The organism is Micromonospora sp. NPDC050397 (assembly GCF_044901685.1).
GTDB lineage: Bacteria > Actinomycetota > Actinomycetes > Mycobacteriales > Micromonosporaceae > Micromonospora_G.
This window is the reverse complement of sequence record NZ_JBJDPS010000009.1, coordinates 173015-230685: the sequence shown is the minus strand read 5'-3', so window position 1 is coordinate 230685 and position 57671 is coordinate 173015. Positions and strand designations below refer to the sequence as shown.

At 70.6% G+C, this 57671-nt stretch carries 46 protein-coding genes and 1 riboswitch (2 of these 47 running past the window's edge); of the genes, 23 read left to right on the top strand and 23 right to left on the bottom strand.

What is annotated here, in order from left to right; translation table 11 throughout:
• Positions 1–1700, top strand: the 3' end of a protein-coding gene (locus ACI2K4_RS26115) for a phosphodiester glycosidase family protein (RefSeq protein ID WP_404515000.1). Its footprint begins 2167 nt before the window's first position; 1700 of the gene's 3867 nt are visible here — the last part of the coding sequence; its start codon lies beyond the left edge, outside the window; the stop codon is at positions 1698–1700.
• A 111-nt stretch (positions 1701–1811) separates the two neighbouring features.
• Here ACI2K4_RS26115 and ACI2K4_RS26110 read toward each other — a convergent pair whose 3' ends face one another.
• A complete protein-coding gene (locus tag ACI2K4_RS26110; protein ID WP_404514998.1) occupies positions 1812–2792 on the bottom strand; it encodes an AraC family transcriptional regulator in 981 nt (326 codons plus the stop codon).
• Positions 2793–3854: 1062 nt separating this feature from the next.
• Between ACI2K4_RS26110 and ACI2K4_RS26105 the strand changes: the two genes are divergently transcribed.
• Both ACI2K4_RS26105 and ACI2K4_RS26100 read left to right on the top strand, forming a co-directional pair.
• Positions 3855–4202, top strand: coding sequence for a helix-turn-helix domain-containing protein (locus ACI2K4_RS26105; RefSeq protein ID WP_404514996.1), 348 nt, complete (start codon positions 3855–3857; stop codon positions 4200–4202).
• Positions 4203–4230: 28 nt separating this feature from the next.
• Positions 4231–5211, top strand: coding sequence for a helix-turn-helix transcriptional regulator (locus tag ACI2K4_RS26100; protein WP_404514994.1), 981 nt, complete (start codon positions 4231–4233; stop codon positions 5209–5211).
• Between the two features lie 31 nt (positions 5212–5242).
• Here the strand turns inward: ACI2K4_RS26100 and ACI2K4_RS26095 are convergent, their stop codons facing one another.
• Together ACI2K4_RS26095 and ACI2K4_RS26090 are read right to left on the bottom strand one after the other, a co-directional pair.
• Complete coding sequence (locus ACI2K4_RS26095) at positions 5243–5938, bottom strand: GAF and ANTAR domain-containing protein (RefSeq protein WP_404514992.1); 696 nt, start codon at positions 5936–5938, stop codon at positions 5243–5245.
• A gap of 124 nt (positions 5939–6062) precedes the next feature.
• Positions 6063–7148, bottom strand: a complete 1086-nt coding sequence (locus tag ACI2K4_RS26090) for an Ig-like domain-containing protein (protein WP_404514990.1) — start codon at positions 7146–7148, stop codon at positions 6063–6065.
• A gap of 1147 nt (positions 7149–8295) precedes the next feature.
• On the opposite strand from ACI2K4_RS26090, the gene ACI2K4_RS26085 reads away from it, so the two are divergent.
• From ACI2K4_RS26085 to ACI2K4_RS26075, 3 genes are all read left to right on the top strand, one after another.
• A complete protein-coding gene (locus ACI2K4_RS26085) occupies positions 8296–9651 on the top strand; it encodes a PQQ-dependent sugar dehydrogenase (protein WP_404514988.1) in 1356 nt (451 codons plus the stop codon).
• A 247-nt stretch (positions 9652–9898) separates the two neighbouring features.
• On the top strand, positions 9899–10828 hold the full coding sequence (locus ACI2K4_RS26080) for a hypothetical protein (protein ID WP_404514986.1): 930 nt from the start codon (positions 9899–9901) through the stop codon (positions 10826–10828).
• Between the two features lie 94 nt (positions 10829–10922).
• Complete coding sequence (locus ACI2K4_RS26075; RefSeq protein ID WP_404514982.1) at positions 10923–12011, top strand: Ig-like domain-containing protein; 1089 nt, start codon at positions 10923–10925, stop codon at positions 12009–12011.
• Positions 12012–12117: 106 nt separating this feature from the next.
• Here the strand turns inward: ACI2K4_RS26075 and ACI2K4_RS26070 are convergent, their stop codons facing one another.
• Positions 12118–12621, bottom strand: coding sequence for a hypothetical protein (locus ACI2K4_RS26070; RefSeq protein ID WP_404514980.1), 504 nt, complete (start codon positions 12619–12621; stop codon positions 12118–12120).
• 232 nt (positions 12622–12853) lie between these two features.
• On the opposite strand from ACI2K4_RS26070, the gene ACI2K4_RS26065 reads away from it, so the two are divergent.
• Positions 12854–13522, top strand: a complete 669-nt coding sequence (locus ACI2K4_RS26065; protein ID WP_404514978.1) for an acetoacetate decarboxylase family protein — start codon at positions 12854–12856, stop codon at positions 13520–13522.
• Positions 13523–13564: 42 nt separating this feature from the next.
• Here ACI2K4_RS26065 and ACI2K4_RS26060 read toward each other — a convergent pair whose 3' ends face one another.
• Positions 13565–13993 carry a HEAT repeat domain-containing protein gene (locus ACI2K4_RS26060; RefSeq protein ID WP_404514976.1) on the bottom strand — a complete coding sequence of 143 codons (429 nt, stop codon included), beginning with the start codon at positions 13991–13993 and terminating at the stop codon, positions 13565–13567.
• Between the two features lie 268 nt (positions 13994–14261).
• Between ACI2K4_RS26060 and ACI2K4_RS26055 the strand changes: the two genes are divergently transcribed.
• Together ACI2K4_RS26055 and ACI2K4_RS26050 are read left to right on the top strand one after the other, a co-directional pair.
• Positions 14262–15071, top strand: coding sequence for a hypothetical protein (locus ACI2K4_RS26055; protein WP_404514974.1), 810 nt, complete (start codon positions 14262–14264; stop codon positions 15069–15071).
• 5 nt (positions 15072–15076) lie between these two features.
• Entirely contained in the window at positions 15077–15448 is a 372-nt protein-coding gene (locus tag ACI2K4_RS26050; RefSeq protein WP_404514972.1) for a GntR family transcriptional regulator, read from the top strand.
• 129 nt (positions 15449–15577) lie between these two features.
• On the opposite strand, the gene ACI2K4_RS26045 is transcribed toward ACI2K4_RS26050, so the two are convergent.
• The gene (locus ACI2K4_RS26045; protein WP_404514970.1) at positions 15578–16129 is read right to left on the bottom strand and encodes a DUF5872 domain-containing protein; all 552 of its coding nucleotides are present in this window, start codon (positions 16127–16129) and stop codon (positions 15578–15580) included.
• 103 nt (positions 16130–16232) lie between these two features.
• Here ACI2K4_RS26045 and ACI2K4_RS26040 point away from each other — a divergent pair, with 103 nt between their 5' ends.
• Both ACI2K4_RS26040 and ACI2K4_RS26035 read left to right on the top strand, forming a co-directional pair.
• The gene (locus ACI2K4_RS26040; protein WP_404514968.1) at positions 16233–16505 is read left to right on the top strand and encodes a hypothetical protein; all 273 of its coding nucleotides are present in this window, start codon (positions 16233–16235) and stop codon (positions 16503–16505) included.
• Positions 16506–16555: 50 nt separating this feature from the next.
• Positions 16556–16873 carry a cold shock domain-containing protein gene (locus ACI2K4_RS26035; RefSeq protein WP_404514966.1) on the top strand — a complete coding sequence of 106 codons (318 nt, stop codon included), beginning with the start codon at positions 16556–16558 and terminating at the stop codon, positions 16871–16873.
• 42 nt (positions 16874–16915) lie between these two features.
• Here ACI2K4_RS26035 and ACI2K4_RS26030 read toward each other — a convergent pair whose 3' ends face one another.
• Both ACI2K4_RS26030 and ACI2K4_RS26025 read right to left on the bottom strand, forming a co-directional pair.
• Positions 16916–17935 carry an SAM-dependent methyltransferase gene (locus ACI2K4_RS26030; RefSeq protein ID WP_404514964.1) on the bottom strand — a complete coding sequence of 340 codons (1020 nt, stop codon included), beginning with the start codon at positions 17933–17935 and terminating at the stop codon, positions 16916–16918.
• A gap of 174 nt (positions 17936–18109) precedes the next feature.
• The gene (locus ACI2K4_RS26025) at positions 18110–19015 is read right to left on the bottom strand and encodes an alpha/beta fold hydrolase (protein ID WP_404514962.1); all 906 of its coding nucleotides are present in this window, start codon (positions 19013–19015) and stop codon (positions 18110–18112) included.
• A gap of 152 nt (positions 19016–19167) precedes the next feature.
• Here ACI2K4_RS26025 and ACI2K4_RS26020 point away from each other — a divergent pair, with 152 nt between their 5' ends.
• Both ACI2K4_RS26020 and ACI2K4_RS26015 read left to right on the top strand, forming a co-directional pair.
• Positions 19168–19797: a TetR/AcrR family transcriptional regulator gene (locus tag ACI2K4_RS26020; protein ID WP_404514960.1), complete on the top strand. Its 630-nt coding sequence runs from the start codon at positions 19168–19170 to the stop codon at positions 19795–19797.
• 137 nt (positions 19798–19934) lie between these two features.
• The gene (locus ACI2K4_RS26015; RefSeq protein WP_404514958.1) at positions 19935–20870 is read left to right on the top strand and encodes a CPBP family intramembrane glutamic endopeptidase; all 936 of its coding nucleotides are present in this window, start codon (positions 19935–19937) and stop codon (positions 20868–20870) included.
• 72 nt (positions 20871–20942) lie between these two features.
• Here ACI2K4_RS26015 and ACI2K4_RS26010 read toward each other — a convergent pair whose 3' ends face one another.
• Positions 20943–22223: a sensor histidine kinase gene (locus ACI2K4_RS26010; protein ID WP_404514956.1), complete on the bottom strand. Its 1281-nt coding sequence runs from the start codon at positions 22221–22223 to the stop codon at positions 20943–20945.
• A 6-nt stretch (positions 22224–22229) separates the two neighbouring features.
• Between ACI2K4_RS26010 and ACI2K4_RS26005 the strand changes: the two genes are divergently transcribed.
• Together ACI2K4_RS26005 and ACI2K4_RS26000 are read left to right on the top strand one after the other, a co-directional pair.
• Positions 22230–22874 carry a LuxR C-terminal-related transcriptional regulator gene (locus ACI2K4_RS26005; protein ID WP_404514954.1) on the top strand — a complete coding sequence of 215 codons (645 nt, stop codon included), beginning with the start codon at positions 22230–22232 and terminating at the stop codon, positions 22872–22874.
• Between the two features lie 65 nt (positions 22875–22939).
• Positions 22940–23932: a glycerophosphodiester phosphodiesterase family protein gene (locus ACI2K4_RS26000; protein WP_404514952.1), complete on the top strand. Its 993-nt coding sequence runs from the start codon at positions 22940–22942 to the stop codon at positions 23930–23932.
• Between the two features lie 295 nt (positions 23933–24227).
• Here ACI2K4_RS26000 and ACI2K4_RS25995 read toward each other — a convergent pair whose 3' ends face one another.
• Complete coding sequence (locus ACI2K4_RS25995; protein WP_404514950.1) at positions 24228–25094, bottom strand: S1 family peptidase; 867 nt, start codon at positions 25092–25094, stop codon at positions 24228–24230.
• A 276-nt stretch (positions 25095–25370) separates the two neighbouring features.
• Here ACI2K4_RS25995 and ACI2K4_RS25990 point away from each other — a divergent pair, with 276 nt between their 5' ends.
• The 3 genes from ACI2K4_RS25990 (at position 25371) to ACI2K4_RS25980 (ending at position 29077) form a co-directional block, all read left to right on the top strand.
• Positions 25371–27011 (top strand): alpha/beta hydrolase domain-containing protein, encoded by a 1641-nt coding sequence (locus ACI2K4_RS25990; protein WP_404514948.1) that lies wholly within the window; start codon positions 25371–25373, stop codon positions 27009–27011.
• Between the two features lie 550 nt (positions 27012–27561).
• Entirely contained in the window at positions 27562–28143 is a 582-nt protein-coding gene (locus tag ACI2K4_RS25985) for a hypothetical protein (RefSeq protein ID WP_404514946.1), read from the top strand.
• Between the two features lie 253 nt (positions 28144–28396).
• The gene (locus ACI2K4_RS25980) at positions 28397–29077 is read left to right on the top strand and encodes a lytic polysaccharide monooxygenase (RefSeq protein ID WP_404514944.1); all 681 of its coding nucleotides are present in this window, start codon (positions 28397–28399) and stop codon (positions 29075–29077) included.
• A 97-nt stretch (positions 29078–29174) separates the two neighbouring features.
• Here the strand turns inward: ACI2K4_RS25980 and ACI2K4_RS25975 are convergent, their stop codons facing one another.
• Positions 29175–30431, bottom strand: a complete 1257-nt coding sequence (locus ACI2K4_RS25975) for a hypothetical protein (RefSeq protein ID WP_404514942.1) — start codon at positions 30429–30431, stop codon at positions 29175–29177.
• Positions 30432–30579: 148 nt separating this feature from the next.
• On the opposite strand from ACI2K4_RS25975, the gene ACI2K4_RS25970 reads away from it, so the two are divergent.
• Positions 30580–34506 carry an AAA family ATPase gene (locus ACI2K4_RS25970; RefSeq protein ID WP_404514940.1) on the top strand — a complete coding sequence of 1309 codons (3927 nt, stop codon included), beginning with the start codon at positions 30580–30582 and terminating at the stop codon, positions 34504–34506.
• 9 nt (positions 34507–34515) lie between these two features.
• On the opposite strand, the gene ACI2K4_RS25965 is transcribed toward ACI2K4_RS25970, so the two are convergent.
• Entirely contained in the window at positions 34516–35691 is a 1176-nt protein-coding gene (locus ACI2K4_RS25965; RefSeq protein ID WP_404514938.1) for a PucR family transcriptional regulator, read from the bottom strand.
• A gap of 205 nt (positions 35692–35896) precedes the next feature.
• On the opposite strand from ACI2K4_RS25965, the gene ACI2K4_RS25960 reads away from it, so the two are divergent.
• The gene (locus ACI2K4_RS25960; RefSeq protein ID WP_404514936.1) at positions 35897–37474 is read left to right on the top strand and encodes a GDSL-type esterase/lipase family protein; all 1578 of its coding nucleotides are present in this window, start codon (positions 35897–35899) and stop codon (positions 37472–37474) included.
• Between the two features lie 80 nt (positions 37475–37554).
• On the opposite strand, the gene ACI2K4_RS25955 is transcribed toward ACI2K4_RS25960, so the two are convergent.
• The 8 genes from ACI2K4_RS25955 to ACI2K4_RS25920 form a co-directional block, all read right to left on the bottom strand.
• A complete protein-coding gene (locus ACI2K4_RS25955; RefSeq protein WP_404514934.1) occupies positions 37555–38538 on the bottom strand; it encodes an NAD-dependent epimerase/dehydratase family protein in 984 nt (327 codons plus the stop codon).
• Positions 38535–41117 (bottom strand): alpha/beta fold hydrolase, encoded by a 2583-nt coding sequence (locus ACI2K4_RS25950; RefSeq protein WP_404514932.1) that lies wholly within the window; start codon positions 41115–41117, stop codon positions 38535–38537. The genes ACI2K4_RS25955 and ACI2K4_RS25950 overlap by 4 nt, the downstream gene beginning before the upstream one ends.
• Positions 41114–42136: a 3-oxoacyl-ACP synthase III gene (locus ACI2K4_RS25945; RefSeq protein WP_404514930.1), complete on the bottom strand. Its 1023-nt coding sequence runs from the start codon at positions 42134–42136 to the stop codon at positions 41114–41116. Before ACI2K4_RS25945 ends, ACI2K4_RS25950 begins: the two co-directional genes overlap by 4 nt.
• 387 nt (positions 42137–42523) lie before the next feature.
• On the bottom strand, positions 42524–43246 hold the full coding sequence (locus ACI2K4_RS25940) for a (2Fe-2S) ferredoxin domain-containing protein (protein WP_404514928.1): 723 nt from the start codon (positions 43244–43246) through the stop codon (positions 42524–42526).
• The gene (locus ACI2K4_RS25935) at positions 43243–44010 is read right to left on the bottom strand and encodes an ABC transporter ATP-binding protein (protein WP_404514926.1); all 768 of its coding nucleotides are present in this window, start codon (positions 44008–44010) and stop codon (positions 43243–43245) included. The genes ACI2K4_RS25940 and ACI2K4_RS25935 overlap by 4 nt, the downstream gene beginning before the upstream one ends.
• Positions 44010–44987 carry a FecCD family ABC transporter permease gene (locus ACI2K4_RS25930; RefSeq protein ID WP_404514924.1) on the bottom strand — a complete coding sequence of 326 codons (978 nt, stop codon included), beginning with the start codon at positions 44985–44987 and terminating at the stop codon, positions 44010–44012. The genes ACI2K4_RS25935 and ACI2K4_RS25930 overlap by 1 nt, the downstream gene beginning before the upstream one ends.
• Positions 44988–45079: 92 nt before the next feature.
• Positions 45080–46039, bottom strand: coding sequence for an ABC transporter substrate-binding protein (locus ACI2K4_RS25925; RefSeq protein WP_404514922.1), 960 nt, complete (start codon positions 46037–46039; stop codon positions 45080–45082).
• 92 nt (positions 46040–46131) lie between these two features.
• Positions 46132–46310: riboswitch (cobalamin riboswitch) on the bottom strand.
• 142 nt (positions 46311–46452) lie between these two features.
• Positions 46453–47766 carry a lipopolysaccharide biosynthesis protein gene (locus tag ACI2K4_RS25920; protein ID WP_404514920.1) on the bottom strand — a complete coding sequence of 438 codons (1314 nt, stop codon included), beginning with the start codon at positions 47764–47766 and terminating at the stop codon, positions 46453–46455.
• A 355-nt stretch (positions 47767–48121) separates the two neighbouring features.
• Between ACI2K4_RS25920 and ACI2K4_RS25915 the strand changes: the two genes are divergently transcribed.
• Complete coding sequence (locus ACI2K4_RS25915; protein ID WP_404514918.1) at positions 48122–48928, top strand: SAM-dependent methyltransferase; 807 nt, start codon at positions 48122–48124, stop codon at positions 48926–48928.
• Positions 48929–48985: 57 nt separating this feature from the next.
• On the opposite strand, the gene ACI2K4_RS25910 is transcribed toward ACI2K4_RS25915, so the two are convergent.
• On the bottom strand, positions 48986–50242 hold the full coding sequence (locus ACI2K4_RS25910) for an acetamidase/formamidase family protein (protein ID WP_404514916.1): 1257 nt from the start codon (positions 50240–50242) through the stop codon (positions 48986–48988).
• Positions 50243–50456: 214 nt separating this feature from the next.
• Between ACI2K4_RS25910 and ACI2K4_RS25905 the strand changes: the two genes are divergently transcribed.
• On the top strand, positions 50457–51542 hold the full coding sequence (locus tag ACI2K4_RS25905; protein ID WP_404514914.1) for a glycoside hydrolase family 19 protein: 1086 nt from the start codon (positions 50457–50459) through the stop codon (positions 51540–51542).
• A 77-nt stretch (positions 51543–51619) separates the two neighbouring features.
• On the opposite strand, the gene ACI2K4_RS25900 is transcribed toward ACI2K4_RS25905, so the two are convergent.
• Positions 51620–52180 (bottom strand): NADPH-dependent FMN reductase, encoded by a 561-nt coding sequence (locus ACI2K4_RS25900; RefSeq protein WP_404514912.1) that lies wholly within the window; start codon positions 52178–52180, stop codon positions 51620–51622.
• 516 nt (positions 52181–52696) lie between these two features.
• Here ACI2K4_RS25900 and ACI2K4_RS25895 point away from each other — a divergent pair.
• Complete coding sequence (locus tag ACI2K4_RS25895) at positions 52697–55465, top strand: AAA family ATPase (protein ID WP_404514910.1); 2769 nt, start codon at positions 52697–52699, stop codon at positions 55463–55465.
• A 54-nt stretch (positions 55466–55519) separates the two neighbouring features.
• Here ACI2K4_RS25895 and ACI2K4_RS25890 read toward each other — a convergent pair whose 3' ends face one another.
• On the bottom strand, positions 55520–57671 hold the 3' portion of the coding sequence (locus tag ACI2K4_RS25890) for a M14 family zinc carboxypeptidase (RefSeq protein WP_404514908.1). 326 nt of this gene lie beyond the right edge of the window; only the last 2152 of its 2478 coding nucleotides appear in the window; the start codon falls outside the window, past its right edge; the stop codon is at positions 55520–55522.

Sequence of the window (57671 nt, the reverse complement as noted above, 5' to 3'; positions counted from 1 at the left end):
TCCCGGCGCAGCCGGATCTGCTGCCGGACCGACTGGTGTCGCCGGACGGCTCGCTGCCGCGCGGCGCCGGCACCTGGACCTTCGCCACGCTGTCGGACGTCCAGTTCACCGCGGACAACCCGGGTCTGTCCGAGGTCGCGCGGACCGCCCTGCGGCGGATCCGTCAGACCAAGCCGGACCTGGTGATCCTCAACGGTGACATCACCGACCGGGGTCTGCCGCAGGATCTCGCGCTGGCCCGGCAGGTGCTGACCGACGGCGGGTGTGACCTGATCCCGGTCGGCCAGGAGCCGGCCGAGCAGAGCACGCCCGACCCGCGTACCGGCAAGGTGCCCTGTTACTACGTGCCGGGAAACCACGAGTCCTACGGGCTCAACAACACCCAGTCGGACCTGACGGCGTTCAAGGCCGAGTTCGGGCAGCCGTACCGGACGTTCGACCACAAGGGCACCCGGTTCATCCTGCTGGCCAGTTCCCTGGGCACGCTGCGGGGCACGGCCTGGGAGCAGTTGCCGATGATGAAGAAGGCGCTCGACGACGCCAAGCGCGACCCGTCGGTGCGCAACGTCGTGGTGACCGCCCACCACCCGGTGGACGATCCGGCCGAGACGAAGTCCAGCCAACTCGGTGACCGCGACGAGGTCGCCCTCGTCGAGAAGCTGCTCACGGATTTCCGCGACGAGACCGGCAAGGGCGCGGCCATGTTCGGCTCCCACGCCCAGATCGCCAACGTCCACCGGGTCGAAGGCGTTCCGTACGTGGTGCTGCCGTCGTCGGGCAAGGACCCGTACGGCACGCCGGACCGGGGTGGCTTCACCGGCTGGGTGAACTGGTCGGTGGACAGCCGCAGCCCCGCGAACCAGCAGTGGCTGGAGGCGGACGTGCGGCCGTTCGCGCAGTCGATCACGCTGAACGCGCCGGAGACGCTCGACGTGAGCAAGACGGCGCAGCTCAGCGGCAGCATCGTACAGCCGTCGGGGGTGTCCACCGGCTCGCGCGTCGTGCCGCTGCGGTACCCGATGTCCGTGCACTGGACCGGGTCGCCGAGCCTGGCGATCGGCAGCGGCGAGGCCGCCGTCGCCGATGCCCGCCGGGCCGGCAAGGTCGCGATCCTCGACCCGGTGACGCGGACGCTGACCGCGTTGCGTCGGGGCTCGGTGACCATCTCGGTGACAAACGACTCGATGCGGCAGTACGTCGACGACGCCTCGCTGGAACCAATCACCACCTCGAAGACCATCCAGGTCGGACCGCCCGCACCCGCCGGGCCGAAGTTCTCCGCCGAGACCCCGGTGTTCACCACGCAACCGGTCGGCACCTTCGGTCAGGTACGCACCGTCACCGTCACCAACACCGGCGACCAGACGTTGCGGGTCTCCTCGACCGATGTCGAGGGCACCGGCTCGGACCCGCGCGGCATGACCGGTGCCGACCGTGACCGGGACGTGTTCCGGGTCGAGCGTGACCAGTGCTCGGGTCGCTCGATCGCACCGGGCCACACCTGTACGGTGTCGGTGCGCTTCACCCCGACCCGGCCGGACGTGACCTCGACGGCGTCGCTGGTCTTCCGTACCAACACGGTCGAGCGCCGTGACTCGGTGGCGCTGAGCGGAACGAGCACCAGGTTCCACTGGTGGACCCTGGACGGGGACGGCCCGGCCTCGTACCTGGTCCCGGCCGGTCTGCCCGGAACCGAGTAGCTCCGGACGCGGGCGGCGACCCGCCCGCGAGCATCAACAGCGGGGTCGGGACCGGGCGTCAGGCGCCCGGTCCCGACCCCGGTCACGTCTGGCCGTGACGGACCCGCCGGGTCAGTGTCGCAGGGTGCGACTCGGCGACTGGCCGTAGATTTCGCGGTAGGCGGTGGCGAACCGGCCCGGGTGGGCGAACCCCCAGCTACGGGCGATCGAGGCGACGGTGTGGCCGTGGGTGGGATCGGTGGCCTGTAGTTGCCGGTGCGCGCGTTCGAGCCGTACCCGACGCAGGTAGTCCATCGGGCTCGTGCCGTGCTGGCGCGCGAAGGCGTGTTGGAGGGCGCGTGCTCCGACCCCGGCGGCGTCCGCGATGTCGGTGAGGGTGATCGGCTCGGCGGCGTGCGCGTCGATGTACGCGGCCGCCCGGCTCAGCGCCGCCGGCATGACCCGGTGGGGTACGGCCGTCTGGTCAGACGTCATGGTGACGTTGGGAAACGTGTTCAGCGCGGCGGTGACGAGCAGGGACGTCGCCCTTGCCTGGAGCAGCGGGTTGGCCAGGGCGGAGTCGGGGGCGACGAGTTGCCGGTGGACGTAACCGACCGTGGCCCACCAGTACCTGCACATCGCCGGGGAGATCGGCGTCATCGCGTCGAAGTGGAAGTCGCCCGCCCCGACGTCGACCTGAGTCGCGGCGGCCTGGGTCAGCACCTCCAGCGGCAGGGTCAGGACGTACATGTCCAGCATGTTCCAGTCGACGGCTATCGACCTACCGACGGGGTAGATGGCGCTGCCACCCGGGGCCAGCCGTACCTCCTCGCCGCCGGCGGAGATCTCGGTGAAGCCTCTCCGGGGAAACAGGAAGATGTGCTGCTCGGGTGGGTCGGTCGCGCAGGAGGTGCCCATCGAGTGGCGCAGGTGGTCGATGCTCATCGCACCGGCGGAGGCCCGCGCCGTGCGGCAGCTGAAGTCCTCGGTGCTCCCCCTCGTCCTCGCCCGATGGCCGACGTAGGTGGTTTGCAGGAACTCGTGCGCCGCCTCCGGGTTCGAGGTGACGAACTCGGACCGGGCTATCGGCGAGGTCGAGCTGTCGACGGTCATGCGGTGCCTCCGTCATTGCCGCAGGGTGACGTGCGGGAATTTTCCGGGTCGCGTTGGCGACGGCGAGTGGGCTGGCCGCGACCTCGGGGTTCGGTAGGAGATCGTTGGCAACGCGGTCCACGGTGTCCGTCCAGAGCCGGGCGGCGGCCGGGGAGACGGGGTCGAGGTCATTGAGCCGTACGGGGGCCGTGACCGGATCCTGCCCGAGGGCCTCGGCCAGTGCCCGGTTGTCGATCTGGACGATCTGCATCCGGATGCTGTCCCAACGCACCGTGAACGGCTCGCCGGGTCGCGTCATCACGAAGACGTTCCCGGGTCCGGCGTCAACCGACTGGCCGAAGGTGTCCCGTTCGAATCGGCCGTCGAGCACCCGACCGACGAGGAACTGTTCGGAGGGCTCGTCGACGCACTCCACGGACATCGAATGCGTGGCCGAGGCTACGAAGAAGCGATCGGCGGAGCGGCAGCCGTGTCTGAAGTGGAAGTTCTCCGGCCTGTCGCGCAGTCGCACGGTGTTGTCCACGCACTGGGCGCGCAGGGAGGCGTGTGCCTTTTCGGGATCGTCGCTGGTGAACACGGACTCCACCGCGAGGGGCAAATCAGGGGGCGTTGGGAGCGGCATGATGTCCACGCTTTCGGATGCGCCGGTATCCAATACTATCAGCATTTGTCCGCATCGTGGCGATCCACCGCCGGGGTGCCGGGGGAGTGCCGCGACGCGGCCGAGCGGCCCGCCCGGCGTGACCCGGACGTACGCGACGCGTCGGTCCACTCGCCACGGCGTACGGTATTTCAGTTGGCAGAAATCGCGTGGTAGTGTCCGAATCGGCTGCGGGTTTTGCCGTGAATCTCTTTCGTGGGTCATACAGTCGGCCCCGAGTCGTTCTCTGCTGGTGACAGGACGAACGATGCTTCCTGACAGCGCTCCGGCTTCTGCTGTCCGGTCCGACTCCATTACCCCGGATCCGGAAGCCGTGCATCATTTTTTTTCGCGACGTGCACGCCTCTCGTCAACCCAGGACGCATGATCGCCGAACGGGGTTCGCGTTCGCCGCCGTTCGTGTGCCGAGGCCCGGCCTGGTTCCGCCGGCGGCGTTGCGGCGGGCCGTGGCCTTCATCCAGGCGCACGTCAACGAACCGATCAGCCTGTCCGAGATCGCCGCTGCCGCTGGTGTGGGGGCGCGTGCGTTGCAGTACACCTTCGGTCGGTACTACGACACGACACCGACCGGCTATCTGCGGCAGGTGCGACTCGAGCGGGCACACCGTGAGTTGCAGGCGGCGGACGCCTCGGCCGGGCTGACGGTTGCCCTGGTCGCCCGTCGGTGGGGCTTCAGCAGGCTGGGGGACTTCTCCGTCGCCTACCGCAAGGTCTACGGTCGTCTCCCCGGTCACACGCTCCGTTCCTGACCCCACGTCGCCAACAGGTGTGACCCCGATGTCGCTCCCGCCCGGTGGGCCCTTCCTCGGTGACCAGATCGAATTCGCGACCTGTGATCCGGAGCGGGCCCACGACTTCCTACTGGCCTATTACCCGGACAGTCGCATAAGCGTCCGGGGCTCGCCGGACGGCTTCCGTTTCCATGTCGCACAACGGAATGCCGGCCAATTCACCGTCGCCACCCTCTGCCACAACATGCGGGTACAGGCCGATCTCCAGCCGCTCGGGCAGATTTTTGTCGGCCGGGTACTGGCCGGGCGGTTCGAGCGTGAGGTCGGCCGCGAAGTCGTCCGGGCGACTCCCGGGGACGTCTTCCTCATGTCACGGCCAGACGAGCCGTTCGTCGCGCGTTGGGACGTCATCGAATTGCAGGTCTACCGGATCGATGTCGCCGCGCTGCATCGGCTCGCCGCAAGCTCCGAGGACGCACCGCCCCTCCGCTGGGCGGGCCTCGAACCGGTGTCGCCGGCTGCGGCGGCGTACTGGGCCCGGACAGCCGACTACGTCGCGTACGACCTGCTCGCTCGGCCCGAGGCGGCGGCCAGTCCGCTGCTCGTCGGCAACGCGACCATTCTGCTCGGCGCCGCGCTGCTCAGCACGTTCCCCGTCGAGGGCCGTACGGCGAACCGAAGGTTCGACCGTACCGATGTGGGGCCTCGGGCGCTGCGGCGCGCGATCGAGTTCATCGAGGCGAGCGCGGACGGCGACGTCGCCGTCGCTGACATCGCCGCTGCCGCTCGGGTGAGCGTTCGCGCCGTTCAGCGCGCCTTCCGGATCCATCTCGAAACAACCCCGAACGCCTACCTACGCGACATCCGCCTTCATCGTGCCCACGGTGATCTCGTGAACGGGGATCCGACCCGCGGCGACACCGTCGGCCTGATCGCCGCCCGGTGGGGATTCCGCCACCCGGGTAGGTTCTCCGTCGCCTACCGGCGTGCCTACGGACGGTCTCCGCGTACCACGCTGCACGGATGAGTCTCGGAGGTGGTGCCGCCGCCGGCACGGCTCATCGTGGGAGCTTCCTGGTACCGACGATCTGGTTGGCGATCACCTGGAGCTTCGTGTTCGACGTCTGGGAGAGCCGGACCAGCAGGTCGAAGGCCATGGTCGGGGTCAGTTGGTATCGCTCCATCATGATCCCGCAGGCCTGGCCGATCACCGTCCGGGTGTCCAGACTGGTCTCCAGATTCGTCTTCGTCCGCACGTGCGCGATCGCGACGGTGGCGTGGGTCGCGAGGACCAGGGCGTTGATGCTCGCCTGGGCGTCGTATGCCTGGCGGTGGGTGGCGTACAGGTTCAGCGACCCGAAGCTCCTGCCAGCCGCGTACAACCTCAGGCTGAGCACGCTGCGCACCCCAGTGCCCTGGGCGGCCTCCGGGCCCCACCGGGGCCACCGGTGGTCGCTGGAAAGATCATTCGAGAGCACCGCGTCGTGCTTGAACGCGTCCAGGCAGGGACCCTCGTTGAGGTCGTACTGTAAGTGATCGGCGCGGGTGGCGATGTCGTCACCGGCAGCGGTGATCGCCTGCTTCCGCCTGGACATGGTGATGCTCGAATGGTCGCAGCCGGTGACGAGGGTGGGCGCCATGGCAACGACCACCTCGAGAGTAGTTTCCAGGTCGGGCCGCTCCAGCAGTTGGCGAGCCATCGTCGCCAGACCAATGAGCAGGGGCTCGCCTGTCGCGCTCGTCGGATCCCTCATGTGCGTATCCATTTGACCTTGCCTGGGCCGTCCGCCGCCCGAGCGCGCCCCGCGCGTCCCGGTGGGCGGATCTGGCCGGCGACCAGGCCCGGCGGTGTGGGCGCACCGCCGTGCCTCTGGCTGCTCAATCGACGAATTGGATGTTGACAGTGCCGGTGCTGCTCCTACCGTTCTCGGTGAGGCGGTAGGTGAACAGGTCGGTGGGACCGTGTTGCTTGCTCGGCGTGTAGAGGATGGTGCGGTCGGATCGCACCGTGGCGGTACCTTGGCTGGGCTTACGGTGGATCGCGATCGTGGCGTCCGGCCCCGCGCGGTCGTTGTCCCGTACCGGGATGATCGTGCGGGTCGCGTCTTGTATGGTCACGTCGTCGGTAACCGCGAGGAACGTCGATTCGAAGATCCTGTTGGTTCCGTTGTAGAACGTGGTGACCGCGCCGTCGGAGTCGGTCGTCCGGATGTCGATGAGATCGTCCCCGTTGGCGTAGAGCACGATCGTGCTCCAGCTCACTGCGGCGCCACCGTCCTGCTGGAGCACCTGGGTGCTTCCGTTACCGTTCAGGATGGTCACCCCGCTGGCGAGTTCACAGTCGTCGAGGTAGGTCGAGACGATCGCCGCGTCCGGGGTGCGGTGCAGGCCACGGACGATGAGGTTCGCCGCACCGAGGAAGCACATCTCGTGACCGGCGACGAGGGTGTTGTCTCCGGTGTTGATGAAGGTGCTCACGCCTTCGCCGCTGTCGGTCTGCTCGTAGACGTCCTCCCGGCCGTCGCCGTTGAAATCGGCGGTGCCCATGAAGGACGGGCTGAACTGGCCCGCCAGCCGGTTGACCACGACGAACCGGTCCAGCACCAGCATCGTGTCCTCGATGTCCCCGGGGGGTCCGGAGAACCACGCCACCACGAATTCCTCGGCCGGATCGACGTCGAGGTTGACCGCGACGCCGAGGTCCGGGCAGTTCGCGGGAAGCTCGCTGACGGTGAGGTACGGGTAGGAGGTGGGCAGCTCGAACTGGCCGCCGGGAATGCCGAGTTGCACCGTGACGGTGCACCTGTTGCGGTTCGCCAAGCCGAGGACGGTCCGGTCCTCAATCCCGTCGCCGTTGACGTCGCCCAGGATGACGTCGTTCCGTCCGCCGGCCTGAGCCACAGGTGGAGGGATGAGTGCGAGCATCGCGACCGCCGCGACACTGAAGGTGATCTTGCGTAACATGGGTACCTCCGCGGAACCCCTGAGCACCCGTGAGAGGGGCTGCCTGATCAAGCCGGGATCGACCGTGGGTCGGCCGCCCTTGTGGCGATGGCCTTCGCGGTGATCAGGACGCGGATGCGGACAACGCGCGGCTGGGTCACCGGAGCGGGACCAACGACTACCTTGGTTGGTCGCCGGCCGGCTGCTTGACCAGCTTCAATCACCCGTGCCTAGAATGGCTCGGGTGTCACAGCGGGAGGGGTCGAGAGATTTCGGACCCGACGGTTGACCGTCCGTCCCGGATAGTGTCGGGCCGACCGATGCCACCGTTCGTGCGGGCAGCCGGCATTGCCGAGCCGTGCGCGGTGACGTCTTTTGTGTGCCGTCCGAGCGGATCCGGAATAGCGGCGGAGGCCGCTTTGAGGGGCGGGACCAGCGCCGCGGCCGACGGATGATGTCGACCCACCTTCGGGGGTGTTGTCATCGTCGTCCTCCCCGTAACATCCCTGCATGACGGCCTAACCATACGGTGTCGGCTCCGATGGGTTACCGCAGCCGAATGTCGAGGATCGACCGGGTGGCAAGACCTGGGGTGGGATCGGTTTGACACTCGCTCCCTGGCGCAAGGGTACATCGCTGATTCATCGGCAATCAATCCTCGACTGCTAAATCATGGACAGTGAGCGCATCCAATACAAAGGACGTTCATCTCCTGCTTTCCTCCGCTCCTCGCTTGCGAGGAAATTTCGGTTCGTTACCCCTCGACGTCGCACTTTGCGCTGGTCACGCTGGTTCGATGGTCGAGCCGGGTCTGGTCAGATAGCGAAGGGACTGGCCGAGTTGCGAAGCGCGCGGGCGGTGGAGTGGACAACGGTCGCGGGGCCGGAGCAGATTCGAGAGACGCATCGTCGAGGTCTGGCTCCGTACTGATGCGGGCCGGGGCGGTTCAGCAGCGAGCCGCCCCGGCTATATACCGGCTGCGGGCCGGTGGACACAATTCTTACCGTGATTCGTCCGCCCGGTCCAACGGTCGCCGCCCAGTCAGATTTCTAACTGAGCGCACAGTCGCCTAGCCGACTGACTTCCGCCTCAGTTCGTAGCCACTGTGAACGGACCACTCCGGGTCAAACAGTCTGCCCGCCGGTAACCCCACCGGAGGGAGGACGCCATGTCCCCACCCAGACTTCGCGGACTGGCCGGAGTTTTGTTGCTCGTCGCGACAGTAGCGTTCACCCCGGTCGCGGCGATGGCCGCACTGCCGCCGTCCTTCGTCGACCAGGTGGCCTTCGCGGGGCTGACGCAGCCGACGAAGGTGGTCTTTGCCCCGGACGGGCGCGTCTTCGTGGCCGAGAAACGCGGCCTGATAAAAATCTTCGACACGATGACGGACACCACCCCCACCATCTTCGCCGACCTGCGGACCAACGTGTACGACTACGAGGATCTCGGACTGGTGGGAATGACCCTGGCGCCCACGTTTCCGACCAACCCGTGGGTCTACGTCAGCTACACCTATGATGCCCCGATCGGCGGCACCGCGCCGAGGTATCGCGACGCCTGCCCGGCCCCCGACACCTGCGTCACCAGTGGACGCGTCTCCCGGCTGAGAGCATCCGGCAACGCGATGATCGGTACCGAGCAGGTGCTGGTCAACGACTGGTGCCAGCAGAGCGACACCCACTCGATGGGAGACGTCGTCTTCGGACCCGACGGCGCCCTGTACGTCGGCGGGGGCGACGGCGCCAGCGGCAACCAGGTCGACTACGGCCAACTCGGCTCACCGGTCAACCCCTGCGGGGACCCACCCTCCCCGGTGGGCGGCCCGATGACCCCGCCCAGCGCCATGGGCGGTGCGCTCCGGGCGCAGAGCCAACGCTCGGGCGGGGCGGTGAGGCTCTCCGGGACGCTGATCAGGATCAACCCGAACACCGGTCGCGCCGTACCGGACAACCCGCAGGCGGGCAGCCCGGACCTGAACGCACGTCGCGTCGTCGCGTACGGGCTGCGCAATCCGTTCCGGCTCGTCTTCCGTCCCCGGACCGGCGAGGTCTGGGTGGCCGACGTCGGATTCCGAGCCTGGGAGGAGATCGACCGGGTGGTGCGACCGACCGCGCCGGTCCGCAACTACGGCTGGCCCTGCTACGAGGGCGACGGCCGGCAGTCGAACTACGATGCCACGAACCTCACCCTCTGCGAGAGCCTCTACCGCGCCGGCGCCAGCGCCGTCGTCGCCCCCACGTACGCCTACCAGCACGGCCGCCCGATCGTCAGCGGCGACGGTTGCCCGACGGCCAGGGGCGTGATCAGTGGGCTGGCCTTCTACCCGGCGGCGGCGGGCAACTACCCGGCCCGCTACAAGGGGGCCTCTTCTTCGCCGACCTGCTCCGTCAGTGCGTCTGGGCGATCAAACCAGGATCGAACGGGGTACCCAATCCGCGCTACATCCAGCCGCTGGGCAGCACGGTGGGTCTCCCGGTCGACCTGGCGATCGGCCCCGACTGCAACCTCTACTACGTCAGCCTGAACACCGGCACCGTACGCCGCTACGTCTACAAGGGCGGCGGCTCGGACCGGTGCCCGGTCGGCTAGCGGCCACCGCGACGACCTCCGCGCTCGGCGCCGCGACGCCGGGCCGGCGGGTGGTCGACGCCACCGGAGTACGACGCGGCGCCCTCGTACCTGGCCGTCGCGCACGCACGGTGGCTGGGACCGTCCGCGGACGCCGGCCATTCCAGACATCCAGCAACGACAACTCACCCAGGAGGATTCCCTTGACCAGATACAGCATCCTGCCCTCCGGCGCCCGTACGAGCATCGTGGCGACCTGGACCGGCCGGTGCTCCGACCGCAGCACCGAGGTGACCACCGTCGCCGCGGAGGGGCAGGCCCTTCACCTGGCCCGTACGCTCACCCGACTCTCCGAGGGTGCCTGGCACGCCGCGGCCTGGTTGGACACCCACGCTGCGGTCGAGATCGGCATCGCCGAGCTGATCGACCAGTTGCGCGGCGCGACGGAGGAGGTCGACAAAATCAAGCTGGTCTGCGACGGTTCCCGCCACGTCGACCAGTGGAGCTTCATCGACATCGAATCGACCCTGGCGGAGGCGCTCCCCGTCGCCATGAGCGGGCTGACCCGGGCACAGCGGCTGACGATCGCGGACGAGCTCTCCGCCGACGCCGCCGGCCGCGCCGCCGCCCTCGACGAGTTGCCCTGCGGCTACAACCCGAGCCAGGCATCGTCACGGGCATGGCAGATCTGCGAGGTGACCCGATCGCTGCGGCATGGCCAGATCGGGGCGCTCCCCGAAGGCGCGGCCGCGTGGCTGGTCTACATCTGGGGGCCCGACCTCTCCCCGACGGAGCGCTGGGCCGCGCGCGACCAGCTCGTACGGATCGAGCAGCTGACAGCCGCCTGCGACGCCCACGGTGGCCGGGGCGGATTCGACGGGAACGCGATGCTGGCCCGACTGCTCATGCCACCGGTGCAGGGTCAGGAGGAGCCGGAAGCCTTCCAGGTGTCCGTACGCGGTGACTACAAGGACTCCTGGTCGCCCAGCCCGTTCCAGCCGATGACCGTCAGACGCCGTCTCTCGGTCGTCAGCCTCGGGTACGAGGAAATCGGTGAGCTCACCCCCGACGACGACGAGGGATTCGCTCGCCTGCTCGGGGAATGGACCCGCCTCGTTCCCTACCGACGTTGACCGCTGCTCCGCCGGATCTCGTGAGCCCCTTTTGTTGTTCCCGTAGGACTGTGCGACCCCCGTCGGGTCGTACGGGTATGTCTTGGAGGAGACAATGTCGCGTAGCACAACCTTCGCGATAACCGTGCTGGTCACCGCCCTGGCTGTTGCCATTCTCCCGAGTCCCGCACGCGCCGGCGCCCAGGGGGCGACCGTGGTGGGTGACGTCAACGGAGACGGCATCAACGACCTGTCCAGACTCGTCGCGCTCCCGCCCGCCCACTGCGGCGCACGGGTCCAGTTGGGTCGGGGCGGCGGCGCCTACGCACCAGCGACCACGTACAGCTACCTGAGGGTCGGCAGCCCGCCCAACTGTCCCGACATCGGCGCCGCGGCGAACCTCGACGGCGACCCAGCCGACGAGATCGCCGCCGCCTGGTTCGCCGGGCCGCCGCCCGGGATCACCTACACGCTGCTCGTACTCGACGGATTCCGACTGGCCCGCAAACTGCAGGGTCAGGACCAACCGTCCTTCATGGAGGTGGGAGATTTCAACGGCGACGGCCGTGACGACATCTACCAGTACACCGACCAGGGGGACGGTCTACAGATCTACCACGGGGTCGGCGGCAACAACCTGGTCCGGGGTCCCTCGTTCTGCACCCTCGGACCCACCGGCTACCAGGTTCGCGACATGCACCGCGATCGCACCACCGACCTGCTGATCACCTACGGGGACGACTGCACGGGCGCGAGCGGGGTGACGGCGATGCACGGCACCGGCCGGACCCAGGTGCTCCAGCGGGACGGCGACGGGATCATGACCTGGACGAGCGTGTTGCTCTACGCCAACGGCGACGGCCTGATCGACGTCCGCACCGTGGCCAGGGACGGCCGGGTGACGATCTTCTACAACAGCGGTGACGGCACCTTCAGTTCCGCCTTCCGCGCGGTGGACGACCAGGCCGAGGTACGCGGCACCACCCCGGTTGTCATCCGGGTACGGGACAACGACCACGCCACCCCCGCCGCGACCGTCACCGTCACCTCGTCACCCCGGTACGGCACCGCCGTGGTGCTGCCCGATCGAACTGTTCGTTACACACCGGCTGCCGCCCATGGACCAAGCGACAGCTTCACCTACCGGTTGACCGAGGGCGGGCGGACCAGCACCGCCACCGTCCGTATCCAATATCGCACCTGACCGTTCCCTCGCGCGGGGGCGTGCCCGGCCACGTCCCCGCGCGAGGGCTCACGACCACGCCAGTGGTCCCCGTGACCGGACGCCACGGGGACCATCGAATTGGCGCTCAGGAATGAACCGCCAAATGGAATCCGCGGTCGGCGGCGACGCCGGCCGAACTGAAGGTCTGCACGAAGACCCCGTTGTTCACACCATTGCGACCGACCACGGCGATCTCACCACTCGGTGACCCACCCACACTGCCGGCGAGTCCGAGTGTGCCGACGTAGGCGGAGCCTCTGAGGTCGTGATTGAAAACGACCTGGTATTGCCCCACTGCGAGCCGGGTCGACGAGACCGCGCCATATCCCCGGGCGAGCGTGCCATTGGAGTTGACCACCGCGAAAAACGTCTGCGCGGTGGGCGGCATGCCGGCGGTGGTGGCGGGTACGAGTTCCACGCCGGCTTCGGCCGACTCGGCGGCGCCGGGGGACGGCTGGTTGGTTGCTTCGAGTCCGTTGATCGTGGATTCGGACATTCTTGGTTCTCCTCGGATCGGCAGGTCGCGGCGACCTGCGGGGGATGGTGTAAATGGCGCGGCATGGTTCCGAATGTCGATGTCGGTCGGCATTCGATCCAATTCCCATCTACCCCTCAAGGCTAAATGTCGCGGCCAATCAACGGCCACTCTTTCGAATGCGCAATCAAGGACAGAATTGCGCCTGTGAAAATTGTTCGTAACGTGTTCGGCGCGCCGTTCGTGTTTTGTTCCGCCGAGGTACCGGATACCTGGAGCAGGCCCGATGGTTTCCGCCGTACCGCACCGGGTAGTCCCCGTCCGCACCCGCAGACCAGGGGGAACGGTGACCTACCCGGCGGAGCCGTGGGACCTGCGCGGCCAGATGTACGTCTCGGTCTGGTCCGTCCCGCACGCCGAGCTTCCACCGCTGCCCGAGGAGCTGACGCGGGTGGCACGCCGGGTGACCATCGGCGGACGCGGACTCGTCGGCACCGCCTGGGCCGAGTACCAACCCCCGGGCGTGCTGCGCTACCGCGAACTGCTCGCCGCGACGCTGATTCGGATCGGGGCCAGGCCGGCGGTCACCGTGACCGGCATCTGGGTCGACAGTGAGGTCTCCCGTGCCGGCGGGCGCGAACTCTGGGGCATCCCGAAGGAGTTGGCCGACCTGGAGATGACGGCGTCAGCCGGACCGCCCGGGGGGCGCTCGATCACCACGACGGCGCGGGCAGCATCCCGGGCGATCGCCCGGTGCCTCATCCGCCCCGGTCGTCGGCTGCCGGGGCGGTGGCCGTTGCGGCTCCTGGCAGCGCAGCCCGTCGATGCCGAGGTCCGGTTCACCCCGGCACGGTGTCGAGCGGTACTGACAGGGGCCACCGCGAGGTGGACGGTCGAGCCGCGAGGACCGTTGGCGTACCTCGCCCACCGCCGCCCGATGTTCACGGTCGCACTACGCGACTTCCGGCTGACCTTCGGCGAGGCCGGCGGACGGTCGGACGCGGCGTCGGGGTAGGGGCGCCCTCGAGGAAATGTCACCCGGTGCCGGATCTTGCCGTCAGTCTGGATCGACGGGCAGGTAGCCGATGGTGTAGCCCAGTGCGGAGCGGACCCACGTGGCGGGATCGTGAGTCAGGGGTAGTAGGTGGACGACGGCGTTCGGATTGACGAACCAGCGCAAGTGCGATACGGCCGCTTGCCGGGTCAGGTCGTCCGGGTCGTGCAAGGCGGACAGGACCAACTGCTCGAAGAGGGCGACCACGGCCGCCTCGTCTGGCTCACCGATGTCCTGCCCCATGCGATGGCTGCTGCGGCGAGGGCCCGAGTCGAGCGGGGAATCGAGGAGATCAGAGACGTTCTGCAGCTCAACGAGCGCGAACGGTAGGCCGCGTTCCGTCTGTGGCAGCGGGTCGCCGCCACCACCGAACGCGCGACGTCCACTCATCGGGTCCGAACGGACACCGCCCGCCAGCCCGTACGCCGCCACGCTCGCCCCCGTGCGGGAGCCCGCCCCCCATCCCCTGCGGCAGATCCGACTGCGCCAGGTCGCCGAGTAGTGCTTGGACATGACGCCGCCCCGGCCGCTGGCCGGGTCGGCCGGCTACGGGACGCCGGGCACGTCCGTGGTCGCGTTCCACCGGACGGTTGGCGTTCCACCGGGCGAGTCCTTCGTCCGGGACGGGACCACCGTTGACTTGTCGCAAGTCTTGTCCCAGCATAGTAAGACAAGACTTGCGACAAGCTGGGAGGCTGCCATGTCGACGAAGGTGCGTCCGACGGATCTCGAGATAGCCCGTCTGTGGTTGGCCGCGCGCGGCCTGGCCGACGTCACGCCGACACCGATGCTGGCGGCGCGCCTGGCGGTCCGGCGACGTGCGCGGCTGGCCGCTGCCATCCTGCCGGCCGCGTTCCTCATCGCAAGTGCCCTCGTCTACGTCTCCGGCTTGCCGATCCGTCCCGAGGACGAGGGGTTCGGGACGCAGCGGCGCTGGGCGCTGGTGGTGCTGACGGCGCTGGTGGCCGGGTTGGTGCTGGGCCTGTGGTTGTTGGACCGGGGGGTGCGGCGGGTCGATCAGCGGGTCGGCGCGGAGTTGCCGCGACGGGCGACCCACTCCGTCCGGCCCGGTTGGCGGACCGTGCTCGGTGTGCCGCGGGCGGCGTTGCTGGTGATCACGTACGCGGGCGCCGCGGTGCTGGCGATCGCGGCCCTGGCCATGCGGGACGGCGCCGCGAGGTACGCGGCGGTCATCCTGCTCATCGGGCTCTGCGGGGTCGCGGTCGGTACGGCCGTCCGACTGCGTCATGTGCTCAACCACTCGGTGGTGGCCGACGACGAGGGCTCGCTGGAGGCCGACTTCCTCATGCGCGTGGAGGACGCCCGCGAGGTGGCCGTACCGACCGTGGTGTGGTCACTGCCGGTCGTGTCGGTGTTCGACACCGGGCTCGATCCGTTGAACACGGGCTGGCTCGTCTTCATTGTGCTGAGCGTCATCGCGCTCGCCCTGATCACGACCGGGGACGCGCGGAGCGCCCTGGCGGCCCAGCGCGGTCCCAGCGCCCGGTGAACCGCATGATCGTCATCGACTCGGCCTCGCCCGTCCCACCGTTCGAGCAGCTCCGCGCCCAGCTCGCCGCGCAGATCCATGAACGTACGCTGGCCGTGGGCACCCGGCTGCCGACCATCCGCCGCCTGGCCGCGGACCTCGGCTTGGCGGTCAACACGGTCGGCCGGGCCTACCGGGAGCTGGAGGTGGCGGGGCTGATCGAGACCCGCGGTCCGGCCGGCTCGTTCGTGTCCGCGGCCGGCGAGCAGGGACGCGAACGAGCCCGGCGCGCCGCCGCCGAATACGCCGCCGTCATCGCCGGCCTCGGTATCGACACCACCGAGGCCGTCCGCATCGTCCAAGCGGCGCTGACCCAGGGCGTCCCAGAGGCCGGCTGAGTTCGTCCGGACGCACGACGTGGCTCCTTCCGCCACCCCCGGTCGCGGCTGCGGAGCGCAGGTCGGCGCGCGCCAGACGTCGCGTCCGTCGACGCGTACGGTCGGTGCTTACCCGTACGCCGCCGTCGGTCAGCGTCGGGCGACCTCCGACTCCAGTCGCTGGAGCAGCGTCTTGCGGGCCTTGCCGTCACGCTCGCGCCGCAGCGCCGACTCGAGCTGACGGGTGTCCAGGTGAGGTACGAGCTTCGTCGCCTCGGCGACCGGCAACTCCGAGAGCCGATCGACCGACGTGGCGTTCGTACGCGCGCGCTTGGCCGGTCCGGTGTTGGCCACGTACTGCCGACCGGACTTCGACTCCTTGCGCTTCTTGGCGTCGGTGGCGCGTCGTTCCTCGGGGGAGAGCTTCTCCCATGCCTTCTTCGGCAGGTAACGACCAGTTTCACCGTTTTTACGGGCTCGGGTCCCGCCTTCCTTGGTCTGCCAGTTCTCCTCGCCCCAACGCTGGAGGGACTTCTGGCGCTCGTCCCTCGGGCCCTGGAAGCCCCCGCCGCGTCGCTTGTACTCCTGGGTGAGCAGTTGGGACTTGCGTGCCGACCACTGCCCCGGCTTTCCGCCCTTGTCGGAAGCCTGGATCTCTTCCTTTATCTGTTCCCGGAGCTCGGGCTTGGTGTATCGCGCCATGCGCGGCGGTTACCCCCGGGGGCGTCGGCTATGCCTCAACGGGCGTCCCGTCCGGGGCGGGAGCGTCGTCGGCGACGGTTGCCGGCCGCCGTCACCATGGCACGTGTGGATCGTCATCGGGTTGGTGACCGGCGTGGTCACGTTCGTCCTCGTCTTCGTGGTGCTTCCCCCCGACAAGGGTTGGGTCTTCATGGGTCCGCTGTGGATCCTCGCCGGGGGATTCTGTCTCGTGTTCCGGATCGGGGTTGATACCGGTACGTTCTCCGGTCCGGGCATCTCCTCGCCGCCGCTGCCCGTGGCGGTGCTCCATATCCTCGTCAGCCTCGCGATGATCCTCAACGGGCTCCGGCTCATCCGGAACGGTCTGCGCGAGTGAGGTGAGCGGGGTCTTGCCCTCGTCGAGTCGTGAGCAGGCAGAATGAGCGGATGACGAGTTCCGGGGTCGTTCGGGTCTACCACGCCGACCAGGGGTGGGGTGTCATCGACGGCGCCGATGTGCCCGGCGGTTGCTGGGTGCACTTCTCGGCGATCGCCGTCGACGGGTACCGGTCCCTCGCCCCGGGGCAGCGCGTCTCGTTCCGGTCCGAGGCGGCCGTCCAGGACGGGTTCGCGTACCGGGCCGTGAAGGTCTGGACGGGCGACACCGAACCGGTTGACGAGCCCCGGGAGGACGGCGGGGCAGGCGCCTACCGCAGCACCCTGACCCTCACCTTCGACGGGCCGTCGACGACCGGTGGGTGCTGACCGGGTAGACGCGCCGCCCCGTTCCGCGAGTGTCAGGGCCGGTTACTCCACTGGCCGGCGAAGGATGACGAAGCGACCGAAGTCGGTGGGAGCTATTCGTACGAGTGCGAATCCGGCCGACTCCGCCTCGGCGGCCAGTTGTTCGGCGGTACGGCCGAACGGCACTCCCCAGCCCTGGTAGACGAGCCGGCGCAGCGCGTACGCGGGCCGGTCGCTCTCCTGCGGTTCCGGTTCCATCTCCTGAACGAACAGCAGGCCGCCGGGCTCGAGTGCGCGCAGGATCATGTCGAGCGTCGCCGTCCGGGCCGACTCGGGAAAGAAGGGCTGCGCCCAGAACGCGCCGGCGAAGGTGTCCTTCTCGTCGACGTCGCGCGCGTCCACGCACCTGACCTCGACCCGGTCGGTCAGGTCGAGCGCCTCGGTTCGCCGCGTCGCCTCGGCGGCGACCAGCGGTACCAGTTCGACCGCGACCGCCCGTAGCTGTGGGACCATCGTGGCCATGGTCAGGGTCGCCCCGGCGATCCCACAGCCGACGTCCAGCCACCGCCCGGCGCGGACGGCGCCGGCCAGTTCGGGCAGGCCCCCGGTGAAGAGGTTTTCGTAGAGCGTCCGGCTGACCGGGGTGACCCGCCCGCCCACGGCGCGGGCGACGACCAGCGCGTCGTCGTCGGTCAACGGCAGCGCACCGGGGGACTGGGCCGCCGCGCGGATCTTCCCGGCCATCAGCGTCGCACCGGCCAACAGGTCGCTCAGACCGATCATCGCGTCGTCCGCGGCAAGGGCCTCGAACGGCGCGCTCAGCCGTACGGTCCGATCCTGTCGCTCGACCACGCCGTGTGCCTCCAGCGCGTCCACCAGATCCCGCAGTCGGGCCGGCGGTAGTCCGGAGAAGTCGGTCAGTGCGTCGAGGTCACGCGGCTCGGCGAGGAAACGCGTCCACCCCTGTTCGTCGATCGCGGCCAACAGCGCCAGGAACTGCGCACCGGCGATCCAGTTCTTGAGGCTCTGCCTGGCCTTGCCGGCTAGCGCGAGTCGCTCCAGGGGCTGTACGTCGTCGGTCACACCGCTCACCTTTCGTCCGGTTCGGCACCCAAGGGTGCGCACCCTGAGTAGATGCCTCGGCAGGGTCGGTAGTTCGGTGCGGAGTCGAGATATGTGCTCTCTCACACGGCGAGCAGGTGCGCGGGTGAGCGGACAGATGGTTGTACGCGTCGGCCGCGTGGCGGCTTCTGCGCGTCAGTCGCGCGCGGCGGCATCCGCCAGAGTGCGTACCTCCCGCACCACCGTCGGCCAGACGGCTCGCGGCAGGTCGTGCCCGGTGCCGGGCAGTTCCACGTACCGGGCGCCGGGCACCGATCTGGCGATACGCCGACCTGCGGACGGGCGTACGAGGGGGTCCTGCGTGCCGTGCAGCACGAGGGTGGGCACGCGTAGGTCCCGCAGCCGGGGACCGTGCCAGGGGGCGCCGGTCTGCCGTGCCTGGGCGCGGGTGTCCCGGATTCCGCTGGCCAGCCCGGCGTCGAGTTCGCGCTCCACCCGGGCACGGGCCTCCCGCTCGTCGAAGTCGTACCCGGGGGCGGCGACCGCCCGGGCCAGGGCCAGGCCGGCGGCCACGTCGCCCTCCCGGCCGGCGGGAAAACGCCAGCGTGCCAGGCGGGCGAGGAAGGGCAGGCGTACGTACCGCAGGACGGCGGCGCCACGGAGGTCACTGGGCACGGCGGCGCAGGAGGTCAGTGTGCGTACCCGCGTCGGGTGACGCAGCGCGGTGCGCTGGGCCACCAGGCCACCCTGGGAGACGCCGAAGAGGTGGGCGCGCTGCCAACCGAGGGCGTCGAGCACGGCGGCGGTGTCGTCGGCCATGTCCTCGGCGGTGTAGGCGACGGTCCGTCCTCGCACCAGCGTCGCGAGCGGGTTGTCGGCGGGTACGTGGTCGAAGTGCGTGGAGCCGCCCGCGTCGCGGCCGTCGAAGGCCGCCACCTGGAGACCGGCGTCGACCAGGGCGTCGACCAGGCCGTCCGGCCACCAGTATCGGGAAACACCGAGCCCCATGACCAGCAGTAGTGGTTCACCTCCGGTGCCTCCGAGTTCGTCGACCGCGAGCTTCACGTCGCCGTTGCGCGCGCTGCGTGGCGTCCTGGTCATGTTGGTCCCACCTCTCTGCGGCATCCACCTTCGGGAACAGTGTTCGCAAATGACGATAGCAGCATTGGTACGGTGGGCCCAGACGACAGAGGGGGATCATGGGGGCGGGAGAACAGGCGGTTCCGGTGTGGCTCCGGGAGCGTCGAGCGGGCGTGGGCCGGCCCGCGGAGCGTTCCCGGGCCGAGGTGACCACCACGGCGATCGCACTGGCCGACCAGGAGGGCCTGGGCGCGGTCACCATGCGCGGCGTCGCCGCCCGGTTGGGCACCGGGGCGGCGTCGCTCTACCGCTACGTCGCCAGCCGGGACGACCTGCTCGATCTCATGGCCGACGAGGCCGCAGCCGGCTACGACCTGCCGGCCCCCCGGGGCCCGTGGCTGCCCGGCCTGCTGGAGGTCGGCCGGCAGGGACGGATGCTCATGCTCCGCCACCCCTGGCTGCCCGAACTGGTCCTCACCCGGCCCGCGCTCGGTCCGCACGGCGTCGACCTGCTCGAACACGTCCTGGCGCTGCTCGCGGCACACTCCGCGGACGCGGCGCGCAAGGTGGAGACGTTCGCCGTCATGAACACCATCACCGCCGCGTTCGTCCTGAACGAGCTGGGCGCCACCACCGGCGCCCGCCAGCGGCAGGGCGCCTACCTCGCCCACGTGGTCGCCACGGGCGGACATCCCCACCTGGCGGCAGCGCTGGCGGGAGCCGTACCGATGCCGGCGGCGCCGGGGGAGCGGTTCGAGGAGACCCTGTCCCGCATCCTCGTCGGCCTGTTGGGGTCCACCTGATCGGTGACTTGTCGGGGCGAGAGGAGACCGTACGCCCCGATCGGCGCTGTTGGGCAGGGCCCGGGTATGCCCAGCCCTACCGTGATCCGGTGGCCACGCGTAGTGTGTGCCGGCTGGCGCGATGATGAGCTTCCCCGGTGGACAAACACCGCCGAAGAATCGCGGGCCTGGTTGCCAGGCGCCCGCTCGTCTCCTACTTCGTGCTGTCCTACGTGCTGACCTGGCTGGCGTGGGCGCCGTACATCCTGTCCGCGACCGGTCTGGGGATCCTGCCGCTGAGAATTCCGGAACTGCTCGGCAGTGCCCAGACACTCGGGATACTGCCCGGCGCATACCTGGGCCCGATCACCTCCGCGTTCATGGTGACCGCGATCGCCGACGGCCGCCCGGGGCTGCGCCGCTGGGCCAAACGGCTGGTCCGATGGCGGGTCAGCCCGCGTTGGTACCTGTCGGTGCTGCTCGCGGTCCCCGTCGTGGCAGTACTGGCCACGCTACCGCTACCCGGCGCCTGGGCTGACCTGCGGCCACCCACTGCCGCCATCCTGCTGGCCTACCTGCCGGTCCTGGCCCTGCAGGTCGTCACGACCGGCGTCGCCGAAGAGCCCGGTTGGCGCGACTTTGCCCAACCCCGGCTGCAAGTCCGGCACGGTCCGTTCCTCGGCTCGCTCATCCTCGGACCGCTGTGGGGAGCGTGGCACCTACCGCTGTTCCTCACCGAATGGGCTGGATGGCCGGATGTCGACTGGATGATGGCCGTGGAGTTCGTCGGATCGGCCGTCCTGCTCAGCATCGTGATGACCTGGGTGTTCAACCGTACCCACGAGAGCCTGCCATTGATCATGCTGTTCCACGCGAGTGTCAACACCGTGTTCTCGTTGGTCTGGCCCAGCCTGTTTCCGACCTTGGACAGTTTCGGTGACTCACTCCACGCGCTCGCCATCGGTTCCGGTGTGACGGCGGTCCTGCTGCTGGTCGTCACTCGCGGCGAGCTCGGATATCGTCCGACGCGCCCGGACGAGGACGGCGCGGAGGTCAGGTCCGAGCCAACGGCCGAGGTTCAGGCGCGACGATGAGTCGGTGGCCCCTTCGCCAAATGCTGCGGGCCATCTACATTCCTGGCGCCGTACGGGATCGGTCCGTGCTGCTCACCGTACGGCAGCTCCGTGGTCCACCCGCGAAGGCGACGTCTGGCGGCCCGGTGTGTGCCGACGCCCGGCCGAGGGGTCGGTCACGGACGTGTCGGACAGCGGGAACGTCGCCTCGATCCGCCAGCCGGACGGAGCGACCGGACCGTAGGTCAGTTCCCCGCCGTACGCGGTGATGTCCTGGGAAAGGCTGCGCAGCCCGAAGCCGGCGGTGCCGCGCGGCGACCGCCCGCCGCCGGACCCGCCCGGCTCGGTGGTGATCCGCAGGAACAACCGGCTGTCGTCGCTCGCCGTCGTGATCGTCAGCAGCGTCCCGGGTCCGTCGTGGCGCAGCGCGTTGGTCGCCGCCTCGCCGACGAGGCGGTCGGCGACCGCCCGGATCGGCGCCGGGAGAAGCTCGCCCAGGTCCGGTGGACGTCCGGCCAAACGCAGTCCGGCGCCGCGCAGCGTCTCCAGCCGCGCCGCCAGCAGCGCCGCCGGATCCCGCTCGGCACCGTCGGCCAGCGCCGCACGGACCTCGGCCAGCGCCTCGCGGCCCGCGTGCAGCACCACGTCCAGGCGACGTTCCCCGGCCGGGTCGAGCGAGGTGGTGGCGCGCAGAGCCTCGGTCTGCAACAGCATCACCGTGACGCTGTGCGCGAGCGTGTCGTGCACCCGGCGGGCCAGACGCTCCCGGTCCTCGGCCGCCGCAATCTCCTGTTCGGCGATTCGGCGCTCCAGCCGCAGCCGGGCTGCCTGGGCGCGCTGCCGCTCGGCCTCGGCCCGCTGGCGCGCCGCCTCCGACCGCTGCCGCGCCGCCTCCGACCGGTGGCTCGCGGCTTCGGTGCGCTGGCGTAGGTGCTCGCCGCGCTCCACCCCGGCGAGCCAGGCCACCGTCACGGTGACGACGGCCATCAGCAGGCCCTCGACCGGACCGTGTCGCACCGCGCTCGCGGCGGCCATGACCAGGCCGACGGTGGGACACAGCACCCACCGGACCGCGCGTGACCCGTGGGTGGCGGCGGTGTAGAGCGCGATCGTCGCGGGGAAGAACCCGACCGCGCGGGCCATGCCGAGGGCGGTGTGGGCCGCGGTCGCGCAACCGACGACGATCAGCACCACCGCCGGAAACCGACGCCGCCCCACGAGCGGTAGTAGCTGCGCGACGGCGAGCGGGGTGGCGACGGTCGTGCCGGACAGGACAAACAGCGCGGCCGTGGCGGCGCCCAGGGCGACGTCCACCGCGAGCTGCCAGTGGCCGCGCAGCCGACCGACCACCGGCGGCCGGGGTGTGAATACCATGGCCCGATGATCCGGCTTGTCATCGTCGACGACCAAGCGCTGGTCCGCGAGGGGCTGAGCCTGATCCTCGGCGCGCAGCCGGACTTCGAGGTGGTGGCGGCACTACCGGACGGTGACGCCCTGCTGGAACTGCTGACCGGCGATCCCGCCGGGGCCGACGTGATCCTGCTCGACCTCTACCTGCCCGGCGCGGACGGGGTGCGGGTCCTCGGGCAGGTGCGCGCCCGTCTTCCCGAGGTGTCCACGCGGGTGCTGATGCTGACCACGGTTGGCCGGGCGATCGACATCCAGCGGGCGCTGGCCGGCGGCGCCGACGGCTTTGTGCTCAAGGACGCCAGCGGCGGCGAGTTGGCCGCCGCCGTACGTGGTGCGCACGCCGGGGTCACCGCGCTGAGCGCGTCCGCCGCGGACCTGCTCTGGCCCTCGTCCCCGGCCCCGCCGACGGTGGAGGTCGGTGCGCGGCTGCGCACCCTGACCCCGCGCGAGCGGGAGGTGCTGGCCCTGCTCGGGCGTGGCCTGACCAACCAGGAGATCGCGCGGGACCTGTCGCTCGCCGAACGCACGGTCAAGGTCCACGTCAGCAACGTGCTCGGCAAGCTGGCGGTCACCAGTCGCACCCAGGCCGCGCTGATCGCCCGCGACCTGTCCTAAGGAACTAGGCCGGCTGTGTCCTTCGCCGGTTCCGGGACCGAGGTGCACGCTGGCAGGCTGCCCGGGTGTCTTTCCTGAAACGCGCGCGCCGGTCGCGCCGACTCTGGGCCGTACTGGGCGTCGTCCTGCTGGCGGTGACCGGGCTCTACGTGGTCAACAGTTCGACGCTGCGGGGTTCCGATGGGGGTCGGCCACTGCTGCTGGCGCATCGGGGCATCGCCCAGACCTTCCCGCTCGACGGTGTCCAGAACGACACCTGCACCGCCACCCGCATCCACCGGCCCGAACACACGTACGTCGAGAACACCATCGCCTCGATGCGGGCGGCGTTCGCTGCCGGCGCCGACATGCTTGAGTTCGACGTACAGGTCACCGCCGACAATCAACTGGCCGTCTTCCACGACTCGACGCTCGAGTGCCGGACCGACGGCACCGGCCGGGTACGCGACCACACGCTCGCCGAACTGCGCCGACTCGACCTCGGGTACGGCTACACCGCCGACGGTGGGGCGACGTACCCGTTGCGCGGTAGGGGTGTCGGCCTGCTGCCCACCGTCGAGGAGGTCGTCGCCGCGTTCCCGGACCGGGAACTGCTCGTGGACCTGAAGAACGGCGACCCGGCCGAGGGCGAACGGCTGGCCGTCTACCTGGGTACGCTCCCCGCCGAGCGGCTGGCCACCATCGGCGTCTACGGCGGGGACGGGTCGGTTGAGGCGCTGGCGAAGCGGCTGCCGCAGGTGCGGGCCGCCTCGAAGAAGACCATGCAGGACTGCCTGGTCCGGTACCTCGCGACCGGCTGGACCGGGTACGTCCCCGGAGCCTGCCGGCACACCGAGCTGCACCTGCCGCAGCGTTACGGCCGGCTGCTCTGGGGGTGGCCGAATCTCTTTGTCGACCGGATGCGGGAGGTGGACACGCGGGTCGTCCTCGTCGCGGGTGACGGGCCGTGGTCGGAGGGCTTCGACCGGCTGGGCGACCTGGACGCGGTGCCGGCGGACTGGTCCGGCTGGCTCTGGACCAACCGGACCGACGTGATCGCACCGTCACTGCGGCCGTGAGTCCGGGTTCGACGACGGCGTGTTGGACAGGGCCGAGACCCCGTGGCCGTGCCGGACCAGGCCGCCGGGGTCTCGCCTCGATCTGGATCTCTGCCGTCCACAGTAGATCTCGACCGAATTGCCACGCTATCAACGCAACCTGTGCGGTTGCTGAAAGCGTCGGCTCCGTCACTCATCGCGCCCGGTTGGTTGTGGTGGGCGCCGGGGTGGTCAGCTACGTTCGTCGGGATCGCGAGTGGCCGGCACCCGGGCCTCGGTGGTGGTGGCGGGCGTGTGGGAGCAGGACGGCCGACGGTCAGGGAATGGTCACGCCGTACGCGGCGAGGATCTCGGCGATCGGCTGGTAATAGGTGGTGCCGCCGGAGGTGCAGTTGCCGCTGCCACCGGAGAGGATGCCGAGCAGCACGCCGGTCGAGGCGACGTAGAGGGGTCCGCCGCTGTCTCCCGGTTCGGCGCAGATGTTGGTCCGGATCAGACCGTGGACCGTGCCCTGGGCGTAGTTCACGGTCTGGTTGAGGGCGGTGACCGTACCGCACCGGACCCCGGTGGTGGCGCCGCTGCGGCAGACGCTCTGGCCGACCACGGCGTTGCCGATCCCGTTCGAGGGGAGGAGGCCGGGGTGGGTGTAGATGGCGCTGGGGTGGGGCACGGTGCTGTTGGTGTACCGGACCAGGCCGAAGTCGTCGCCCGGGAAGTTCAGGTAGACGCGTTCGCCGAGCACGGGCGCCTGGGTGCCGTCGGCGTACCAGGTGCCGCCGATGGCGAGGCAGTGTCCGGCGGAGATGAAGTAGTGGGTCGTGCCCTTGCGCACGTTGGCCCCGAGCGAGCAGCGTCCCCGCTGGGCGATGATGATGCCCTGGCCACCGGCGATCAGAGTGGTCAGCCGCCCCGGCTCGTGACGCAGCACCGCGCCGGCCCGGGTGGCGGTTTCCCGCAGTGCGGCGACCCGGGCGGCACCGACCGTGTCGTCGACGGTGAGGGTCATCCGGCCGGTGAGTGGGTCGAATCCCCACGCCGTGCCGATGGTGCGTACGTCGGAGAGGATCGCCGCCGCACGAGCCGGGTCGACGGCGGCGGGTGCGGCGGGTCGGGCCTGGGCGGCGGTCGGCGCGGTGAGCAGGAGCATCACCGTCAGGAGGGCGAGGAACGGGGAACGACGCATGCGGGCCTCCGCTGATCGAGATCGGTTGACGCGCTTACAGCATCCATGCGCGTCAATCGACTTTCAATCGGCCGCCCGGTCCGGCGATACCCACCGGTGACGCGTCCGCCGGCCGCGCCGATCGGCGATGGATGCGGCGTCCGGACGCCCCGTTCGCGGCACGGCCACCGGAAGATCGAGGCAGGACGATCTGTCTTTCGGTTGATCGAGCGGTTACGGTTTAGCTCCCTGAGCTTCACGCCGCGCAGCCGTGGAACAGCCGTGAGAGGTGGGCCCATGCGACGCCGTCTGGCCGCCGTGACCGCGTTGATCACCGTCCTTGGGCTCGTCGCCCCGGCCCCGACCGCGCACGCCACGGCCGGAGGCCAGGCCGCCGTCGCGGACCCCGTCGTCCACGGACCGGTCGCCGCCACCTCACCCGTCGGCGACCCGGCGCACGGCTACCCGTTCCTCACCACCGACGTCGACCTCGCCGCCGCCGGCTACGTCGAGCAGGAGTTCTTCATTTCCGGTACGGCCACCCGCTACGCCACCAGCGGCACCGCCACCGCGGTCGTCACCAGCACCGGACACCCGTACGCCACTCGACTGGTGGTCCGCCGGCCCGCCTCCGCCAGGGCGTTCAACGGCGCGGTGATCGCCGAGTGGTACAACGTCAGCAACCAGTGGGACCAGGAGGTCGACTGGTTCCAGTCGCACGAACACCTGATCCGGCAGGGGTACGCCTGGGTCGGCGTCTCCGCACAGCGCGCCGGTGTCCACTCGGCCACCGGCCTGCGCTCCTGGAGCCCCAGCCGGTACGGCGGCCTCGACGTCACCGCCGGCGGCACGATCGTCGACGACTCCCTGTCGTACGACATCTTCAGTCAGGCGGTGCGGGCGGTACGGGACCCCGCCGGGGTCGACCCGTTGGGGCCGCTGCCCCGGCCCAGCCACGTCCTCGCCACCGGCCACTCCCAGTCCGCCGGCCGGCTCGCCAACTACTACAACGGCGTCCAGCCGCTGACGAACATCCTCGACGCGGTGGTCCTGCACGGTGGCGGCGGTCTGCTCCGGACCGACCTGGACACGAAGGTGTTCCGGATCAACTCCGAGGGCGACATCGCCAGTGGCATCTTCTCCGCCGCCGCCCGCGCCCAGGCTGACTCGCCGGTCCTGCGCTCCTGGGAGGTGGCCGGCGCCTCGCACGGTGACTGGAAGCTCATCACCGACTACGGCCCCCTGCGCGGGCGCGACATCGGCACCTACCCCGGTGGTTACCCGGGGGAGCCGCAGACCTGCACGCTGCCGTCACTGTCCCGGGTGCCGCAGCACATGGTCCAGAACGCCGTCTACGACCACACGCTCGCCTGGGTGACGTACGGCAAGCAGCCGCCCGCCGCGCCGAAGATCGAGATGGCCGGCTCGGCGATCGCCCGCGACGCCCTCGGGCTCGCCCTCGGCGGTATCCGCCTCGCCCAGCACCAGGTGCCGTTGCGGGTCAACAGCGGCAGCAACACCGGCCCGGGATTCTGCTTCATCGACGGCAGCTCGGTGCCGCTGACCGACGCCCAACTCGCCGTGCTCTACCCGACGATCCGTTCGTACGCCCAACCGACGCTGACGGCGACGACGGCCGCCGTACGGGCCGGCTACCTCCCACGGACGGTGACCCTCGACCCCGCCTGGTATTCCGACATCCGCGACCTCGTCGACGAGTACGCCACGGCCGGACGCGTCACCGAGCCGGTCGCGGCGGACCTGCGTGACCGGCTGGCGGACGCCGAGCGGGCCGGACTCGCCGGGCACGACCTCGCCGCGACCGTGCACCTGGCCCGGCTCTCCGCCGTGGCGGCGCTGCGCATCCGGGACGGAGCGGCCCGCGACGCCGTACTCCGAGTGACGGCCGCGCTGACCGCGGTGATCGCCCGCCACTGACGGCGCCGCCGGTCGAACGGTGGAGCAAGGGGCCGCGCGGCTCAGGCTCGGGCAGGCCGGGTGACGACAGCGGCCCCGCCCGGCCCCACCCATCGGCGGTGGTCCCGGCCGCGCCGGCGCGGCGGCAGCTTGCCGGCACGCGCCGACCGGCGAGCGCGCCGGGGCCACGGCCGGGGGCGCCGATCCCATCGGTGCCGGCGAATTCGCCGGTCCCGAATGGGCGTTGACAGTCATCGATGTTGCCGGGGTGGAGTCGGCCGTGTTGGAATGGCTCGTATCGCCGCAGCGCGGGGGCAACCGTGCTGGGAACGGCCAGCGCGGGAGTTATCGCAGTGCCGGCAGCGGGCCGCTTCGGTAGCCGCTCGTCTGCCGCATCGCCGGGCCATCCCCACGACAACGGGCAAGGTGCCGGGCAGGCATCCTCGCCCGCCGTACGCATCCCCCGGGTACGTGTCCCCGTCACGGCGCACACGCTCGACGCCCGACCCCCCGGGGGTGTCCGATGCGGTCTACCAGCGCACCAGAACCGGCGACGAGGTGAGAGAGAATCATGGTTTCCCGAGTGAGTTTCGCGGGGTGGTACCGCAACCGCCTGGTGTGGGTGGCGGTGATCATGCTGTCGGTGTCGACCGGCGCGGTGCTGCTGGTCAACCGGGCCGAGCCGGCGGCGGAGCCGGCGGACCTGCAAGGACAGCTTCTGGCCCGGGTGCGTACCACGCTCGAACAGGCGGACCCGGGGCAGCACAACCACGCCGGACACGGTGGCCAGCAGGTGGCCGCCGAGCAGGAGAAGCCGGCGGTGATCTGCGGGGTCCGCGTCTACGGCTACGAGCCGGCCGAGGTCACCGCGCTCGCCGACGTACGGACGGTCTACGGCTTCCACCTCTGCGGGGTCGCCGAGCGGGACCGGCCCTGGGACGTGGCGGTCAAGCTGGCCGGACCGGTGATCATGGACATGAGCACCAAGCCTCCGGGCATCCAGGTGGTCGAGGCGACCGCCGACGTCATGTTCGTCGACCGGCTGCGGGAGATGTTCCCGGACAGGTACGCGCAGGTGGCGCTCAAGGAGGCGCTGGCCGACTCGGAGATGGCCGACCTGCGCCGCCGGTACGACGCCGCCGCCGGGCTCTGACGTGCCGGCGGCCGGGCGGGGGCGTACCCCTCTTCCCGGCCGCCCGGCGGCGACCGCCGGTGCTGGAGGCCCCGACCGCCGGTGCGGGTGATCCGACCCGTTCCCGCAGGTCGCACCCGCCGGTGAGGCCGGTCGGCTCGATCCATATCCGGGCATAGATAGATCAGCATTGATATTTAACTTCATGGATGTAATAGTTGGCCTGGGAGCGTTCCCAATTGATCTTTTGGTACCGAGGAACGGAGGAAGAACAGTGCGTCCACACGAGTCCGATCAAGCCGGCGGACGATCCCGGTCAACCGTCCGCAGGCCCCTGCGAGCGCTCGTCCTGCTGCTCGCCATGGTGGTCGGGATGCTGCCCTGGGCCGGGCCCGCCCAGGCCCACGGCACCATCATCAACCCGGCAAGTCGCGCCTATCAGTGTTGGAAGACCTGGGGCAGCCAACACATGAACCCGGCCATGCAGCAACAGGACCCCATGTGCTACCGGGCGTTCCAGGCCAACCCCGACACCATGTGGAACTGGATGAGCGCGCTGCGGGACGGCCTGGCCGGTCAGTACCAGCCCCGTACGCCGGACGGACAGCTCTGCAGCAACGCCCTCTCCCGGAACGACACCCTGAACCAGACCGGGGCGTGGAAGGCGACCACCGTCAGCCGCAACTTCACCGTGCAGATGTACGACCAGGCGAGCCACGGTGCTGACTACTTCCGGGTCTACGTCACCAAGCAGGGGTTCAACCCGGCCACGCAGCGCCTCGGGTGGGGCAACCTCGACCTGATCACGACGACCGGGCGTTACGCGCCGGCACAGAACATCTCGTTCAACGTGTCGACCTCCGGACGCACCGGGAACCACATCATGTTCGTGATCTGGAAGGCGTCGCACATGGACCAGGCCTACATGTGGTGCAGCGACATCAACATCGTCTGATCGGCGGGACCGACAGCGCACCACAGATCCGGCCCAGGGCACCGCTGTCCTGGGCCGGATCGTTCCCGGTGGTGGTCACACCGGGGCGGTCGTCCCGCTACAGGCTCTGCACCAGCACGTTCATGGAGTTCTGTACGTACCCGACCTCGGTCCAGATCATGGTGTCGAAGCCGCCGCCCGGCAACTCGCCGCTACCGCCGCTGATGATTCCCCGGGCACTGAGGTAGCCGTCCGAGCGCAGGCTCCACACCGGACCACCGCTGTCACCGCGGTCGCCGACCAGGCAGCCGGTGCAGATCCGCCCCTCGACACCGAGCCTGAGGTTCCCGTCCTCCTTCAACCGGTAATAGATCGACTCGTTGGTCACCCGGATGTCACAGCGGTTCACCGTGGTGCGACCGCTGTGACAGACCAGTTCGTTGTTCCAGGACCAGGCCGCGCCACGGACCGGGAACAGCAGATCCTGGTTCACATAGGTGTACGGCGCCGCGTCCGTCTCGATCAGTGCGGCGTCGTAGAAGATGTTCTCCTCGCGTACCACTCCGACGGTGTCCCCGTTGGCGTCCTCGACCCAGTCGCCGGGCACGTACTGACAGTGGTCGGCGGTGAGCAGATACTCCGGCCCGCCGGGACGGTAGAGCCCGAACGCGGCGGTGCAGTCCCACCCCCAGGGCTCCCAGTCCCACCGGATCGGGATGCCGCCCGGGTAGGGCGGGCTCGGGTTGTCCCGGTTCAACGCGTGGATGCGCTGACCGGCCACCACCGCGACGTCGGCCAGCGCCACCGGGCTCTCGTCGAGCCCCGTCGAGGCCCGCAGCAGCCCGGACAACCGTACGGGATCGTCGCCGCGTACCTCCAGACCGCTGCCGTCGGCACGGGGCACAATCGAGTAGATCTCGGCGTCGGTCGTCTTCCACCGGTCCGCCTCCGCGAAGAGCTGGCGAACCGCCCGCTCCAACTCGGGCCGGGCGTACTTCGCCGGGCGGATCTCGACCGCGACGCTGTCCCGGGCGAGAGCCGGCGCCGCCCCCCGTCCCTGGTCGACCATCCGCTGTGCCCGTTCCACGTCGGTGGCGTGGACGACCACCCGGCCAGCCGCCTCGTCGACCGTCAGCCCGGCGAAGACGGCCTGGTACGTCGTGTGTCCCAGGTTGCCGATCGAGTTGGCGAGCACCTGCGTCGGCGTCTCGACGGTCATCCCGGCGGGCAGCGCACCGCCGGTCGCCGGGCGGGCGGCGCCGGACCGGTCCTCGTCCGGCGCGGCGCCGGCCCGGGTCGGAACGACCAGCACCGTCCCCACCACCATGAGTGCGGCGGCGACCGCGCCCAGGCGTCTGCTTCTCGCTGTTGTCACGTCTCGTCCTCCTGTGGGATCGACGGATGGGCGGGCCCGGTGCCCGCCGCTGAACCAGGAGTAGCCGAAGGACGTTGTTCGGTGTCGATGGCTGGACACTGAACAACAAGATCTGAATAATGGCCCCGAAACGGGAGTGTGCTGCGAAATGCCTCGTCGGGAACGGCCACTGAACGGTGACGGCGGCATCCTGCTGCGATTCGCGGCGGACCTGCGACAGCTACGGGAGAAGGCGGGCAGCCCGACCTACCGCGAACTCGCCCACCGGGCGCACTACTCGGCCGCCACGCTCTCCGAGGCTGCGGGTGGCCGCAAGCTGCCGAGTCTGGCGGCCACCCTCGGCTACGTACGAGCCTGTGACGGGGACGTGACCGCGTGGGAGCAGCGGTGGCACGAGACCGCCGCCGAACTGGCCGGGCTCGAAGACGACGACGAGAATCCCGGCGCGGACGACCAGGCGTCGCCGTACGCTGGCCTCGCACCGTTGCAGCCGACCGACGCGCAACGGTTCTTCGGGCGGGAGCGACTGGTCGCCGAGCTGCTCACCCGGCTGGCCCGGCGGCGACTCGTGACGGTCTTCGGCGCGTCCGGGGCCGGCAAGTCCTCGCTGCTCCGCGCCGGCCTGCTACCCGCGATCCGGTCCGGTGCCCTGGACGACGCGATGTCCGACGACGACACCGGGCCGTCGACCGGACCGGCCGGTACGGCGGCGGCGCCGACGGGGAACGCGACCGCGCGGACGGGCACGTACGCCACCCTGCTGTTCAGTCCGGGTGCGCGTCCCCTGGAGGAACTGGCGATCCACCTCGGCCGGTTCAGCGGCGACACCCCCGGCCGGCTGCTGGCCGAACTCGACGGCGATCGTCGGGCCGTGCACCGTCTGGTCCGGCGGGCGGTCGGCGGGGGACCGGACCAGACCGGACTGGTGATCGTGGTGGACCAGTTCGAGGAGGTCTTCACCCTCTGCGCCGATCCACGGGAACGTGGCCGCTTCGTCGACCTGCTGGTCTCCGCCGCCACCGCGGACCAGAGCCGGGTCGCGGTGGTGCTCGGCGTCCGGGCCGACTTCTACACCCACTGCACCACCCTTCCCGGCCTGTTGGACGCGATGCGCCACGGCCAGGTCGTCGTCGGCCCGATGAGCACCGACGAACTGCGCCGGGCCATCACCCAGCCGGCGGTGCAGGCCGGATGCGCGGTGGAGGGCGCGCTGGTGTCCCGGTTGATCGGCGACGCCACGGGACAGCCGGCGGTGCTGCCGCTGGTCTCCCACGCACTGCTCGAAACCTGGCGGCGCAGGCGCGGCAACACGCTCACGCTGGCCGGCTACGAGGCGGCCGGCGGCATCGAACGGGCGATCGCGCAGACCGCCGAGCGGGCGTACGCGGACGTCGACGCCGACCAGCGGCGGATCGTACGGCAGATCTTCCTGCGGCTGACCGCGCTCGGCGAGGGCACCGAGGACACGAAGCGCCGGGTACGCCGCGAGGAACTCGACGGTCTCGGGCCGGGCACCGGCGAGGTGCTCGAACGGCTGGCCGCCGCCCGGCTGCTCGTCCTCGACCACGACAGCGTCGAGATCGCCCACGAGGCGCTGATCCGTGGCTGGCCTCGGCTGCGTGGGTGGCTCACCGCCGACCGGGAGGGCCTGCGGGTGCACCGGCAGCTCACCGAGGCGGCCGGCACGTGGGCCACGCTGGGTCGGGAAGCCGAGGCCCTGTACCGGGGGACCCGGCTCGCGCTCGCGGCGGACCGGGCGGGTCGGGACGAGGAACTACTCAGTCCGGTCGAGCGGGAGTTCCTGGCCGCCAGCCTCGGCGCCGAGGCGCGGGAGCGGGCCGTCGTCCGTCGCCGCTCCCGCCGGCTGCGTCAGTTCGTCGCCGTGCTGACCGTGCTGCTGGTCGTGTCGGTCGCGGCCACCGGCTACGCCGCCCGGGCCGAACGGGCCGCCACCGAACAACGCAACATCGCCGTCTCCCAACTGGTCGCCGGCCAGACCGCCGCGCTGCGGGAACTCGACCCCGGGCTGGCCGCCCAGCTCAGCCTGGCCGCGTACGAGCTGGTGCCCACGCCGGAGGCACGGACCAGCCTGCTCAGCGCGTCCGCCGCCCGGTTCGCCACCAGGGTGACCGAGCACGACGCGCGGTTGAGCGCCGCCACCTTCAGCTCCGACGGGAGGCTGCTGGCCACGGCGGGCGCCGACCGGACGGTCCGGTTGCTCGACGTCGACGACCCGCACCGGCCCGAGCAGGTCGGCCTGCTCGCCGGGCACAGCCACAATGTCGAGTCCGTCGACTTCAGCCCGGACGGACATTCCCTGGCCACCGCCAGCTACGACGGCACGGTTCGACTGTGGAACGTCAGCGACCCTCGCTCACCCGAGCTGCTGACCACGTTCACCGCACACCAGGAGGCCGTGCACGAGCTCGCGTACAGCCCGGACGGGCGCACCGTCGCGACCGCGGGCGGCGACCACACGGTACGTCTGTGGGACGTGACGGACCTGGTGGCGGCCCGACCGATCGGCCAGCTCACCGGGCACAGCGGCGCGATCGGCATGCTGGTGTTCAGCCCCGACGGTCGCACCGTCGCCACCGCCAGCGACGATCACCGGATCGGGCTGTGGGACGTCACCGACCCGCGTCGGCCGGCGCACACGTCGTGGCTGACCGGCCACACCGACCGGGTGGAGGCGGTCGCCTTCGCCCCCGACGGGCGCCGGCTGGTCAGCGCCGGTTTCGACGCGGACCATCAGGCCCGGGTCTGGGACGTCGCCGACCGCCGCCACCCGGTGCCGTTGGCCCGACTCACCGGACACGTCGGTCCGTTGCAGTCCGCCGCGTTCAGCCCCGACGGCCGGTACGTGGCCACCGCCGGCTGGGACCACACCACCCGGCTGTGGGACGTCTCCGACATCCGTCGCCCCACCCCGGTCACGGTCCTGACCGGGCACACCAACACGGTCTGGTGGGTCGAGTTCAGCCCGGACGGACGGACCCTCGCGACCGCCAGCACGGACCGCAGCGTACTGCTGACCGACCTACCCGGGCCGGTCCTGGCCGGATACCCGGCGGCGCTGGCGACCGCCGTCTTCAGTCCGGACGGGCGGACCGCCGCCACCGGCGACGAGGGGCACGAGGTGCGGCTCTGGGACGTGGCCGACCGTTACCATCCGCGACCCGCGTCGGTGCTGGCCGGGCACACCGGTCCGGTCAAGGCGGTCGCCTTCAGCCCGGACGGGCGCACCCTGGCCACCGCCGGCATCGACCGTACGGTCGGCCTCTGGGATGTCACGGACCGGCAGCGACCGGTCCGGCTGCCCTCGCTCACCGCGCACACCGAGAGCGTGCTCTCGGTGGTCTTCACCCCGGACGGCAGGTACCTCGCCACCGCCGGCAACGACCACACCGTCCGGCTCTGGTCGGTGGCCGACCCGCGCCGGCCGCAACCGGTGGGTGAGCTGACCGACATCACCGACAGCGTGCCGGCGCTCGCGGTCAGCCGGGACGGACGCACGCTGGCGGTCGCGACCGGACCGACGGTACGGCTCACCGACATCTCCGATCCGGCCCGGCCGAAGCTGCTCGGCGTGGTCGACGGACACGCCGACCAGGTCTACTCGGTGGCGTTCCGCCCCGACGGGCAGGTGCTGGTGAGCGCCGGTCTGGACCGTACCGCCCGGGTGTCGGACGTCGGCGACCCGACAACACCGCGACACCTGGCCACGTTGACCGGCCACACCGGAGCGGTCTGGTCGGCGGCGTTCAGCCCGGACGGCCGTACGTTGGTCACCGGTGGCTTCGACCGCACCGGACGGCTGTGGGACCTCACCGACCCTCGACGGCCACGTCACTCGGCCAGCCTCACCGGGCACACCGACCGGGTCTACTCGGTGGCCTTCAGCCCGGACGGCGGCACCGTGCTCACCGCCAGCGAGGACCGCACCGCGTTGCTCTGGACGGTGGACGTGGGCCGGGCGGCGGAACGGATCTGCGCGCTGGCCCAGCCCGGCATCGGCCACGCGCGGTGGCGGACCTACCTGCCCGGGTTGCCCTACCAACCGCCGTGCGACTGAGCGTCCGGTCTAGGGAAGTGGGCTGGCCAGGATGCGCGCGACCGCGGTGCTCAACACCCGTACGCCTCGGGTGGAGCCGGGCTTCAGCCCGGTCAGCTCTCGTACCCGGGCCAGCCGGAAGTCGAGCGTGCGCGGATGGATACAGAGGGCGGTCGCGGTGCGCAGCCGGTTCATGTCGTGCTGGTAGTAGGCGTCGAGGGTGGCGACCAGGTCCGGGCCACTGGTGAGCTGCGCCGTCACCGCCCCGAGCCACTGTTCGACCTCCGGCAGTCGGGCGGCGCCCAGCTCGGCGAAGACGTCGGTGACCGCGTACGCGTGACGCGGCACGGCCCGCATCGGTGCGGCCAGGCTGACCTGGCGGGCCAGCGCCACGGCGTCGTCGTACGCGTGCACCCGCCCGGGTGCGGTGCCGACCGCGCACGGCCGCCCGACCAGATTGGCCACCTCGCGGGCCAGCGCGAGCCCTCGGTCGGCCGCGGCCTCCTGGCCACCCGGTGCGCTCGGGATCAGCGCGATCACCTCGTGCGGATCCTGCCAACTCAGCGGCATCCACTGTGCCCGCAGCACCACGTTGGCGAACTCGTTGCGCGACGCCTGGTCCGGGCCGGGGGTTTCGCCGGCCACCCGGACGACCGCCGCGAGGACGTGGTCCGGGATCGGCATGTGCAGGTCGCGCGCCAGCTCGGCGGCGCCCACGTCGTCGGCGAGCAGCATCGCGGTGAGCAGCTGGACCCGGGCCACGGTCGGCTGGGTCCGCTCCTGTCCCTCGATCCACCCCCGGGTGTACGCCCCCTGGGCGGCCAGCCCGGCGGGTGCCAGCCAGGCGAGGGTGTGCATGGTCGCGCCGATGTCGTTCGGACCGGCCGCCTCGTAGACCTCGCGCAGCGTCAGCCGGGTGTGCAGGAGCAGCACCTGCCGCTGCGCGGTCAGGGTGAGCCCCTTCTCGCTGCGTTGCCGGCCCATCGCGGCCATGAACTCCAGGTCCGCCGCCGAGAACGGCGCGCTGTCGGCGGCGAGGTCGACCGTGCGCTGACGCAGGAAGACCGCGAAGTCGAGCATCTCGGAGCGCACCCGTGGCCTGGCCGCGAGATTGCGGTACTCCAGCAGCTCCTCCTGGTAGGCGTCGACCGCCCGGCGGGCGTTCTCGGCCACCCGCTGGCGCCAGAGCCTGAACAGTTCGCCCATATTTATCCACGCTAGTCGATGGCGTCGTGCGGGGTCGACCACTGGTGGGGATCTGACAGCCTGCGCGAAATGACGAAAGCCGGGCCGGTGCGCCCTCTTGGTTGTCGCGGAATGACGAAGACCGCGCCACCGCCCCGCTGCCACGCTGGGCCGGTCGTACCCGCAGGGGCGGGCAGCGCGACCGAGACGACCAGAGGTGATGCCAATGACACCCAACCGATCCTTCCGTCGAACCTGGCTGGCCGCGCTCGCGGCAGTGGTCGTGCTGGGACTGGCGGGCGCCCCGCCGGCACTGTCCGCCCCGGCGCGGCCGGGTGACCCCGGTGCCGGGGGGAAGGTCTTCGCGCCGAAGCCGATGCTGCCCGGTCCGGTGCAGGTGCCCGGCAAGGGAGCGCAGCCCGCGCCCTTCACCACCCCGCTGAAGCCGACCACCGCGACCGCGCTGCCGGGCGCGGAGAAGACCAGGGCGAACGCGCTCGCGCCGGACCGGACCGGCGCGGCCGGGCCGAGCCTGCGGCGCGTCGACGGCGCCGACGAACCCACCCAGTGGTACTGCGAGGAACGCATCAACAGGTCGACCAGCCTGAACGCCGACCCGGACAACTACTCGGCGACCATCCAGTACGCCGCCCAGCTCGGCTGCAACTTCTACCTCGACTACGCGTACGGGGTGGCCGGCGTCTTCGACCGTAGCCGGTCCTGGGACGGCGACCTGCTTCACGTGGGCACCCCGTTCGAGTTCTACCAGTGGTACAGCGGCCAGTCGTCCGGCGCGCTGACCATCCCGGGGGACTGGTACGACGGCGGGCGCCAGGTGGAGGTCGTGTTCGAGGTCTACCTGCTGGCCCCGTACGGCGTGTACTGGGGCGCCTGCAACCCGTTGCCCGGTCTGCGGTACCTGCTCTGCGACGGCCTCGGCACCGACCTGCTGCACGTGGTGGTGGGAACCGGTTCGTTCGACACCGGGCTGAATCCGCCGGTGAACCGCTACACCGCGCTCGGTGACTCGTACTCGTCGGGGACCGGCGCCTTCCCGTACCTGGGTGGCGGCAATCCGGCCTCGTGCCGGCGCAGCAACAGCACGTACGGCTTCGACATCGCCGGGGACGGTTTCCTCGGGCTGCCGATCGACCGGCCGAACCTGAAAGCCTGTCACGGCGGGAGAATCGACGACATCTACCGCGCGCAGAATCCGCTGACCGAGTTCGCCCAGATCGAGTACGTGAAACCGTACACGCGGTTCGCGACGGTCTCGATCGGCGGCAACGATCTCGGGTTCGCCGCGAAACTGCGCGACTGCGCTCTCTCCGACTGCGCCGACGGCGGCCCGTTGGTGACCCCCGGCGAACTCTCGGGGACACAGAGCCGGCTGACGGCCCTGTACCGGGACATCCGGTCCCGGATGCGCTCCGACGGATACCTGGTGGTGTTGAGTTATCCGGCGTTCCTCCCGAACCCGGACGACCCGGTGGACCCGCAGCCGTCGGTCAGCCGGTGCCCGGCGACGAACTCGCAGATCACCAGTGCCGAGTTGCGGTTGATCTACCAGGCCACCGTCCAGGCTCGCGACATGATCGCGAGCGCCGTCGCGGCGACCGGTGATCCCCGGGTGCTCTTCGTGGACGTGCTCGACGCGTTCCGGGCGCACCGGGTGTGCAGCGCCGACCCGTGGTCCAACGGGGTCGAGGCGCTCGATCCGGAGGACTCGTTCCACCCCAACGCGCGCGGCTACCAGGCGGTCGCCGACCGCCTGCGGAGCAGCCTGGGCCTGACCCCCTACTGATCGACCCGGCGGACGGGGCACCCGGCTCGCACCGGGTGCCCTGTCCGGGACGGCGTGCTGCCCCGGAAACCGGAAACCGGCTACCCGGAACCGACCCGGTAGGCGGCGGCCAGCCGGGCGAATCCCTCCTCCAGGGAGACCTGCGGCGACCAGCGCAACGCCGTACGCGTACGGCGCTGGTCGAACCAGTGCGCGGTGGAAAGCTGCTCGGCCAGGAACCGGGTCATCGGCGGTTCCTCGGTCCGTCGCAACGCCGACCAGACCCGTTCCACCGCGAGGCCGCCCGCCTTCGCCACCCCGGCCGGCACACGCAGCCTCGGCGCCGGCACCGAAGCGGCGGCGCAGATCCGGCCGACCAACTCGGCCACCGTGCGCGGCTCACCGTTGGTGACCACAAAGGCCTGCCCGCGTACGTCAACCTCGGGTGCCCGGTCCAGTGCGGCGACGATGGCGTCGGCGGCGTTGCTCACGTACGTCGTGTCGATCAGGGCGTTACCCCTGCCGACCAGGGCCAGCCGGCCGGACCGGGCCCGCTCGACGATCCTCGCGACCAACTGGGTGTCGCCCGGTCCCCAGACCAGGTGCGGGCGGATCGCCACGACGGCCAGCTCGGGCGAGTCGGCGGCCAACGCGAGCAGCTCGGCCGCGGCCTTGCTGCGGGCGTAGTTGCCCCGCGCCCGGTCCGGGTCGGCCGGCTCGGCGTCGACGCCGACCAACCCGACGCCGTGGTGGGCGACCGACGGCGAGGAGACCTGTACGAACCGGGTCACGCCGGCCGCCCGGGCGGCGTCGAGCAGGTTGGCCGTACCGCCGATGTTGGTCTGCCGGAACTCTGCCCACGGTCCGGTCATCGACACCTTCGCGGCGAGGTGGACCACCGCCTGGACACCGTCGACGGCCGCGCGCGCCGCCGCCGGGTCGGTGATGTCGCCCCGCCGCCCGTCGATCCCGGGAAGGCCGCTCGGCCGGCGCTGTAGGACGCGGACCTCGTCGCCGCGCTGTAGCAGAGCGGTGGCGACGGCGCCGCCGAGCATGCCGCTGGCACCGGTGACCAGGACCCTCACGACCGGCTCAGCCTGCCGCCGGCAAGCACCCGTTCGGCCCACCGCCCCAGCCGGGAACGGTCGATCTTCGAGTTGTGCCGGATGTCCGTGGGCAGCGACGGGACCACCAGTACGGCCGCGACCGGCGGCCCGACCGCCGCGCGTACCGCGTCGGTCAGCTCCTGGTCGGCGAGCCCGGCCCGGCGTACCGGTGGCAGGGTCTCGGCGACGACCACGACCCGCGCCACGCCGCGCGGCCCGACCCCGACGGCGGCGGCCCGGGCGATTCGCGGCAGCGACTCGACCTGCTGTTCGATCCCGACCGGGGTGAGGACGCCCGCCGGGGTGACCAGTACGTGTTCCAGCCGGCCCTGTACCCAGACTCGGCCGTCCGGGTCCAGGTAACCGACGTCGCCGGTGCGGTGCCAGCCCGGGGTACGGGAGCTGGCCCGTTCGGTGAGCCAGAGCGCGTCGTACCGGTCCTTGGTGTGCGCGGCCCGGACCATGATCTCGCCGGTCCGCCCGGGGGTGAGGTCGGGCTGCTCGGCGGGCGTGCCGTCCGGGTCCAGGACGGCGACCGCCACCCGCACCCCGGGCAACGGCCGCCCGACGCAGACGCCGTCACCCGGCCCGACGTCGACGATCTCGTCGAGCGTGATGTCGGTGACCGGCAGGACCTCGGTCATCCCGTACGGGGTGTGCGGCTGCGCCTTCGGCATCAGCGCCCGCGCCCGCGCGAGCAGTACGGCGGAGACCGGCGCGCCCGCGCTGAGCAGCAGCCTGACCCCTTCCAACGCCTCCCGCCGCCGACTGTCCAACGCGTCGCCGGTGGCGACCACGTTGCGCAGCGCCGCCGGTGAGGCGAAGACCGCCGAGGCGTCGACCGCTCCCGCCGCGTCGGCGAGGGCGGCGGCGGTCAGGGTCCGGGGTGCGGTCACGTTCATCTCGGGAATCGCCGAGGTGACCCCGAGAGCCGGCCCGAAGAGGGCGAACGGCGCGAACGCCGCCACGATGGCGGCGTCGGGATCCCGGTCCAGGCCGAGTGCGGAGAGCGCGTCACGCATCGCGGCGAGCCGACGGTGGGTGTAGACCACGCCCTTCGCCGGCCCGGTGGAGCCGGAGGTGAACAGCACCGCCGCGTCGTCGTCCGGGTCCGGCGCGATTGGCAGTTCCGGGTTGGCGGCGCCGAGCCGGGCGAGCCGGGCCAGGGTGAGCGCGCCCAGCGCGGCGGCTCCGGCTCCGGCTCCGATCCGCCGTCCGGGCCAGCGCAGCAGTCGGGCGACGGCGAGTCCGCGACCGACGGCGATGATGTGCGCCGGGGCGGCACTACGCAACGCCCGGTTCATGCCGGCCAGTCCGAGCCCCGGGTCGGCCACCACGATCACCGCGCCGATACGCAGGCACGCGTAGACGGCCGCGGTCATGTCGGCACCGGGCGGTACGAGCAGCGCCACCCGGTCGCCCCGGCGTACCCCGGTGGCGGTCAGCCCGGCCGCGATCTCCTGGATCCGCCGCCACAGCAACGACCAACTGACCCGCCGGCCGCCGCCGGCCAGCTCGACCAGCGCGACCGAAGGATCGTCGGCGCGCTCCGCGAGCCCCGTCCACAACGGACGCCACGCCACCGGCGGCTCCGGCGCCGCGACGGGTGCCGGCGTCGGTTGGTCCAGGTCGGCCACCCACCGTGCGACCGCGCCGGCGACGTCGGCGTCCTCGGCGAGCAGGTGACCCGCCCCCTCGAACCGGTGCAACCGCGCGTGCGGCAGCCGGGTGCGCAGGTCGCGCAGGTGCGCGGCGCCGAAGACCGGGTCGCGCGGACCCCACAGCAGCAGCGCCGGCACCTCCGCCAGCTCGCCCAGGTGCCGCGCGACCCCTTCGAGCGCCGCCCAACTCGGGTGCTGCGGACCGAGCGGGATGTCCGCGACGAAGTCGCCGATCGCCGCCCGTCGGTCCGCCGTCCGGTACGGGGCGAGGTAGCCGTCCCGGACCGGGTCGGTCAGCCGCGGGTTCGCCAGCGCGAGGGTGGTCCGCAGGAACGCCGGTGTCCGCACGGTCGACGCGGGCAGGACCCCGGGCAGCCCGGCCAGTCGGATCAGCGCGGGGGCCGGCGACCCGGCCGGCTGGTGTACCGCCGTGTTGGTCAACACCACCCCGCGTAGCTGTTCGCGGTGGCGCAGCGCCCAGCCCAGCGAGATGGCCCCACCCCAGTCGTGCCCGACCGTGACCACCGGCCCGGTCAGGCCCAACGAGTCGGTGACCGTACCGAGGTCGTCGATCCGCTGCGCCAGCCGCCGTACGGTGCCGGTGCGTTCGGAGAACCCCATGTCCAGGTGGTCGACGGCGACCACCCGCCACGGCGGCGCCCCGGGCTCGCCGAACCGGGCCAGCAGGTGCCGCCACAGGTACGACCAGGTGGGGTTGCCGTGCACACAGAGCAGGGTGCCGGCGTACCGGCTCGGGTCACCGGGTGCCGTCCCGGCGCTGTCCAGCACGTGCCAGGTACGCCGTACGCCCTGGCTGTCCACCGCGGTGACCGACCGGGACCAGGCAGGGTCCAGTCCGGGCAGTCCCGCCGGGGGAGTCTGCGCGGCGGCCGTCACCACACGATCTCCAGCGCGCAGGTGTTCAGGCCGGAGCCGACCCCCATGCAGAGCACCCGGTCGCCGGAGGTGAGTGAGTCCGCGTGCTGTGCCAGGGTCAGCGGCAGCGACGCCGGTCCGACATTGCCCAGCAGCGGGAACGTCTCCGGAACCCGGCGCGGGTCGAGGCCGAGCCGGTCGACGACACCACGGGTGTGGGCGGCGGAGACCTGGTGCATCACGTACAGGTCCATGTCCTGCCAGTCCCACGGTCCGACCTGCGCCCAGGTCGCCTCGCCCAGTTCCAGGCCGGCGTCGAGCAGGCCCTTCGCGTCCGTACGCATCCGGGTGTTGTCGCCGACGCAGAGCTCGTGGTGTTGGGTCGCGGCCCGGCTGACCCCACCGACCAGGCGGTGGCCGTGGGTGTTCCTGTCCGCGGCGCCCAGCACCATCGCCGCCGCGCCGGAACCGAGGGTGAGCGTGGCGAACTGCTCCCGGACGTCGGCCCGGGTGGCGTCGGGGCGGCGCAACCGGTCGATCGTCGCCTGTTGGGCGGCCCGGGAGCTCTCGCCCGCGACGATCAACGCGTACTGGATCTGACCGGCGTCGATCATGTTGGCGGCGACCTGGATTCCGTTGACGAATCCCAGGCAGGCGTTGGCGATGTCGAAGTTCAACGCCGAGGGAGGCAGTTCCAGCGAGTGGTGGATGGCAACCGCCGTCGACGGTTCCAGATGTGCCCGCGAAACCGATGTGTTGATCAGTAGGCCGACGTCACGCGCGTCGACACCGGCCTCCGAGAGCGCCTTCGCCCCGACCATCGCCGCCCCGTCGGCAAAGCTGAAGCCCTCGTGCCACCAACGCCGCTCCTGGATGCCGGCGATCCGCTGGAGCATCCCGCGGCGCAGACGCAACCGTTTGAGGGTGTCGCCCAACTCCTCGTCGATCTGGTCGGAGGTCACGACGACGGGCGCCTCCAGGGCCGTTACTGACAGCACCGCGGTGTTCGTGTAGCGGTACTCAGCATTGCCGTCGGTCATCCAGCCTCCGTCCGTCGCCCGGACCTCGGGGTCCGGGGCTCTCGAAGCTATCCACTCTGGCCTCCATCCACCAATGATCAATTGTCTTGGCGGTGAACATCACCCGCGTGTCCAGCCCGTCACCTGCCCTGTCTCGACTCTGCGTGGACCCTCGGCAACCATAAGTAGTCCGTCGATGGGACCGACCCGGGTGGCCGAGCCGCCAACGACGTGCGGGACGCGATGCGCCGCGCCACCGACCATGATTTTCGGTACTGCTGTCAACCCGAGTCGCCCGCCTGCCCACGCACGGAGCGGCCGGGCGAGCCGATCGTCACCGGTTGACGGCGCCGAGCGCGAGCTGCCGATTCGGCACCGATTGTCCTAGGACGCTCTGGTCATTCGTCTTTATCGACGGCGTACGGGCTGGTCGTCGACGGGCTGGCCGTGGACGAGGTGCTGGTCCACGATCCGGGTGGCCAGTTGCGGGTCGACCTGGGTGTACCAGACGTCGTCGGGGTGGACGACGACGAGCGGCCCGAGGTTGCACGGGAAGAGGCAACCGGTCTGGGTGAGCAGGATGTCGTCGTCGGTGAGTCCGCGTGCGCGCAGGCTTTCGGCGAGCGTGTCGGCGGTCGCGCCGGCGCCGTACGCGGTGCAGCGTGGGCCGCGGCAGACCAGCACGTGGCGGCGGTGTCGGGTGATCGCGGACCAGGCGGGGCTGCGGAACGGTCCGGGGTTGCCGGACAGGGGTGCGGTGGGTTGGCGCAGGGCGTCCAGGACGGCGGTGACCAGTGCCGGCTGGGTGGCCAGCGGCGCGCCGACCGACACCCGTGGCGGCGGCGGGTCGGCGGGGCGGGAGGTGACCCAGTCGGCGTAGGCGCGGCGGAGCCAGACGTCGAGGTACCGGTCGGGCGGCAGGTGGGTGGGGACGAGGACGACGTCGAGCGCGCCCGCCGACCGGGCGGCGTCGAGTGCGTCGTGCAGCGACGGCGCCGCCCCGTCGAGGAAGCAGGCCCGGACCGGCTCGCCGAGCGCCCGCGCGACCTCGTCGGCGAGCCGGTGTACGGCGTCGTGTCCGCCGGTGTGGGCGACCGAGCGAGCGACGAGCAGGGTGTGTCTGGTGGTCATGACGTGGGTGGGTGGTAGGTGATGACGGGGCGGCCGGTGCCGGGGTGCGGGGTGATGTCGGCCCGTACGCCGAACACGTCGTGGAGCAGGTCCGGGGTGAGCAGGTCGGTGGTGGGTCCGGTGGCGGCTACCCGGCCGTGGTGCAGGACGACGAGGGTGTCGCAGAACATCGCCGCCAGGTTGAGGTCGTGCAGGGCGGCGACGGTGGTGATGCCGGAGCGTCGGACCAGGTGCAGGAGCTGGAGCTGGTGGTTGATGTCGAGGTGGTTGGTGGGCTCGTCGAGCAGGAGCAGTTCGGGTTCCTGGGCCAGCGCCCGGGCGAGTTGGACGCGTTGGCGTTCGCCGCCGGAGAGGGTGCGCCAGGTTCGGTGGGCGAAGTCGGTGAGGTCGACCCGGGCCAGGGCGTCGGTGACGGCGTCGTGGTCGGCGGTGCTCTCCGACCACCGGGAGCGGCGGTGCGGCGTACGCCCGAGTAGCACCACGTCGTGAACGGTGAGGTCGAGGTCGGTCTCGGCGTGCTGGGCGAGCAGGGCCATCCGCCGGGCGACGGTCCGGCGGGGCAGGGTCGCCAGGTCCTCGCCGCCGAGGAGGCGGTGCCCGTGGTCCGGGGTGGTGAGTCCGGCGACGATCCGCAGCAGGGTCGTCTTTCCCGAGCCGTTCGGCCCGAGCAGGCCGACCAGGGTGCCGGTCGGTACCGTGCAGGAGACCCGGTCGATGATCGTCGCTGTCTGTACGGTGTGGCTGACGTCGGTGACCTGGAGCATCAGTTGCCCGCCAGCCGTCGGCGCAGCAGCAGCACGAACGCGGGTACGCCGAGCATGGCGGTGAGCACACCGACCGGGAGTTCGCGTGGTTCGAACACCGTACGGGCGGCGGTGTCGACCCAGATCAGGAAGATCGCCCCGGCGAGAACCGCGACCGGTAGGAGTCGGCGGTGGTCGGGGCCGGTGAGCAGCCGGGCGGCGTGCGGCAGGAGCAGCCCGACGAAGCCGATCGCGCCGCTGACCGCGACGAGGGTTCCGGTGAGCAGGGCCGCCGTGGTCAGCAGCAGCCAGCGGGTGCGGGTGACGTCGACACCGAGGGTGGCGGCCGAGTCGTCGCCGAAGGCGAACGCGTTCAGCGTACGGGCGTGTCCGAGGAGCACGGCCAGGACGACCGCGAGGGCGGAGACGGCGTAGCCGAGGGAGGTCCAGTCGGACCGGCCGAGCGATCCGGACAGCCAGAAGGTGATCTGCTGGGTGGCGTGCGGGTCGGCGGCCCAGATGATGACGAACGAGGTGACGGCGGCGCAGAGTTGGCCGACCGCGACACCGGCGAGGATCATCCGGGTCGGTGCGAGCCGGCCGCCCCGGCTGGTCGCGGCGGCGATGACCAGGGCGAACGCCGCGAGCGCGCCGGTGAACGCGCCGCCGGTCAGGGACCAGACCGCCGACCCGAGTCCGGTGACGGTGACGGTGACCGCACCGAGGGACGCTCCGGAGGAGACGCCGAGCAGGTACGGGTCGGCGAGCGCGTTGCGGGTCAGGGTCTGCATCACCGCCCCGACGGCGGCGAGTCCGGCGCCGACGGTGGCGGCGAGCAGCACCCGGGGTAGGCGGATCTGCCAGACGATGTGGTCCCGCAGCAGCGGCACGTCGGAACGGAACACGCCCAGGTGGTCGCCGATCACCGCCCACACGGTGCCGAGGGAGAGGTCGGCCGGTCCGACGGTGACCGCGGCGCCGATCGAGAGCCCGAGCATGCCGGTCAACGCGACGACCAGTGCGGTGCCGCCCAGGACGCGCGCCCGGCCCGGCGCCGCCGTCGGCGCCGGGCGTGGAGTGGTCGTGGTGGTCAGCGCGTCACCCGGGCCGGCAGTGCGGTGAGTCCCTGGGCCAGGTGCTCGATGCCCAGGACGTTGCGGACCCCGGCGCTGGTTTCGGAGAACGGGATGACGACGAACCGTTTGTCCTTGACGGCCGGTAGGTCCCGCAGGGCGGCGTTGCCGGCGAGGAATTCCTGTTTGGCGGTGGCCCGGTCCCACTCGGCGTCGACGAGGACGATGACGTCCGGGTTGCGTTCGACGACCTTCTCCCAGCTCGTGTCGCCCCAGCTACCGGTGAGGTCGGTGAACTTGTTGGTCACCCCGACCGCCGACATGATGAGCTGCGGTGCCCCACAGCAGGCGCCGACGCTCGGCGCGTCGGTTCCGGCGTCCCACCAGAGCACCGAGATGTCCTTCGCGTCCCGGACGCCGGAGGCGGCCGAGGTGATCCGGGACTTCTGCGCGTCGATCAGCGCGGTCGCCCGTTCCGGCACTCCGAAGATCGCCGCTACGTCGCGGATCTCGCCGAACACGTGGTCGACGGTGAGCGGGGACGGGCGGGTCTCCTTCGGGCAGCCGGCCGGCGAGAGGTACGTGCCGACGCGCAGACCGGTGTAGGTGTCCCGTTCACCGACGCCCTCGTCGCTGAACGCGCTGGCGAACGAGGCGTAGACGAAGTCCGGGGCGGCCTCGATCAGCTTTTCCTTCGACGGGTACTCCTTGGCCAGCACCGGGATCTTCTGGTACGCGTCGGCGTACTCCGGCAGGATGGTGTCGTCGAGGTACGCGGTGCCGATCATCCGGTCCTGTAGACCCAGTGCCAGCATGATCTCCGTCGCGGCCTGGTTCAGCGTGACCACCCGCGACGGTGGCTGGGTGACCTGCACGGGCAGGCCGCAGTTGGTGAGCGTGACCGGTGCGGCCGACGCCGCCCCGGACGGGGTGTCCCCGGTTCCGGCGCAGCCGGCGACCAGCAATGTGAAGATCATCACGGCGGACAGTGGCGTGACAGCACGCCAGGACATACGGGGCCGCATCGCGCGCAGGCGCACAGGGACCACCTTCCAGCACCTCGTGGACGGGTCGGTACGTGTGCCGTGGCCGGTCTCCTGGCTGCCGGGAAACGCGTCTCCGGCCGGCCTTCCCAGGCTGGTGCCCAGTGACCTCGTACGACGAGGGCCGGAGACTTCCCGATCACAGTGGCGAGGGCCGCGCCGGTATCCCACCGGCTTCCCGAGCACCACGGCAGCGACAACATAGCGTCATCGGACAACGCGTGCCATATGACGAACACCATGTCCGTCGTCCCCGGCGCCCCGTCGCGGGCCGTACCGGAAGCGGTTGGCGACCGCCCGTGACCCGGTGGGGGCGTCCGTCTCGCGTACCGACGTCTGTTCGACCGTCACCCGTTCGGCCGGGGCCGCTGACCGTCGGCCGGCGACGTCCCGGCGAGCGGACCCGAGCCGGCCGACCGGCGCGCGAGCAGCAGGATGACCGCGAGGGCGGCCACCTCGGCCGCGGCGGTGGCGGTGGCGGCGCCGAGCGGCCCGAACCGTGGTACGCCGAACGTGACCGTGATGGTCAGGATCACCGCGAGCACGGCCATGGCCCTCGTCGCGCGGGCGAAGTCGCCGTCGCCGATCCAGTTGAACATCAGCGCCCGGCTGACCGCCAGGAACGGCAGCGCCAGCATGAACACGGCCAGCCAGGTGGCGGCCTCCCGGTGCGGCAGGGACAGCAGCGTACCGGTGAGCCAGGGCGCGAGCCCGGCGACCGCGATCGCCATCGGGACCGCGCAGACCAGTGCCATCGCCACCGAGAAGTGCGCCGGGTGCCTCGCGGATTCGAGACCCAACCGGTTGCGGGTACGCGCCACCATCGGCACCTGCAACGCCGACTGTACGACACCACCGATCGCCTGGTACGCGGTGACGAGCGCCCCGAAGCTGCCCATCACCGTGGGCGTCGCGACCAGCGACAGCACGAGGGTGGCGTACCGTGCCACGTACAGCTCGCCGAGGGCGAAGCCGAACAGGTGCCGGCTGGACCGGTATCCGGCGAAGGCGCGCCGCAGTGACAGCTCCCGGAACCGCGCGCGCCGCAGCGAACCGTCCCGACCGAGGACGAGTTCGCCGACGACGAGCTGGGCCAGCCCGGCGGTGGCGAGCGCGATCGTGAGCGGGACCCCGACCAGGACCATCACCAGCGAAGCGGCCTTGCTGCCGCACATCAGCACGGCGGTGGCCAGGAACCGCATCCGCCGGTTGAAGTCGGCGATCTGCAACTGTGCGACACCGTTGCCGAGCGCCACCACACCGGCCGCCACCAGCGCGGTGGCGCTGTATCCCCGGCCGGCGTAGAACTCGCCGATGACCAGCGCGCCGACGAGTACGGCGGGTACCACCACCAGGGCCCACTGGCTCCGTACGAGGGTGCGCTGTTCCTCGGTGCCGTTGAGGTACAGCAGGGCCGACCCGCCGCTGGCGCCGATGATGACAAACGCCAGCGCTGACGTCATCACCGTGTACGCCGCGATCTCGTCCGTCTGCCCGAACGACGCGCACAGTGCCAGGATCGCCGCGCTCAGCAGCCCGTTGGCGACAACGGCGCCGGCCGCGATCGCCGAGTTCCTGGCGAGACCACGGACTCCGGTCCCCGGGTTCGTGGGGCGGACGTCGGCGGTGTCACCGGTCGGCACGCCGGCCGTGGTTGGCACGACCCGTACTCTACGCAACGCCGGCCCCGGGGTGCGTTCGGCACGACCCGTGCGGGACGGCGGTTGGCCGTCGAGCCATCGCCGTTCGCGGGACGAGGTCGGCCACGCCCCCGGAGCTCGACACCGGCTCTAGGATCATTCCTCTCCCGGGACCGCCTCGTGGTCTACGGCACCCTCGACCTGGTCGCCGAACCGGCCGTTGGCGGCCGGAGCGGTTCTACCCCGAGTTGTACGGCCTGAGTCTCGACAACCAGGGCCATGTCCACAGTGGCTGGTGAGCGACCCGCGGGTGTGGCCGGCTTCCTCTAGGATCACCGGACCAGGCCAGGACCGAGACGTTGCGAAAGTAGGATTCATGGCGGCACCGGACCGACCGGCATCTGCCGGTATCGACCCCTCGAAGCCCAGCATCGCGCGCGCCTACGATGTGGTTCTCGGGGGCAAGGACAACTTCGCGATCGACCGCGCGGTTGTGGGCGAGATGCTCAAGATTGTTCCGCAGCTTCCCGAGGTGGCCGCCTACAACCGGCAGATTCTCAGCCGAGGCGTCCGCTACCTGGTCGAGGAGGCCGGAATCCGGCAGTTCATGGACCTCGGCTCGGGGTTGCCGACGCGGGAGAACACCCACCAGGTCGCACAGCGCTCGGCGCCGGAGGCCCGGGTCGTCTACGTCGACAACGACCCGATCGTGCTGGCCCACGGCCGGGCTCTGCTGGTGGAGAACGAGAACACCACCGTGGTGACGGCCGACCTGCGGGACCCGCAGGCCGTACTCGACGACCCCGAGGTCCACCGTTTCATCGACTTCTCCCAGCCGGTCGGCGTGCTCCTCGTCGGCATTCTGCACCACCTGCACGACAGCGAGGACCCGCGCGGCGTGGCCAAGGCGTACATGGACGCGGTGCCCTCCGGCAGTCACCTGTTCATGACCAGCTTCTGCGCCTCCTTCCCCGAGGCCGCCGCACTCGAGGAGACATATCTCAGCGTGCTGGGCACCGGGCGGTTCCGGACCCTGCCCGAACTCCAGGGCTTCTTCGGGGACCTGGAGATGGTCGAGCCCGGCCTGGTCTCCCTACCCGAATGGCGGCCGGAGTCCCCGATCGACCACGAGCTGACCGTGGCCGAACGCCTGATGGCCGGTGGCATAGCGCGCAAGCCGTGAGCGGTTGGGACAGCGGCGACCGTTCGGCCGCCGCTGTCCCAACCGGCCGGGGGAGGGTCAGCGGCGGCCCACGAAGACGCTCTTCGGGATGTGACCGGTCACGACCTGGGTACGGTCGACGACCTCGGCGCTGTGGTAGTTCACCGCGATCGAGGCGAAGGAGTACGCCTTCGGCACGGTCAGACCGTGGGTGGTGGCGAGGAAGTCGACGGTCTTCTCGACCGCGATCCGCGTGGCGCGGTCGAGATCCCAGTGGATGCCCATCATCACCCAGTGGTCGTCGGTCTCGGCCCACGGCAGTTCGGTCGCCACGTCCTTGACCAGCCTGATCCGGAACGTACCGGAGAGCGAGTGCTCGACGGCGGTGCCGCTGACCTCGCCGTCACCCTGACAGCTGTGCGGGTCACCGATGAAGATCTGCGCGCCGGACTGGAAGACCGGCAGGTAGAGCGTCGTGCCGACGATGAGGTCGCGGACGTCCAGGTTGCCGCCGAACTTGCCCGGGGGCGTCGAGTTCTGCACCCCGCTGGCCGGCGGTGGGGCGTCCTCGGTGTTGCCGACGAACTCGCCCGTCGGCGGTGCGACCGCGATGATGCCCATGAACTTCTGGGTCGGGATGACGATGCCGTCGGCGAAGAAGACGACCTCCTTGCCACGGTGGATGCCGGTGCGGTAGAGGTGGGTGCGGACATCGGGCCAGACGCCGGCCGGGAGACCGGGCGGGACCTCGGTCGGCATGTCGAGCCCCTCGTCCCCGGCACGCCACCCGGGATAGAACGTGGCCATCACCCCGCTGGTCGGGGCGGTGCTGTTGAAGCCGTACGGCACGCGGGTGTCGATGTCGAGGATGTCGATCGCGATGGTGTCACCCGGCTGCGCGTCCCTGACGTAGATCGGGCCGGTCAGCACGTGACCGCCGTACTGCCTGCCGGTGGCCTGGCGCTCGGGCAGGGTCTCCCAGAAGGCCAGTCCGTCGGGCAGGATCTCGTCCGGTTCGACGCCGAAGGCACCGAAGTAGTCACGCGGGTCGACGGCGGGATTGGTCAAGCCCTGCTGGGAGAGGGTGTCGACGCGTACGGTCTCGCCGGATCGCATCGTCAGGCCGGGCTCCCAGTCGATCGGGTAGCCGCCCCAGTGCAGCTTGTCCGGGGTGGACCTGAGGTGGTGGTCCCACCTCGGGCGTCGCGGGCCCTTGCCGCTCGGGTGTCCCGGCGTCGCCTGGGCGGGAATCGGGGCACCGGCGGCGAGTGTGGCGGCCAGGCCGGTGGCCAGCAGACTCCTCCGACTTGCCGCGCTCCAGTGGTTGCTGGACATGGTCAACTCCCATCGCCGACGGGGCACCGCCGTCGCGCCCGGTTGCGCGAACGCCGTGACCATTATCGGGCCGGAGACGTTGGTGCTCGTACGGCGACGACTCCCGGCGCGCGTCGACAGCTAATAGTAAAGATTGTGAACAGAAAGTGTTACAGTCACCTCTGTCGATGCGCGATTCGTCGTCGGCCCCGTGGTATCCAGGAAGGAGTTCGCCATGTCGAAACTGCGCGCCCTGGTCGCGCTCGTGGCGGTGGCTGTGGTCAGCACGCTGGTGGCGGTCGTCCCGTCGAACGAGGCGTCAGCCGCGGCCTGTGCGGCACCGTGGCAGTCCTCGGCCGTCTACTGGGGAGGCAACCAGGCCTCCCACAACGGCCGCAACTACCAGGCGAGGTGGTGGACCCAGAACGAGGCGCCACCCGGCACCACCGGCGTCTGGCAGGACCTCGGGACCTGCGGCGGCGGTAGCAACCCGCCGCCCGGGGGGACCTGCAACTACCCGAACTGGGCCGCCGGCACCTGGTACGCCGCCGGTGCCATCGTGCGGTACACCAACGGCCTCTACTACATCGCCGAGCACGAGAACCCGGGCTACGACCCGATCGTCAGCACCTGGTACTGGGAGCCGTACGGCTGCAACGGCCAGCCGCCGCCCACCACCACTCCGCCCCCCACCAACCCGGGCGGCTTCGTGGTCAGCGAGGCGCAGTTCAACCAGATGTTCCCCGGACGCAACTCGTTTTACACGTACTCCGGGCTCGTCGCCGCCCTCAGCGCCTACCCGGCGTTCGCCAGGGCCGGCAGTGCCACGGTGCAACGGCAGGAAGCCGCCGCCTTCCTGGCCAACGTGCACCACGAGACCGGCGGGCTGGTCCACATCGTGGAGCAGAACCAGGCCAACTACCCGCACTACTGCGACTCCGGTCAGCCGTACGGCTGTCCGGCCGGGCAGGCCGCCTACTACGGACGCGGACCGATCCAGCTCAGCTGGAACTTCAACTACAACGCCGCCGGCAACGCCCTCGGCCTGCCCCTGCTGACCAACCCCTGGCTGGTCCAGAACGACGCCGCAGTGGCCTGGAAGACCGGCATCTGGTACTGGATGACCCAGAACGGCCCGGGCACCATGACCCCGCACAACGCGATGGTCAACGGCGCCGGGTTCGGCGAGACCATCCGCAGCATCAACGGCTCGATCGAGTGCAACGGCGGCAACCCCGCCCAGGTGCAGAGCCGGGTCAACAAGTACCAGCAGTTCGTCGGCATCCTCGGGGTGCCCGCCGGAGCCAACCTGTACTGCTGATCGGGCGTACCCGCCCGGTCCGGCTTCGTCACCCGCGTGCCCGGCTCCCCTCGGAGCCGGGCACGTCCGTCACCCGATCAGGGCTGGCGTACGGTCCGCAGCGCCGTACCCCAGGAGACCACCTCGTCGAAGACCACGTTGAGGGCCTCCACGTGCCGCTCGGTCGGCTTGAAGTCGTAGAAGTTCTCGAAGTCCCGGTACGAGTCGAGCGTCACCTGGGCGCGTACGGTCGCGACCTTCAGCTCGGCCAGGATCAGGCGGAGCGCCTCGACGGCCCGGATGCCACTGGCGGCACCGTAACTGACAAACCCGGCCGCCTTGTTGTGCCACTCCACGAACAGGTAGTCGATCGCGTTCTTCAGCGCGGCCGGCACGGAGTGGTTGTACTCCGGCGTCACGAAGACGTACGCGTCGAAGGAGTCGACCTTCGCGGCCCAGTCCTTCGTGTGCTGGTTCGCGTACTGCCCGACGGCGGGCGGCAGCGGCGCGTCCAGCAGCGGCAGACCCAGCTCGGCGACGTCGACCAGCTCGAACTCGGCGTCGGTGCGCTGGGCGGCGATCTCCCGCACCCAGTTCGCGACGATCGGACCGACCCGGTTCGGACGGGTGCTACCGAGGATGATTGCTACCTTCAGCATCGAATTTCTTCTCCAGACTCCGTTGACAGGCGCGGTACGTGCGGCGCGGCCACGGACGCGGCTACCGACCCGTGCGATCGATCTGCTGGAGATCCGGTCGGCAGTGTCGCCTCCGATGCGGTCGCGGTCCGGCGATCTGGTCCGACCGCGTGTCGGCCCCGAGCCCGCGGCCACTCGTCACACCGAGGCTGGCACACCGCGATCCCCGCGCCATCTGTCATGTGACTTAAACCCGAGCCGGTCGGGGCCACCCGCTCGGAACCAGGGGCGGTCGGTACCGTCCTCGCCGCGGGAAACGCACCACCCGACCTCCCCGTTTGCGCCTTTTGCTCCCCTGAGTCTGATTTGCGTGGTTTGAATGTCTGGTGCTGGATCCGAAGCGGCGGTGCCGCGACTAAGGTATGGATCGGAGAGGCTGTTGCGCGGCGAGGTTCGCCCCCGATCCGTCAGATGGATGTCGCCGTGGCCGGGTTGTCACCGGTGTGGTCGCGGCCGGGGAGCGAAGCGTGACGGGGCATGACGCCGGACATCGTCGGTAGGAGCGAAGCCCTCGCGAGAATCGACGGATTCCGCGAGCACGCCCGCGGGTCCGGGCACTCACTGGTCATCGTCGGCGAACCCGGCCTCGGGAAGACCACACTGCTCCAACACGCGGCCCGACTCTGGACAAACGAGGGCGGCCTCGTCCTGGTGGCGACCGCGGTCGAGTTCGAAGCGGACTTCAGTTTCGCCGGCCTGCAACAGATCCTGACTCCGCTGGTCGATTCGATCCCCGCCCTCGACGGCGCCCGTGCCGCCACCATCGAGGCCCTGTTCGATCCCAACGCCTCGGTGTCCCTGGATCGGCTGGCGGTCACCGGGGCGATGCGGGACCTGCTGCGCGTCGCGGCCCGCGAAGCGCCGGTTCTTGTCCTCGTCGACGACCTCCACTGGCTGGACCGCTCGAGCGCCGCGGTGCTCACGCTCCTGGCCCGGAGGCTCACCGGCACGCGCATCGGCTTCCTCGGGTCGACTCGTCCGGGAGCCGAAGGTTTCTTCGAACGGGCACGGTTGGACGAGTACGTGCTGGCCCCTGTTGACGAGCGGGCGGCAACGGAGATCCTGATGGCTCGCCACCCCGACCTGGCGCCGCCGGTCCGACGGGGGGTACTGGCCACGGCGGCCGGGAATCCACTGGCTCTCGTCGAACTGCCGCTGACTCTCGCCGACTCGGGTCAGGACGGTCCGCCGGTCGACCTCTCCGTCGTCCCGCTGAACCGGCGGCTCCAGGCGGCATTTTCGTCCCGGATCGACAAACTGCCCGACCCCACGCGGCAGTCGTTGCTGCTCGCCGCCCTCGAAGGTACCGGGAGCCTGCAGGTCCTGGAGGACGCCTCAGGCGAACGACTACTGGAGACACTGGCGCCCGCGGAACGCGCTCGGCTCATCCGCATCGCCGACCACGGCACCCGGGTGGTGTTCGCCCACCCGCTGACCCGGTCGGCGATCGTCAGCGCCTCCACCGCCGCGGAGCGGGACCGGGTCCACCGCCGACTGGCCGGAGTCGTCCGTGACGACCCGGACCGACGGGCCTGGCATCTCGCACAGAGCAGTCGAGGGCCCGACGAGCGGGCGGCGGCCCTGCTGGAAGAGGCGGGCTACCGCATGGTCAGGCGGGGCGACACGGTCGGCGCGGTCACCGTGCTCACGAACGCCTCGGTGCTGAGCCCCGCCAAACCGGAGCGGGCCCGGCGCTTGGCCGCCGCCGCCTACGTGGGTGCTCACCTGGGCGGCGGGATCGCGCTGGCCGGTGGCGCCCTGCGCGAGGTCCGCCAGCTCGATCCGGCGCATTCGGGATCGCTGGAGATGTCGGTGGCCACGTCATTTGTCATTCTCAACGCGGACGGTGATGTCGACACCGCCCACCACATCCTCGCCGGCGCCCTGGACGTGGTGAGCGAGGAGTCGCATCCCGTCTTCCAGGTCAGGGCAGCCCTGATCACGTTGCTGTACGTCTGTTTCTTCGGGGGGCGGAGCAATCTCTGGCCGGTTTTCGACACACTCGCGTCGCGCCTGAACAACCCGGAATTCGACGTTGTCGTCCTGATGCGGCACACCCACTCGGATCCGGCGTACGCAGGTGACGCCGCGTACCGCCAGCTTGACCGACTCATCGAGAACCTGGATCAGGTCAACGAACCCGGCACCATCGTTCTGGTCGGGCTCGCCGCCTCCTGGGTGGATCGGCTCCAGGGCTGTCGGGCCGCCCTGCACCGCGCGCTGGAGCTGGGACGCGCCGTGGACGACACGAGCATCATGACGCAGGCGTTGGTCCTGTTGGCGACCGACTCCTACTTCGCGGGGCAGTGGCAGGACAGCGAACGGTACCTGGCCGAAGCGCTCTCCCTGACCAGTCAACACGGACTCCGCGTCGCCGGCTGGGCGACCGACCACTCGCTCGCCACCCTCGCCGCCGTACGAGGGGACGACGAGACGGCGCGGCGGATCACCGATGAGCTGATCTACTGGGCCGCACCCCGGGGCGCGGACGCGGTGAGTCATCTCTGCCACTACACCCGCTCGCTGGTCGCACTGGGCCGCCAGGACTACGAGGAGGCGTACCGGGAGGCGACCTCGATCGGTCCCGCCGGTACCATTCCGGCCTACCGCCCGGTGGCGATCTGGGCCGTGCTCGACGTGGTCGAGGCCGCGGTCCGGACCAACCGTCAGGTGGAGGCGCGGGCTCACGTCGACGCGGCGCGGGCCGCGCGGGTCGACACGATCTCCGGCAGACTCGGCATGATGGTGACGGCCGCCGAGGCCCTCGTCGCCGCCGACGACATCGCGTCGGGCCTCTTCGACCGAGCCCTCGCGACACCGGAGCCCCACCGGTGGCCGTTCGACCGGGCCCGCGTCGAACTCCTGTTCGGCGAACATCTCCGCCGGACCCGGTCGCCACGCGCGGCCCGCGAACACCTTGCTCGGGCGTACGCGGCGTTCGAACGCCTCGGTGCGACAAGATGGGCCCAACGAGCCCACCAGGAGCTGCGGGCCGCCGGCCAGCGGACAGCCCCCACGACAGCGAACGACATCCTGACCGGTCGTGAGCATCTCATCGCCCAGATGGCCGCGACCGGCATGACCAACAAGGAGATCGGCGAGGAACTGTTCCTCTCGGCGCGGACCGTCGGAGCGCACCTCTACCGCATATTCCCCAAGCTGGGCATCACCTCCCGGGCAGGTCTGCGGGACGCACTCACGCGGACCCTCTCGGACGCGCGACAACCCGGAGGGGGACCGGTCTGATCCGGGCGGGACCAGGTCAACCGACCCGCGATCCCGCCCGGACCAGAGGCGCGCTTACCTCTTGCGGATCGTGATCGTCGCCTTGCGGTAGTTGTCGCGCCTGTCGTTCTTCGTCGGGTCGTAGTTCTGCTCGATGTTGCCCGCCGCGTCGACCGAGAACCAGTGGAACGTCGTGGTCTCGGTCACGTGGAACACCTCGCCCGGCTCCCGGAACTCGGTCGCCTCGTAGCGCGGCGACTGGAGGGTCGGCCGACTGCCGTCGGTGGTGTAGTAGATGGTGGCCGGCTCGCTCGTCTCGAACCGTACGTCGACCGGCGCGGAGTACCTCCCACCGCCGGGAACGAGCTTGGACGTCGGGTCCTTCTTGTCCCTGCCCCAGTCCGCCGCGACCCGGAACATCTCCATGATCCCGTTGGCGTACTCCATCGTCTCGGCGTGGCCGCTGACGAGGTTCGGATCGCCCTCCCACACGGGCTGGAACGAGCCGCCCTGCCAGTTGCCGGTGGCCGGGTTGTAGATCGAGCCGCCGACCTCCCAACCGAAGGCGTAGATCCCGTACGTGTGGTACAGGTCCTCACGTACGTTGCCGGCGGAGGAGTAGAGGACGTCCGACGAACCGCCGACGTTCTCCGGCGTGACGACGGTCTCCCGGTGCGCCTTGACCTGCGACAGGATTCGGGCGGCCGACTGCCAGTAGAACGCCTCGTCACCCAGCGGCGGGCGCGGCGTGGTGATCCGCCCGTCCGCGATGTACGCACCGGGCTGCCAGAAGAGCTGGCCGCCGTTGGAGTGGACGGACATCATGAACTTGATGTTCGAGTACCGCTCGACCAGCCAGATGATGTTCTTCGCCTCGGGCTCGGAGAGCTCTTCCGGTCCCTGGTAGGTGTCGCTGACACAGCTTGTCGACGCGCCCGAGTAGCCGTCGTGACCCGAGCCGACCCGGTAGTTGCGGTTCAGGTCGACGCCCCAGGCGTTACGGCGGGCCGGATCGGCGTTCTCGTCCGGGCAGTGGTTGGTCATGTTCCGGCGCTGGGAGGCGAAGTTGTAGAAGCTGTAGTTCGCGCCGTCGGGGTTGTTCGACAGGATGAAGAAGACGTCGGTGCTCTCGACGATCTTCCTGGTCTCCCTGTCGGACCGGTAGTTGTGCACCAGACGCTCGGCCGACTCCAGCGAGGTCGTCGCGGGCACCCACTCGCGGGCGTGGTCCTGCGCCTGGATCAGCACGCCCGGGTTCCGGCCGTCGCGGTACTTGCCGATCCGCAGGACGGGGATCGTGGCCGGGCCGCGCGGCACCTCGCCCTCCGGGGCGCCGACCCGCTTCTGGTCGAGGAAGTCGGTCAGCGCGACCGGGCCGGGGGTCGGCGCGACGATCCCGGTGCCGGTATTGGTCCGGTACGGGTGCGACCGGTCGACGAGGCCCTGGGACCGGGTCTGCAACGCGGCCGCCACCTCGGTAGCCGTACTCGCGAGGCCGGCGGAGGCGTCCTTCGCGAGCAGGACCCGGATCGCCTTGCCCGTCACCTCCACACCCAACGGGAGATCGGCCCCCGGCCGGTCCACGAACTCGACGGTGATGTCGTTGCCACCCTCGTGACCCCAGGCCGCCGAGCTGACGACGACCGCGGACTCCCCGGTGCCGCCGATCGTGGCCTGCGCCTTGCGCTGGTAGCCGTTCGTCCGGTTCGGCAGGTAGACGATCTCGGCGATGTCCGGGTACTGCCGGGCGATCTCCTTGGCGCGGCTGTAGAGCTGCTGCGGGTGCTTGTAGCCGTCGACGAAGTCGGACTTGTAGCCCCGGTTCTCCGTCAGCGGCGGCGGAGCGTCCTCCAGCCAGTCGGAGACGCCGCCGACCGCGACCCCACCGGTCGAACTGGTGACCCGGATCTGGTGCGGGCGCTGGTCGAGCTTGAACAGGTTGCGGTGGAACATGTACTGCCCGGAGTCGACGAACCGGCTCATCGTCCGGGCGAAGCCGAACGGGGTCCGCCGGCCCGAGTCGTTCTCCAACTGCATTCCGACGATCGGCTCCGCCTGCTGCCCCTCGGTGGTACGCGCCTCGACGTAGAGGAAACCCTGGCCCTTCGTGGTGAACCAGTCGGCGCGGACGACCCGTACGGTCTCCTCGTGACCGTGCGGCTGGGCGCCGGACGTACGGAAGGACTGGATGCCCCCGTCGGCCTCCTCGCTCCAGGCGAAGCCTTCG

Coding starts and splice junctions, on each gene's coding strand:
- ACI2K4_RS26110 (WP_404514998.1), bottom strand. CDS start 2,792: ATGACCGTCGACAGCTCGACCTCGCCGATAGCCCGGTCCGAGTTCGTC.
- ACI2K4_RS26100 (WP_404514994.1), top strand. CDS start 4,231: ATGTCGCTCCCGCCCGGTGGGCCCTTCCTCGGTGACCAGATCGAATTC.
- ACI2K4_RS26095 (WP_404514992.1), bottom strand. CDS start 5,938: ATGAGGGATCCGACGAGCGCGACAGGCGAGCCCCTGCTCATTGGTCTG.
- ACI2K4_RS26090 (WP_404514990.1), bottom strand. CDS start 7,148: ATGTTACGCAAGATCACCTTCAGTGTCGCGGCGGTCGCGATGCTCGCA.
- ACI2K4_RS26085 (WP_404514988.1), top strand. CDS start 8,296: ATGTCCCCACCCAGACTTCGCGGACTGGCCGGAGTTTTGTTGCTCGTC.
- ACI2K4_RS26075 (WP_404514982.1), top strand. CDS start 10,923: ATGTCGCGTAGCACAACCTTCGCGATAACCGTGCTGGTCACCGCCCTG.
- ACI2K4_RS26070 (WP_404514980.1), bottom strand. CDS start 12,621: ATGCCGACCGACATCGACATTCGGAACCATGCCGCGCCATTTACACCA.
- ACI2K4_RS26055 (WP_404514974.1), top strand. CDS start 14,262: ATGTCGACGAAGGTGCGTCCGACGGATCTCGAGATAGCCCGTCTGTGG.
- ACI2K4_RS26050 (WP_404514972.1), top strand. CDS start 15,077: ATGATCGTCATCGACTCGGCCTCGCCCGTCCCACCGTTCGAGCAGCTC.
- ACI2K4_RS26045 (WP_404514970.1), bottom strand. CDS start 16,129: ATGGCGCGATACACCAAGCCCGAGCTCCGGGAACAGATAAAGGAAGAG.
- ACI2K4_RS26035 (WP_404514966.1), top strand. CDS start 16,556: ATGACGAGTTCCGGGGTCGTTCGGGTCTACCACGCCGACCAGGGGTGG.
- ACI2K4_RS26025 (WP_404514962.1), bottom strand. CDS start 19,015: ATGACCAGGACGCCACGCAGCGCGCGCAACGGCGACGTGAAGCTCGCG.
- ACI2K4_RS26010 (WP_404514956.1), bottom strand. CDS start 22,223: ATGGTATTCACACCCCGGCCGCCGGTGGTCGGTCGGCTGCGCGGCCAC.
- ACI2K4_RS26005 (WP_404514954.1), top strand. CDS start 22,230: ATGATCCGGCTTGTCATCGTCGACGACCAAGCGCTGGTCCGCGAGGGG.
- ACI2K4_RS25995 (WP_404514950.1), bottom strand. CDS start 25,094: ATGCGTCGTTCCCCGTTCCTCGCCCTCCTGACGGTGATGCTCCTGCTC.
- ACI2K4_RS25990 (WP_404514948.1), top strand. CDS start 25,371: ATGCGACGCCGTCTGGCCGCCGTGACCGCGTTGATCACCGTCCTTGGG.
- ACI2K4_RS25985 (WP_404514946.1), top strand. CDS start 27,562: ATGGTTTCCCGAGTGAGTTTCGCGGGGTGGTACCGCAACCGCCTGGTG.
- ACI2K4_RS25970 (WP_404514940.1), top strand. CDS start 30,580: ATGCCTCGTCGGGAACGGCCACTGAACGGTGACGGCGGCATCCTGCTG.
- ACI2K4_RS25965 (WP_404514938.1), bottom strand. CDS start 35,691: ATGGGCGAACTGTTCAGGCTCTGGCGCCAGCGGGTGGCCGAGAACGCC.
- ACI2K4_RS25960 (WP_404514936.1), top strand. CDS start 35,897: ATGACACCCAACCGATCCTTCCGTCGAACCTGGCTGGCCGCGCTCGCG.
- ACI2K4_RS25945 (WP_404514930.1), bottom strand. CDS start 42,136: ATGACCGACGGCAATGCTGAGTACCGCTACACGAACACCGCGGTGCTG.
- ACI2K4_RS25940 (WP_404514928.1), bottom strand. CDS start 43,246: ATGACCACCAGACACACCCTGCTCGTCGCTCGCTCGGTCGCCCACACC.
- ACI2K4_RS25935 (WP_404514926.1), bottom strand. CDS start 44,010: ATGCTCCAGGTCACCGACGTCAGCCACACCGTACAGACAGCGACGATC.
- ACI2K4_RS25930 (WP_404514924.1), bottom strand. CDS start 44,987: ATGCTCGGGCTCTCGATCGGCGCCGCGGTCACCGTCGGACCGGCCGAC.
- ACI2K4_RS25925 (WP_404514922.1), bottom strand. CDS start 46,039: ATGATCTTCACATTGCTGGTCGCCGGCTGCGCCGGAACCGGGGACACC.
- ACI2K4_RS25915 (WP_404514918.1), top strand. CDS start 48,122: ATGGCGGCACCGGACCGACCGGCATCTGCCGGTATCGACCCCTCGAAG.
- ACI2K4_RS25910 (WP_404514916.1), bottom strand. CDS start 50,242: ATGTCCAGCAACCACTGGAGCGCGGCAAGTCGGAGGAGTCTGCTGGCC.
- ACI2K4_RS25905 (WP_404514914.1), top strand. CDS start 50,457: ATGTCGAAACTGCGCGCCCTGGTCGCGCTCGTGGCGGTGGCTGTGGTC.
- ACI2K4_RS25900 (WP_404514912.1), bottom strand. CDS start 52,180: ATGCTGAAGGTAGCAATCATCCTCGGTAGCACCCGTCCGAACCGGGTC.
- ACI2K4_RS25895 (WP_404514910.1), top strand. CDS start 52,697: ATGACGCCGGACATCGTCGGTAGGAGCGAAGCCCTCGCGAGAATCGAC.